Below are 56,757 nucleotides of genomic sequence, written 5' to 3'. Positions count from 1 at the left end.
GACATTATATCCTCCTGGTGACGTATCCTTCCTATGCCGACTATGTCGACACCCTCGTCATAAAGGACTCCGGCGCCGTCGTCCTGCCCATCATCGGCATGACCCTGAAAAGCAAATTGCTGGAAACGGTCGTCGTCAGCGGGAATAAAGGCGCCGTGCGGATCAAGGGCGACACGACCGAATTCAACGCCGACAGCTTCAAAACCCAGGCAGGCGCAAACGTGGAAGATCTGCTGAAGAAACTCCCCGGCATCCAGGTCGATAAGAACGGCAAGATCACCGCCCAGGGCGAAGCGGTCAAGAAGGTCCTCGTCGACGGCGAAGAGTTCTTCGGTGATGACCCGACCCTGGTCACCCAAAACCTTCGTGCGGACATGGTCGACAAGGTGCAGGTCTACGACAAGAAAAGCGACCAGGCGACTTTTACGGGCATCGACGACGGCCAGCGGGAAAAGACGATCAACCTGAAATTGAAGAACGACAAGAAGCTGGGCTATTTCGGCCGGGTTACGGGTGGCATCGGCACGGACGGCTATTATGACGAACAGCTCATGGCCAACTATTTCAAGAAGAAGGAAAAGATCTCCGCCTATGGCATCATCTCCAATACGGGTAAGACCGGCCTCAACTGGGGCGAACGGGACAGCTACGGACAAAGCTTTGCAGACAATATCGACGTCGATCAGAACACCGGGTCCTTCAATTTTACATCGACCGGCAACAACGACGAGCTGGACAGCTGGTCGGGCCAATATGAAGGACAGGGCAAACCCAGCGTCAAGACCGGCGGACTCCACTTCAATAATAAATGGTCCGACGATAATATCTCGCTCAATGGAAACTATAAGTATTTGCAGCTGAACGTCGCCGGCAACAACGTCACCAACAGCGAGAATATCCTCCCAACCTCCATCTCTTTCAACAACCAGACACAGAACTTCCGGAACCAGATCACCCGGCATACCGCGGATGGCAACTACGAAGTGAAATTCGATTCCACCTCCTCGCTGAAGATCCAGGCCACGGGCGGCACCGACCACAAGACCACCTTCAATGAATTTCACAATGATTATCTCGGCAACGATACGAGCCTGATCAATCATAATGACCGGATCACCAGCACCGTGGGCGACAAGAACATCCTCAACAGCTACCTGATCTGGCGGAAGAAACTGGCAAAAGGCCGAACCATCTCGGTGGCCGTTCGAGAGAATTACACCGATGATAAATCCACCGGTTCGCTCTATTCCAATACGCAGTTCTATGACAAGGGGGGGCCTACCTACGACTCGCTGGTCGATCAGCTAAAAGACTTTCATACCGTCACTACACTCATCGATTCCCGGGCGACCTTCACCCAACCCCTTTCGAAGACCTCCTTCCTGGTCGCCAACTATGGAGTGGTGATCAACAACAGCCATTCGAACCGGGATTCGTACAACAAGGGCTTCGGCGGCAAGTATATCGTGCTCGACTCGCTCTTCAGCAATGACTATAAGTACAATGTATTCACCCACCGCGGCGGCCTGGGCTATACGATGATCAAGAAGAAATTCCGGTTCGCCCTGGGATCCGATGTCGGCTTTACCCAGTTCGATCAGCGCGACCTGGTGGCCGATACCAGCGGTCACCGGCATTTTGTCAACTGGTATCCCAATGCCAACTTCACCTGGAGCTTCACCAACATGCGCCGGCTGGGCTTCAATTACAACGGCAGAACCGACCAGCCCCAGGTAACGCAGATCCAGCCGATCTATACCAATGAAGATCCGCTGAACATCACCATCGGGAATCCTGCCCTCAAGCCGAAATTCACCAATCAGTTCCGCCTTTTCTTCAACGATTACAAGGTGCTGACCGATCGCGGCATCTGGGTAGGGATCAACTATTCCTTTACCGAGAATGATATTGCCAGCAAGGTCACCATCGATCCGGACAGCGGCAAACGGGTGAACCAGTATATCAACGTACAAGGCGACTACCGGCTCAACGGCTGGGCCAACTACTCTTTCAAATGGAAGAAACCCGATCTGCGCTTCAATATCAATGGCAACGTAAACAACTCCGGCAATGTCAGCTACATCAACGGGGTCGCCAATAAGACGCGCAGCCAGACCTATACGGCCGGGTATGGGGTCTATAAATCGAAGGAGAAGAAGTACGATTTCGGCGTCCAGTTCAACGCCAGCTATACCGAAAGCCGGAGCACCGTCAACACCGGGATCTCCACTAAGTATTGGACCTATCAGATCAATCCGGAAACCAATTGGTTCCTGCCGCTGAAATTCCAGATCCATGCGGAAGCGGATATCAATCTCCGGGAGAAAACGCCGATCTTCCCCAACAACAACAACGTGGCGCTGGTGAATGGCTGGATCGGCAAGAAATTCCTGAAGAACGACGCCCTGCTGATAAAGGTGGCCGTCAACGATCTGTTCAACCAGAATATCGGGTTTAACCGCAACGTCAACAGTAACTTTATTTCCCAGAGCACCTATACGACGATCCGGCGATATGGGATGTTTTCGGTGGTCTGGAATTTCACAAAGGCCGGCACGCCCATGCCGCCGCAACGTTAATTATGGTACGCAAACTGTTATCCAGCCTGCTTCTCCTTGGCTTTGCCGCCGGCACGGTCCGGGCGCAAAGCAACCCCATTTTCATCTCACACGGCCGCATCGAATTCCAGCGCAGCGTGAATGTTTACGCCCAGATGCAGCAAACGATGGAAGAGGGGGATGAACAATGGGTCGATCTGATGAAAAAAATGGCGAACCATTTCCGGACCTCCTATTTCGATCTCTATTTCACGAGTAACAAATCCCTGTATAAACCCGGCCGGGAAAGCGACGACAAGCAGAACTTCTTTTTCTGGACGCCTCCTGCCCAGGACAATACCGTCTTCTCCGACCTGGAAGCAAGGAAGTGCATCAGCCGGAAGAACGTCTTCGAACAGGGATTCCTGGTGGAGGATAGTCTCCGGCCCATCAAATGGAAGATCACCGACGAGACCCGGAACATTGCCGGTTTCACCTGCCGCCGCGCCAATGCGATCATCATGGATTCGATCTATGTGGTGGCTTTTTATACCGACGAGATCCTCGCGGAGGGTGGGCCCGAATCCTTTACCGGCCTGCCGGGAATGATCCTCGGCGTATCGCTCCCCCATAACCATGTCAGCTGGTTTGCCACAAAGGTGGAGGCGGTCAATGTCACCGATGCCCAGGTAGCGCCGCCGGCAAAGGGCAAGAAGGTGAACAACGCGGGACTCCTGCAAAGCGTACAGCCGAGCCTAAAAGATTGGCGGAAAACAGGGCGGCAATACATCGAGGCGATATTATTGTAATTCCAGCACCCACATCGTCCGGCCGGGCAGGGTCGCGGGCTGCGCAAGTGGGTACTTTTCCCCGGTCACCACATCCACTCCCTGGCTGAATCCCTTCGTCCGCTCCCGGAAGCGTCTAAAGTCCACGGTCACCGTTGCATTGCCCGTATTCATCGCGCAAAGGATCGTTTGCTTTGCATCATAGCGGAAATAGACGTACAAGGAACCCTGAGGAACATATTGCATCATCGTCCCTGTGCGTAGGGCGGAAGAACGAAGCCGGAAGGAGCCCAATCGCTTCACCAGCTCCTGGGTGACCCGCTGGTCGGCCGTCAGCCCCTCGCCGGTAAAAGCGCTGCGCGAATCCCCCTTCCATCCGCCGGGGAAGTCCGATCGCACGAGTCCATCCGGGTTGCTGATCCCCGCCATCAACACCTCCGTCCCATAGTACAACTGCGGAATGCCGCGTTCGGTCAGCAGCCACTCCAGCCCGATCTTTTGCGCCGCAGCATCTTCACCCGTCTGCGAAAAGAACCGACTCATATCGTGATTGTCGAGGAAGATGACGTTGTTCGCGGGATGCTGATACAGGAAATCTTCGCCCAGCGTCTGGTAGAGCTGGTTGACGCCGGCGCCCCATGAAGAAGTATCCTTCACTGCCGGCGCGATGCCGCTGAAGAGACACTGAAAATCCAGCACTCCCGTAAGGTTGCTTTTAAAGGATGTATTCAGGTTGTTCCGCGTAAACCAGGCTTGCCTCGCCACGCCCGCGGTCCAGCATTCGCCGAACATCGTCAGCTTCGGGTATTCATCGGTCAGGGCCTGGTTGCAGCGGTTCATAAATGGAAGGCTGTTGTACATATAGGTGTCGATCCGCCAGCCATCGACCCCAAAGGATTCCACGCTCCAGATCGCATGCTGGATCAAAAATTCAGCCAGGTCGGGGTTGTCCTGGTTCAGGTCGGGCATCTGCCGCGTGAACCAGCCATCGCTCGAGAGCTTTCTATCGCCTGCGCTGGCATGTGGGTCCATCAGCGGCTCCCCGCGATAGTTGGTTTGGGTATAGGTGGGCCATTGATGCAACCAGTTCTTTTCCGGCGGATCGGCGATGATCCAGTGATAGCTTCCCACATGGTTATAGACGGCGTCCTGGATCAGTTTCATCCCGCGCCGGTGCAGTTCATCGGATAGCTTCGCATACATTTTTGCACCGCCCAATCGGGGATCGATGATATAATGGTCGGTGAACGCGTAGCCATGCTCCGTGCGGTCCGGCATATCGTTCAATATCACCGGCGTCATCCACAACGCCGTCACCCCCAATTGCTGCAGGTAATCGAGATGATCGATGATCCCCTGGAAGTCGCCGCCATGGCGCAGGTACATCGAGTCCCGGTTGAGCGATTGATCCCGCAGGCCGGGAATCCGATCGTTGCCCCGGTCCCCGTTGCTCCACCGGTCGGGCATCAGGAAGTAAATGAAGTCCGATGAGGTGATCCCTTGCGCATAAGCCGTGCCGTTGCCCGGGCGGCGTTGCTCCAACGGCAGCGTGACCGATCCCCTTCCGGTAAGCCCGATGGTCACCATCCCCGGTTTTGCCGCGGCTTCGATCCGCAAATGCAGGAACACATAATCGGGACTGCTTGCCCGATGCCAGTCGGTCAGGGTCACACCCGGATAGTTCACCGTCACCCCGGTAGCCTTTCCCACCCCATCGCCGCGGACGATCACCTGGATCGTGGAATGTTTCATTCCCACCCACCAGTTGGAGGGATACAGACTCTGTCCGAGCGCCACCCGGCACACCAGGAAACACCCCATGGCAACGATCATTCTCATAATCGAAAGTTTAATCCACCGCCCGCTCCGCAGCATAGAAGCCCGCCTTCTCCTGTTGAATGCGGATCGCACCACCATCGTAAACAAAGAGCACTGAAATAGCCGCCGCGATCAGGCAGAACCCGGCCATGATGATAGAATAAATGGGCTGACCACCATACAGGTGTTTCATGATCCAGCCGCCGAAAACCCCGTTCACGATCTGCGGCAGGGTGATGAAGAAATTGAAGATACCCATGTAGATACCCATTTTCCCTGCGGGGATGCAGCCGCTGAGGATCACGTAGGGCATCGCCAGGATGCTGGCCCAGGCCAGGCCGACGCCGATCATGGCATAGTAGAGCCCCCACTCGTTGCGCACGAAGAAGATCGAGATCAGGCCGATCCCCCCGGCCACAAGCGAGATCGCGTGGGTCAACTTCCTGCCGAGGGCCTTTGACATCGGCGTCAGGCAAAGCGCGAACAGCGCGCCTACGGCATTGTAAATGGCAAAAGCATTGCCCACAATATCTCCCGCCTGGTTATAAGCCTTTGTTTTCGCATATTCACCATGCAGTCCGAAAATATGCGTGGCGACGGCATCGGTAGTGAACACCCACATGCTGAAGAAGGCAAACCAGCTGAAGAACTGCACCAGCCCCAGTTGCTTCATAGTCTTGGGCATTCGCATAAAATCCCGGCCGATCTCCCCCAGCCCGGCCTTCTGCTTGTCGCCTGCTTGACCATGATATAGTTCGTATTCTTTCGGGGGATATTCCTTTGAAAAAAAAGCGGTCACCAGGATCGCCAGTATAAAAATGGTGGCGCCGATGTAAAAGGCGTATTTGATATTGTCGGCGATGCCATCCGGGCCTGGGGTTTGGCTGAAGCCCAACCGGGCGAGGATACTCGTCATAAAGCCTCCACCCACGGCGCCGATGCCGATGAGACAAGCCTGGATGGCAAAGCCCTTGGCCCGTTGCCTGTCCGGCAGGTTGTCGGCCACGAGCGCCCGGAAAGGTTCCATCGCCACATTGAAAGAGGCGTCCATGACCATTACAAATATGGCCCCCACCCAAAGCGCAGGGATCGGCCCGGCCATTTTGCCACTATTGGGCAGCAGGATCAAGGCTAAAGAAGAAAGGATTGCGCCGGTGAGAAAGTAAGGTTTGCGACGACCCAGCCGGTTCCAGGTGCGGTCGCTATAGTGACCGATCAGCGGCTGTACGATCAGCCCCACCAGCGGCGCCACCAGCCAGAATGCCGGCAGCTGGTCTACATCGGCGCCAAAAGACCGCAGGATGCGACTGGTGTTCGTATTCTGCAAAGCAAAACCGCACTGGATCCCGAGGAAACCAAAGCTCATAGAAACGATCTGACCAGTGGTCAGCAAGGGCTTAAGAACCGCTGACTTCGGCGCGGCTTTCGTCATGGGTGCATTGGCCATTTTGCAATCGATTTATTTTTTCCGGAACTTCCGTACAGCCGGATTGTTCCGAAGCAAACGCGCCTGATGATGGACAGTGAGAATTCCTATCCGTTTAGATGAAACGACTTCATAGATGATCCGGTAATGTCCGCATAGGATTTGGCGAATCGCAGGCATGCTCAATTCTGGAACGATTCTTCCCCTGTAAGGGTGTGTCTCAAGCTGAGATGCGGCTCTGAAAAAAAGCCGCACCTGTTCTTCCGCGTAGCGAACGGAGTCTTTTGCAATAAATTCTGCTATTTCATTAATATCCTTTATGGCCCGTGGCGCCCATTCTACTTCAGCCATTTCTTTAACTTTTTCCTGGCCTCTTCGGTAGACTGGCCCTTGCCTTCCCGGATTTGTACCCTGCCCTCTTCGATTTTGGTCAATAAAAGGATATGATCAAACAGGTAGGTGGTATCGAACGTATCCGGCATTTTCCTAAGCGCTGACATTACCTGTTTCCTGGTGAGCATAACAATAGTTCGTTTAATAGCAAATTAAGCTTTTTTCATTATATCACAAACCCATTGGGCAACACGGCCCCCTTCTTGATCACCACCACGCCTTCTTTTACCGTGTACAGCGAATGATCCGAATTCTCCAGGTGATGTCCGCCGTTGATCCGGACGTCGTCACCGATGCGGCAATTTTTGTCGACGATGGCATTGCGGATATAGCACCGGTGCCCGATACCCACGGTCGGCAGGCCATGCTGGCGCGCCAGCTCGATCTCCTCGATCGTCTCATAATAGTCGACCCCCATGAGGTAGCTGCTGACGATCGTCGTGCCCGTCCCTATCCGCGTCCGGATACCGATCACGCTGTTCTCGATCCGTGAGGCGTTGATGATACAACCTTCGGCGATGATCGTCTTTTCCAGCGTCGTGCCGCTGATCTTGGCGGGGGGCAGCATCCGCGCGCGGGTATAGATGGCCTTTTCATTGTCGAAAAGATTGAAATCGGGGATATCCTTCGTCAGTCCCAGGTTGGCCTCGAAGAACGAAGGGATATTCCCGATATCGGTCCAGTACCCCTCATACTGGTAGCTCACCACCTTGTATTTTTCCAGGGACTGGGGAATTATTTCCTTGCCGAAGTCGGTTGCTTCCGCATATTCGTTCTGCAACAGGTCGGAGAGCAGCTGCCGGTTGAAGATATAGATACCCATCGAGGCCAGGTAGTTCCGGCCCTGCGCCTGCATGGCGGGACCCGTATCGCTGACCCAGGGCGGCAGCATGTCCTTTTTCGGCTTTTCGGTGAAGGACGTGATAAACCCGTTCTCGTCCATCTTCATGATCCCGAAATCAGACGCTTCCCGGTCGTTCACGGGGATGGTCGCGATCGAGATATCCGCCCCCTTCTCCTTATGGTGGGCCAGCATCTCCATAAAGTCCATCTGGTACAATTGGTCCCCGGAAAGGATCAGCACATATTCGCTGTCGAAAGGACCGATATGCCGAAGACATTGCCGGACGGCATCGGCCGTGCCCTGGTACCAGGTGGGGTTGTCCGGGGTCTGTTCGGCCGCCAGGATGTCCACAAAGGCAGAGCTGAAAGCGCTGAAATGGTAGGTGTTCTTGATATGCCGGTTCAGGGACGCCGAGTTGAACTGGGTCAGGACGAACATTCGGGAAATACCGCAGTTCAGGCAGTTCGAAATGGGAATATCGACCAGTCGGTACTTCCCTGCGATAGGAACGGCCGGCTTGCTGCGGCTGGCGGTCAGGGGATACAACCGCGTTCCGGCCCCTCCTCCCAAGATCACGGATAAAATTTCTTTGGACATATACAAGCGTTTAAATTAATGAACAATCTGGTTTATAAAGCTAATCTAATTTTGCACCTGATCTTATGAGCCTTTTAGCCCCCGTACGTTGCCCGGTCGTAAAGGTCCAGGTAAGCACGTACGCTGGTTTCCCAGCTGAAGTCCAATCGCATCATCCGCTGCCGGATGTCTTTCAGCATCTCCGGCTGATGATAAAGTTCCACCGACCTCCACACGCTGTGGGTCATATCCTGCACCGATGCGTGGTCGAAGCGGATGCCGTAGCCGTCCTTATCGCCGTAATCGATTACGGTGTCATGCAGCCCCCCGGTATTCCGGACCACCGGCACGGTGCCATACCGGAGCGCATACATCTGGTTCAGTCCGCAGGGCTCCACCCTCGAAGGCATCAGGATATAGTCCGCGCCCGCGTACAACAGGTGGCTAAGCGCTTCGTCATAGCCGATATAGGTGTTATAGTCGCCCCTCGACAGGTCCCGGATCGCTTGCAACTTCCCTTCGATCTCCGGCAGCCCGCTGCCCAGCACAAAGAAGTTCATCTTGCGGCCGAGATAATAAAAGGAGTCTTCGATCACCTGCGGCAGCAGATCCGCTCCCTTGTCCCCGACAAGCCGGCCAATAAACACGATCAGCGGCTTGCGGATGTCCAGGTTATATTGCCCGCACAGAAGCGCCTTGCTATTCGCCTTCCCCTCCTCAACAGTCGTGACGTCATAATGGTTCTCTACATAACGGTCCGTTGAAGGGTCCCAAACGACGGTGTCGATCCCGTTCAGGATACCGCTGCATTTTCCTTTCTCATACTCCAGCAGCGCTTCCAGCCCCGCCGCGCTGCTTCGCATCTCGTCCAGGTAGGTCGGGCTCACCGTCGTCACCTTCCAGGCGCAACGGATGCCGCAGGCCAGGGGATTGAGGGCGCCCGCCCATTCGAGCAGTCCGCGTTTCCAGGGGTCCCACGCCGGAATATACACCGTCTTGTCCATCCCCGTCTGCCCCTGGTATTGCGCATTGTGGATCGTCAGGATCGAAACGATGTTCTGCAGATGCTGGTAGGCGAAACAATGTTTGAGCATGAAAGGAACCAGGGCCGTATGGTGATCGTGCACATGAACCACATCCGGGTGATGCTTCCACGCCGACAACCAGTCGACGACCGCGATCTGGAAAGCCGTGAACCGCTCCACATCGTCTGAATAGCCGTATATCTTTTCCCTGTCCAGCAGTCCGTAGATGTCCACCAGGTACAGGTCGAATCCGATCTTATTGGTCTTCTCCTTGATGATCGTATAATTGAACCAGTAGTCGTGCAGGTGGGTATATCCTTTGTGTACTACTTCCCATTCATTGGCCGCCAGGAATTTCGTTCGATACATAGGCATGACCACCTTTGCGATATGACCCAGGTCCCGCTGGTATTTCGGCAAAGCCCCAACTACGTCGCCCAATCCGCCGGCCTTGGCCACGGGATAACACTCTGCAGAAACATGAAGTATTTCCATTCCTGTTCAATTTAGCAAGGTTTTCGATTAAACCGCGTGCCGGTGATGAAAAAATTTTTCGCTTCGGAAAAAGGTGGTATTTTGGCCAATTAATTCCAAATGCTTATTAAATGGCCAACCAAAAGCAACCGACCAACACAGGAGCCCTCGCGACGTTAGTCCTCGTCTTTTTTTTCTGGGGATTCATCGCAGCTTCGCAAAGCATCTTCATTCCATTCTGCAAGCATAATTTCAGCCTGACGCAGTTTGAGTCGCAGCTCCTCGGTTCTGCGTTCTACGGCGCATATTTTATCGGGTCGTTGGCGCTATATATAATATCGAGTCTTGTCAAGTACGATATTTTGAACCGCATCGGGTATAAAAAAGGGATCATCTACGGTATCTGGATCTCGGTGGCAGGTGCGCTATTGATCATCCCTTCTGCCAATGCCCATTCCTTTGCCGGCTTGTTGGCGGCTTATTTTGTCGTGGCGCTTGGCTTCTCCCTTCAGCAGACGGCCGCACAGCCTTTCGCCATCATCCTCGGCGATCCGTCGACGGGCAGCCACCGGCTTAACCTGGCCGGGGGGGTCAATTCACTCGGCACGACTCTCGGACCGATCATCTTCAGCGTCTTTCTCTTTGGACAAGTCGGCGGCGATGCCAGTCTGGCAACTGTCACCAATATCAATAATCTATTCCTGATCGTGGCATGCGTATTTGCCGCGGTGGCCTTGTTCTTCACGTTTTCCAGGCTTCCCGCCGGTAAGGACGACGACCGTTTCGAAGGATCCTTTAAGGCGTCGAGATCGCTGATCCTGATGACCGTTCTGATCGGGGTCATCATCCTGATCGGTCAGCTCACCTCGATCGAGAAATTGCCCCTGCTGATCGTGACCCTGTTGGTGGTCGTCGGCATCCTTGTCTATTCCAATTCCGCCGCCGTAAAGAACCATGATAAGTGGGGTGCGATGCGCTATCCGCAGCTCATCTACGGGATGTTGGGTATTTTCCTCTATGTAGGCGTCGAAGTGACGATCGACAATAATTTCGGCGCCCTTTTACGGGAGCCGGGATACCTCACCATATCCGGCCTGGACGAAAGTAAGATCTCCAAGTACGTAAGCCTTTACTGGGCTAGCCTCATGATCGGCCGGTGGACGGGCGCGATCGGCGTATTCAATCTCTCAGAAATGGGAAAACGCATTGCAACCATTGTGGTTCCCTTTGTAGCATTCGGCGTTGCTTTATTTGTCAACCATCTTTATAGTGGCGATGTCAGCGATCTTTATGGCTATGCCGGCTTTGTCGCCGTGGCGGTCGCCGCCTTCTTCTTCGGCCAGCAAAAACCGGTCAAGACCCTTTTGACGCTTGCCCTGCTGGCCGGTCTGTTTATTCTTACAGGGGTGCTTTCGAGCGGTATCTTCTCGGTGTATTGTATCATGGCCGCAGGACTCTGTAATTCGATCATGTGGCCCTGCATCTTCTCACTGGGTGTAGCGGGACTTGGTAAATTCACCAGCCAGGGTTCGGCCTTCCTGATCATGATGATCCTGGGGGGCGCGGTCGTGCCTCCTGTCCAGGGCGCCGTAGGGGATGCACTGGGCTCCACCACCGGAATGCACTACAGCTATATCGTAGCTGTCGTCTGCTATGTCATTCTGGCCTGGCTGGCGCTCCGATTGAAGAGTACCCTCAAGGCCCAGGGACTGAACTTCGACGAACAGATCGGAGGCGGCCACTAGGCGCGACCGGAGAAAGGCCGGCCGGAGGGGGCATCCCTGCTTCACAAAGATGGACCAAAGGTCCAAATGCGTTGCTTTATGCCATATATTTGCAACCCGACACAAAAACAAACGATTCATGGCAAAAGCCGCCTCCTCCACACCTTATGATCCGCTCGCGATTGGCATCGACATCGGTGGCACCGGTACAAAATTCGGCATCGTTGACCGCAACGGAAACGTCCTTTTCTCCAGCGAGATATCTACCCGCGGACATTCCGAGGTGGAGGGTTTTATCGATGAACTATACAATCATGTCGCTCCCCTCATCGACAAGGCCGGCGGAACGGGCCGCATCCGGGGCATCGGGGTCGGCGCGCCCAACGGCAACTATTACAGCGGCACGGTGGAATATGCCCCAAATCTGCCCTGGCGCGGGATCATCCCCCTGGCCAAGCTGATCCAGAACAAGTTTCAGCTTCCGGCGACTTTGACCAACGACGCGAACGCAGCAGCAATAGGTGAAATGATGTACGGCGCTGCCAAGGGGATGAAGGACTTCATCATGATCACGCTTGGTACAGGGGTTGGCAGCGGTATCGTCGCCAATGGCAAGCTGATCTACGGCCATGACGGTTTCGCGGGCGAGCTCGGACATACTACCGTCATCCCCGGCGGCCGCTACCACGAAGGCACCGGCAAGAAGGGGTCGCTGGAATCCTACGCTTCGGCTACGGGAGTAAAGCTCACCGCCATCGAGATGCTCGAGAAAAGCGACGAGTTCAGCCTGCTGCGCAACACGCCGAAAGAACGCCTCGACTCCCGCGTCGTTTACGACGCCGCGATCCAGGGCGATAAACTGGCAAAGGATATCTTCGACTTCACCGGCTCCATCCTCGGTATGGCCCTCGCCAATTTCGTAATGTTCTCCAGCCCCGAAGCGATCATTCTTTTCGGCGGACTGACAAAGGCCGGCGACTTGATCCTGAAGCCGACCCGTGAGCATATGGAAGAAAATCTGATCCAGGTATTCCAAAACAAGGTGAAGATACTGGTCAGCCATCTGAAGGAATCCGACGCCGCGATCCTCGGCGCCAGCGCGCTTGTGTGGGATATGAAGGCGTAAGCCGTCCGGCTTTGAACGCCTAGTTTTTAGCAAGTTTGATCAGGAACACGGCCGGCACCGGTCGCTGCCCTTCCCTATCCGAAGGACGGATGGTCTCCCGGCCATTCACCAGCAGACAGCTGCTGCCGCCTCCATCGAGATTCAGCGCTTCGTAACAACCCAGCTGCAACAGCAGCTGCGCTTCCTGCTGCAAACTTGCTCCCGCGGCAATCCCCGGGGTTCGCCCCTGCACCACCAGGATGATCAGCCGGCCATCGCGGGTATAGCCCATCGCCGTCCGGGGATTTCGCTCCCCGTTGGAACGGGAGTCGGGGAACAGCTGCTCCTCCCGCGTCGTGATGCGGATCGCCCCATCATGGATGAGCACGGGTCCGCCGCCCACCGCCGTCCGCATCTTCCACCACTTCCATTCGATGTCGTTCAGGCTATAGATCGAGGGCACCGTATCCTTTCCCTTCGCAATGACAGGCCCGTCCTCGAACGCATACGGCCACCGGCGACTGCTGTCCGTAAAGGTCCAGGCGACATCCGCCCGCCGTTTCCGGTCGATGCCGATGGCGCCACGCGTAGGGTAATAATAGAAGAGGGAGTCGTTGCCCGTTCCCCGCAGCGAGGTGACATTATAGGCCACCAGCTTCCCGTCCTTGACGACGAGATTGAAGTTCTCATTGGTGCTAAAGGAAAAGAAAGTGCAATTCACGACTACCAGCGGCGACTGCTCGATCTGGTAATATTGCTCCGGCGTAAAGCGCTTACCCTGTCCCGTTGTCGCCGAGAACTGGATATCCTTATCCTTCAGCCTGGCGGAAACATAATAAGCGACGGAGGGGAAGCCTTCGAGGCTGTCCGTGCTGCGATATACATGAACGGAGCCTGGAAGGACGCCGTAGAGGGAGTCTATCCGTTGCCAATGCAGCAGTTGCGCATGACAAAACCCGGAAGGCAACAGATACAGCAAGCAAAGCGCAACCGTTTTGGCCATATTAAATAGCTTCTTTCGCCTTCAGCCATTGCCCACGGCCGTAGCCGGGAATGACATGACGCTCGGAGTGATAGCTGCTGCGAACCAATGGACCGCTTTCCACATAGTCGAAACCCAGGTTATAACCTATCTCCTTCAACTCGGCGAACTCATCGGGATGAACGAACCGGAGCACCGGCAGATGCTTCTTCGTCGGCTGCAGGTATTGCCCCAGCGTGACGACATCGACACCACTGTTGCGCAAATCACCCAGGGTCTGGACCACTTCCTCCTTCGACTCCCCAAGACCGAGCATGATCCCGCTCTTGGTCCGCATCCCCCCTTCCTTGAGCACCTTGAGGGTTTCCATGCTGCGCCAGTATTTGGCCTGGATACGCACCTGCCGCGTCAGCCGCTCTACCGTTTCGATATTGTGGGAGACCACCTCGGGCGCCGCTTCGATCACCCGGGCGATATTCTCTTTCTCCGCCTTGAAATCGGGGATCAGCGTCTCCAGCGTGGTATGGGGATTCAGGGCTTTCACCGCCCGGATGGTATTCTGCCAGATGATGCTGCCGCCGTCCTTCAGCTCGTCGCGATCGACGGAGGTGATCACCGCGTGCTTGACCTTCATCAGGTAAATGGCTTCCGCCACCCGCTGGGGCTCATCCCAATCCACCGGATCGGGCCGGCCCGTCGCAACGGCGCAAAAACCGCAGCTGCGCGTGCAGACGTTCCCGAGTATCATGAAGGTGGCCGTGCCTTCCCCCCAGCACTCACCCATATTGGGGCAGTTGCCGCTCTCGCAAATGGTATGAAGTTTATGAGTGTCTACCAGCCCGCGGACGTGCTTGTAGTTTTCCCCGATAGGGAGTTTTACGCGTAACCAATTGGGCTTCTGTATATTAGTTCCACTTTTGTTTAATTCCATTAAACAAAAATACATCATTTTCGATTCCCGAAAAGGATCGCCACATAGGCGTTGAAGAAGAACCGGCGCTGGTTCACGAGGTAGACCAGCGGTATCTTGCTGAAGTAGAACTCTTCGGTCAGGCCGACCTCGATGGCAGCTACGCTCTGGTTCAACCGGCCATAGTCGAATCGCATTGCCTGGCGGGCATTCACCGCCGGCTTGATTGTCAGGTTGCCCCAGCCCACTGTGAATCCGGAGGCGCCGGTGATCACGTCCCCCGACGCCGTGTCGGCCACCATTTGATCGTATGTTTTGCGGAAAGAAGCCCCGGTGACCTGGTTCTGAACATCCAGGTAATAGGGCTTCAGCATACCCAGGGTGCCGCCGAAGGAATAGAGGTAGGTGACCGCCACGCCGTTCCGGTTGCCCTTCCCGCCAAGCAGCCGCTCCTCGCCGATCGCCATCTTGAACTCGTAGAGATTATTCAATTTATAAGGCACCACCGAAGAGAAATTGATCCCATCGGAGGTGGCGGAGATATGATGTTCTTTCGGATCCTTCTTTTCATTGAGCTCGAACTGAAAAAGCAGGGTTCTCCGGGGCGATTTGAACTTCCCTTTCTCAAAGTTGATCCCGTATCCATCGGAAGCCAACCGGATACCGAATATATTATGCTTATTGAAGATAAGATCCCCTTCTTCTTCCATTCGTAGCAGATTGTTCATCCGGTCGCGCTTGGAGTTCTGCCGGTTACGCCTCGATACCATGTTGGTACTATCCGAATTTTGGGCAAAAAGCTGCAGCACCAGGGTCGAGGCGAGAACGGTCAGGAGAATTTTACGTATATCCTTCGGATGCGCCGAAATTTTCGGCTTTGGTTTCTTCACTGCTAACGATTTAATTTAACTGGCGTAAATTTATGTAAAATTTATTGTCCAATGACCTCAACAGTTATTTACGAAGGAGATTTGAGAACGGTTGCCCAACACCTGCAATCCGGGACAGAAATAGAGACCGACGCACCCACTGATAACCAGGGGAAAGGACAGCGTTTCTCCCCCACCGACCTCGTGGCCACCGCCCTTGGCGCCTGCATGGCCACCACCATGGGCATCAAGACCCGGGATATGGGGGTCAACCTCGTCGGGATGAAGCTATCCGTTAAGAAGATCATGGCGGCCGACCCGCGGCGCATCGCCGGCGTCGATGTCGTTTTCGACTTTCCGGCCGGCCAGGTTTTCGATGAGAAGACAAAGACCATTCTGCAGCGGGTCGCCGAGACCTGCCCGGTGATGTACAGTATTCATCCGGATATGAAGGTAAATGTCGAGTTTCACTGGAACAGCGCGGTTCCCGCTTAGGCCGCATTTGACTGAGCGAACCACGGGTTCGCTGGCCGAAGGCCCGAAATAAGCCGTTGGCGGCCGGCGCGTACTTTCCTCATACGCGGCTAGGCCGCCCAAAGCGAACCACGGGTTCGCAGGCCGAAGGCCCGACATTAGCCGTTGGCAGCCGGCGCGTACTTTTCCCAAACGCGTCTAGGCTGCCAGCAGCGCCCGGCCGATCGCACATTCGAGGCATCGCCGGGCGTTGCAATATTCATTCTTGAGCTCCAGCAGTGCTTGCGACCCGGCCGCATCGCCCGCCACCACGCCCAACCTCTGCCAGGACCGGACCGTCGCATTCCGCTCGGCCCTGAGCCCCTCCATCCAACGCAACGCCTTTTCCGTTTGCCCGTAGGCAAACAGCACCGGGATGAATGCATTGATCAGCATTCCGCGCCGCATTTCGGCCCCGAGGCCTTTCACTCCGCTCAATGCCTGCAGTACCTCCTCCATGGACACCGCGTCCCGCACTATCGAAAACCAGCCTTTCCCGTCCGCCAGCAGCGCTGCCAGTTGGGTCAGCCGCAGCCCGGGGGAATGTCCCGGTCTCATCCGGAGAAAGGACACCGGTTGCGACACGGGCCGAAGTCCATATTTTGTTTGCCAGAAACCATATTCCCGATATGCCCCTTCCCCTTCCTTCAACAGTCCTGCCTGGCCCAGTAAAAGAGCCTCCAGCGTGGGGGCATGCAGCCTATGCCGCCGCAGCAGCCGCAAGGGCAGGCTTCGGGCTACTGCCTCGAAGACCGCTGCATTGACAGGCTGCCCCAGGCTCCGCGCCATCAGCCACCAGGTTGTCTCCTCCCAGTCCTGCCGGAGATGCTCCAGCCACCCAAAGATCACCAGCGCCCGGCGTTGCAGGCGCCGGGTCGCCAGGGTCTGCATCCATTGTCGCCAGACGCCGGTCCCGACCGCGGACAGTTGCCGCTCACAGGGAACAAACCCCTGCAGCCTCATCAGGTGTTGGTACCGGCTCAGTAAAGGCTTGGCAACACGGTCCTGCAACACCAGTACGGGTATGCCGCCCGGCGGCTCCGCAAGGTCGTGCTCCCACACCACATGCAGGATAACGGACCGGTAATGCTCATCGCCATCGTGGGCATGCCGCAGCCAATCCGAGCTGCGGATATGCAGCTCCACGGCGCCGGTGAGAGCTTCGCCGCCGATCGACAGCTTCGCATCCCGGAAATCGGGCCCCTGGTTGGTATTCGGCTCGCCCGGAAAGGCGATGCCGAGGGGCCGCCCGTCTTCGGTTACCAGTCCCTGTTGATGAAAATGGCGATATCGCCAGATGAAATGTAATAATTCTTCGCGCATGGTTAACCTCCTTGTTAGGTTAACTCCACCTTCGCAGTGCCTGCACCACCCTGCTCACCGGCAGGCCCATGACGTTATAAAAGTCTCCTTCTATCCCTTTGATGCCGACAACCCCGATCCATTCCTGGATCGCATAGGCGCCGGCCTTATCATAGGGTTTGTATTTGTCGACATACGCCTCGAGCTCGGCGGTCGTCAGAGGGTGGAACCACACCGCCGTTATGTCGGCAAAGGCGCACTCCTCGCCGTCCTTCAACAGCACCACGCCCGTGATCACCTCATGCCGCTGTCCCGCCAGCCGGGACAGGATATGGATGGCATCGGCCCGGTCTCTGGGCTTTCCGATGATCTCATTACCCAGGACGACAATTGTGTCCGCGGCGACGACCACGCGACCCGGCTCCGCGCCGGCCTTTACCGCCAGGGCCTTGTTCCGGGCGATGTGCACGGGAACGTCGATGACCGCCATCCCCGCCGGCCAGTTCTCCGGGGTATCTTTAACGCGGATCTCAAAATCCACCTCCGCCCATTCCAGCAATTGTTTGCGCCGGGGTGAACCCGACGCCAGTATGATAGGTTCCATAGATCAATTTGACAGCACCAACAGCATCGAACAGATACCCGTCAGCATCACTCCCTTGATGACATTGCTCATCAGGTGATACTGCTCCCGCGTTTGTGCCCGGTACAGCTTGCGCAGCAGCCAGAGACAGGGCAGGTCGATCAGCAGGATGCTGTACAGGATCAGCTGCCACCATGCCTTTTGCAGCACATAGAATTGAAAGATGATCAGCGCCCCGATGAGCACCACCAGCCATGTCCCGGCAAAGACCTTTGCAACATTCACGCCCCAGACGATGGGCATCGTCCGGCAGCCATATTTTTCGTCCCCGTCCCGGTCCTCGATATCTTTGACGACCTCCCTCACCAGGGAGATGATAAAGGCGAAGGAGCCATAGACGATCGCAAACTTGAAGATGCGGGCGCTGATCTCGCGGGCGATGGGATCGGTCGTGATCCTCGCCTCGCAAACGAACAGCACCAGGATCACCCAGGCCGTCAGCAGGGAGATGATGACATTTCCGATCAGCAGCTTTCGCTTGAAGGTCGTGCTGTAGAAATAGAGCAACACCACGCAGCCGAGGTTGGCCACGGCGATGATCGGGTTGCGGATCCGCCAGCTTACATAGAGGCTCAGCACCACGCCGATACCTGAAAGCAGCCAGTGCCAGAGGATCGTCCACCGGCGCTTGATCACCTTCTCCACTACCATCCGCTTGGGTTTGTTCACCCGGTCGATGTTCAGATCGAAATAATCGTTGATCGCATAGCCTGCCGCCGCGATCAGGACGGAGGAGGCGGACAGAAGATAGAACAGCAACGGGGTTAGCTTCGGTATCATGGCCGGGACTTCGACATATCTCCAGCCGTAACAAGGCAACAGGATGAAATAATAGAACAGCAGCTGGGTTAAAAAGATGAACACCAGGTTTGGCCAGCGGATAAGGCGAAAAAAAGCTCCAATCAATTGCGGCATACCGAAGTTATTTTGAGGCTACGGATTGATCCAGGTCCCATTGTCCATTTAATTTCAACACCTTTTCGACGACGTCCCGCACACATCCCTGCCCCCCGCCGAAAGAAGAGATATAGGCGGCAATATGCCTGATCTCCGGCGCGGCGTCCGACGGCGCACAGGCCAGCCCGACATGCTGCATCGCCGCGTAGTCGGGGATATCGTCCCCCATATAGAGCATATCTTTTTCATCGAGCCCATGGTCTTTGGCATATCGAACCAGTAGGGCGACTTTGTCATGAACGTCCAGGAAGATGTCTTTGATGCCCAGGTATTGCAGCCGTCGACGCACACCCTCGGAGTTCCCTCCGGAAATGACCACTACGTGGTACCCTTTCCTGACCGCCAGTTGCAGCGAATAACCGTCCCGGGTGTTCATCCGCCGCACCTGCTCGCCCGTCTCGAATATCTGCACGCTGCCGTCGGTCATCACCCCATCTACGTCGAATACAAAAGTCCTGATCGATTTGAATTTTTCCAATACGCTCATGGGGACAAAAATACTATTTATAATACTCACTTATCTGTCCGGAGATGATCCGGTACAATTCATTCATATTATGATATTTCGCAAGAACTTCCAGGTGCCGCTCCATCGTCGCCCGATCGCCGCGGATGGCCGGCCCGGTCTGCACGGTCCGCGGGTCATAGCGTTCCACCCGTTCGGCCGTCTCGCGGATCAGCGGCAGCAGCAGGGTACCATCGATCCCCTCCCGCCGGCAGAAATCGGCCGAAAGCGTATAGAGGTAATTGGTGAAATTGTTGGCAAAGATCGCGGCCACATGGAGTTTCAGCCGTAAGGCATCATCGGCGCGTTGCACCTGCCGGGCGAGGGTCCGGGCGAATCCGTCGAGCAACATCAGGTCTTCGGGTCGTGCCGCATCGATGAGCAACGGGAATTCCGGGAAGGGCCGGACCTCCTTTCGCAGGCTCTGCAGGGGATAGAGCACCCCATACCGCTCGCTGACCGAAGCCAGCGCCGACAACGGCGCCGCCCCCGCAGTATGCACCACTAACCGGCCCGGCAATCGCAGCCCGGCGTTCAGCTCCGGCAGCGCCCGGTCGCTGAGCGACACGATATAAAGATCCGCGGAGGGCCCGATCGCTTCCCACTGCGTCGTATAGTCGCAGCCCCATTGCGCCGCAAGCTCCGCCGCCGCGGCGCCATTTCTCGCCGCCACCTGCAACACGGAATGCCCCGCCTGGACGATCGTACTGCCCATTACCGTGGCCACATTTCCCGATCCGATGATTGTTACCTTCATTCTGTAATTTTATGCCGCTATGAAGATATCGCAAAAACTGGCACTCCGATATACACGCGCCCGGATAAACATCCTTTCCCTGGCCTCGCCGCGAAAGGCGGCGGTGAAGGCGTTCAAACTATTCTGCACTCCGCAGCAGCGGGTCACTAAAAAAGGTTCCGCCTTCTTCGAGAGCGGCGAACCCCTCTCCTTCCGTTATGCCGGTCACACCGTCCGCGGGCGCCGCTGGCTGCCCGCCGATGCGCCGCCGCGCAAAAAAGTGCTCATTGCCCATGGGTTCGAATCCGCGTCCTGTCATTTTGGAAGCTATATTGCCGCACTGGTACGGAAAGGATACGAGGTCCTGGCCTTCGACGCCCCCGCTCACGGCGCGTCCGGCGGCCGCCGCATCCAAATCCCCGATTATGTCGGCGTACTTCGGCACATCGAACAGAGCTATGGCCCTGTTCACTCCTATATGGGCCATTCGCTGGGCGGACTGGCTTTGGCCCTTTTCCTCGAGAACAACCCTCATAACCGGGTCAACCGTCTCGTGCTGATCGCGCCTGCCGTCGAGACGACGACGGCCGTCAGCGTCTTCGCCCACCGGCTGCAGCTGTCCCCGGAGGTCGTTAAAGAAATGGATGACTATGTGCAGGAGACCAGCGGCCATCACTTCGACTGGTATTCCCTGCGCCGGGCGCTTCATCATAACAATGCGTCGGTGCTGTATATACAGGACGAAGACGATCGCATCACCCCGCTGAAAGAAGCGCTGCTGATCCAACAGGACTCCCACCAAAACGTCAAATTCATTTGGACGAAAGGGCTGGGTCACCGGAAGGTCTATAAGGATGAAGAGATCAGGGCAAAGATCATCGCCTTTCTCTAGCTGTTCTTCCCCTCCACCATCGGTACAAAGGAGAAGTTGTCGAACACTTCCTGCGTCGCCGTCCCGTCGGCTTGCTTCGTCAGCCTTAGCATCCGCTGGACCTGGCCCTCGCCGACGGGGATCACCATCAGGCCGCCCGGTTTCAGCTGGTCAACAAGCTTTGGCGGGATGAAGGGAGCGGCGGCGGTGACGATCACTTTGTCAAAGGGACCATAGGTGGGCAATCCTTCGTAGCCGTCGCCATAAAAGAACTTCAGGGAGGGATATTTCTTGAGATAAGGAAATTGCTTGTTCAAATCGAAGAGCTTCTTCTGCCGCTCGATGGTATACACCTGCGCCTTCATCTCGGCAAGGACCGATGCCTGGTAGGCGCTGCCCGTACCGATCTCGAGGACTTTTTCATACGGTTTTATTTCCAGCAACTGGGTTTGATAAGCCACCGTGTAGGGTTGAGAAATGGTCTGTCCCTCCCCGATGGGGAAGGCCCGGTCCTCATATGCGATCTTATCGAATGCGGAATCCATAAAGAAATGCCTCGGGATATGCAGGATGGCGTCCAATACCCGCTCATCCGTGATCCCTTTCTGGCGGATCACCTCCACCAGCTGTCTGCGCAGCCCTTTATGGCGGTAACTGTCTTCGAATGTTCTCATAAACAGGTGCAATTTAATGCCTATATTCGAACCTCGTGCAACCGAACTTCGTTCGGTTCGTCCGCGAAAGCGGACAATCATTGTGAACATGCAGGCAAAAAATTATATTTTGCCAATTTTTTGCCGAAATCAAAATTCAATCGTACAATGAAATTTAAAACAGGTAGTCAACTGGCCTTCATGATGTTCGTCGAATACTTCATCTGGGGCGCCTGGTACGTAACGATGGGCTCTTATATGCCTGCGGCTTTGCATTCATCCGGTATCCAGATCGGCGCGGCCTACAGCGCCCTGGCCATCGCCACCATGATCTCTCCCTTCTTCGTCGGGCTTGTCGCCGACCGGTATTTCGCCGCCCAGCGCATTATGGGCGTCCTCCATGTGCTGGGGGGCATACTCCTCTTTTTGGTCCCGATGATCAGCAATAATGCTCTCTTTTATTGGACGATCCTGCTGTATTCCCTTCTTTATATGCCGACGATCGCCCTCTCCAACAGCGTCGCCTTCTACCAGATGACCGATGCGGGAAAACAGTTTCCATGGATACGGGTCTTCGGCACCCTCGGCTGGATCGTTGCGGGGACCATTATCGGCAGCTTCAAACTCGAACAATCGCCTTCCACTTTCCAGATCGCCGCGGGAGCCTCCGTCCTGCTCGGCCTGTTCAGCTTCGTACTCCCGAACACGCCGCCAAAGGGCAAGGAATCCCAGGCGCCCGGTACCGAGGCCTTTGTTCTCTTCAAGGATAAGCCGTACCTGATCTTCTTTATCGCCGCCATTCTCGTCTGTATCCCCCTGTCTTTCTACTACGGTTTCGCCAACAATTTCCTCGTCGAGCTCGGCATGCAGAACTCCGCCACCAAGATGACCCTGGGACAATACTCGGAAGGCCTGTTCATACTGGCCATCCCCTTTCTGTTCAACCGCATCGGGGTCAAAAAAATGCTGCTGATGGGTATGACGGCCTGGATCCTCCGGTATATCTGCTTTGCGTACGGCGGCCTCGGCGCCAACGAGTGGATGCTTTACGCCGGTATCATCCTCCACGGCGTCTGCTACGACTTCTTCTTCGTCACGGGGTACATGTATACGGAGAAGAAAGCAGGCGAAAGGATCAAGAATGCCGCCCAGCAGCTCTTTACCTTTGCCACTTATGGCTTAGGGATGTTCATCGGCACCTGGTTCTCGGGGTACATCGACGACAAGTACGCCATCAGCACCAATCAACACGACTGGAGGCATATCTGGCTCGTCCCGGCCTATATCGCCGCCGCCGTGCTGATCTATTTCATCCTCTTCTTCCGCGAGAAAAAACAATTGACAGTTAACCAATAAATAATTCTTACTATGGTAAAGATTGCCATGCTCGGCTCCGGCTTCATCGCCCGGTTCTACGCCGACTCCATCCTCGGCCAGCGCAGCCGGGATTCCATCGTCAGTGTCTATTCCCGCCGCAAGGAAAGCGCGGAGAAATTCGCCAAAGATTATAAATGCAAGCACTGGACCACCGAAATGGAGGAAGCCATCGCCCATCCCGAGGTGAACCTGGTCTGTATCTCTTTGCCCAATAACCTCCACGAGATCGCCGTCCTCCTCTGCTGCAAGCACAAAAAGGCCGTGATGACCACCAAACCCCTGGGCCGGAATGCCACCGAAGCGCGCAGGATGCTGGAAGCCGTGGAAGACGCGGGCATTTTAAATGCGTACTTGGAAGATCTGGTGTATACGCCAAAGTTCCTGAAAGCGCACCAAAGCGTCGCTAGCGGGGCCCTCGGGCGCATCTTATGGGCCAAATCCCGGGAGACCCACCCTGGCCCGCATAGTGAATGGTTTTGGGATCTTGAGCAAGCCGGTGGCGGCTGTATCCTCGACCTCGGCTGTCATTGCGTTGAAATCGCCCGCAGCTTCATCGGCAAGGACATCAAGCCCGTCGAGGTCATGTGCTGGGCCGACACGCAGGTTAAACCTATCGAGGCCGAAGATCATGCGATCGGGATGGTGAAATATGAGAACGGCGCGATTGGCCAGTTCGAAGTCAGCTGGACCTTCCGTGGAGGTATGGATCTTCGCGACGAAGTGATGGGCACCGAAGGAACCATCTTTATCAACAACTTCCTTCGTACCGGTCTGGAGATGTTCACCACCGGCAAAGGCGCCGACTATGTCGCCGAAAAGGCCGAAAGCAACAGCGGCTGGCTGTTTCCCGTCGGCGACGAAGTGAACGACCTCGGCTATAACCATATGTTCACCGATGTCTTCAATGCCCTCGAGCAGGGCAAGGCGCCAAAGGAGACCTTTTACGACGGTTATGTGGTCAATGCCATTCTCGACGCGGCCTACCGATCGGCGAAGACAAAGCTCTGGGAACCTGTCAGGCTCGATATCTGGCGCGGTAAGATCGGCGTCACCAAGGACAGTCATCTCACCGAATACGACGCCAACCACTACCTGATCAAGGAGGAAATGACGCACTATGGCGCGAAAAAAGTCATCCTGAAGGATAAAACCACCGGAAAGATCACGGAAAAAGTGCTTGACTGATGCTCCGGTGGCTTTTGGTGGTGGCGGCCGTGACCGGCATCCTCATCTATGCGATCAACCGGGATATCCATTATGAAAAGGCGTATAATGGAGATTTACGCAACCGGGTCACGGGATCAAGAATGATAAAAGACGGCCGTTCCCCTTACTTCTACAAATGGAAGACCGGGGACGGCCTTCGCTATTATGATCCCGGCAATTTCGATAGCGTCCGGCCCTCCAATATGACCTCTACGCCCGTCCTCTACCGGCTGCTATCGCCCCTCGTCGAACAACCCGAGGCAAGGATCTCGGAATACTGGCTCGTCATCGAATATCTTATGTTGGGGGCGATCACCCTCTTTGCCTTTCTCACCGCTCCGACGACGGCCCGGCGACAGGCCGTGGTGCTGGTCTTCGGTGCGGTGCTCCTGACCAATGGCTGGAAAGAACATACCGCCAATGGGCAGACCTATCTTTGCATCCCCTTTTTTGCCATGCTTTTCCTGGTCTTCTGGAAAAAAAAGGATCACCCGGCGAATGCGATCCTCGCCGGGTGTGCTGCAGCCTGCCTGATCCTCATCCGGGTGAACACCCTGCTTTTCTTTCCGCCCTTTTGGCTATTGGTACAAACGCATCCCCGCCGATGGTGGCTCTTCTTTTGTATCCCTATGGCGCTGTTTGGAGGCTGGGCGCTGACCAGCACACACGAAAGAGGATTGTGGCGGGATTATTTCAGCAACGTCAATGAGGCGATCCGGATCAATCAAAACCTGCATCCTGCCATCCAGCATAACGACCCCGACCCGCGTTATCCCCGATGGGAAGGGATCGATACGCTCGAAGCAGATCACTACATGAAGACGTTGCCGGCAAAGATCTATTCGGAGAACGGGAATTTCTTCGTTCTTTTTCAGGGCGTCTTCCACCGGCAATTGTCCGTCGCCACGATGGGATGGTTATCCTTCGGCGGGATCGGTTTGCTTGCCCTGCTCTTTTATTTTCGATGTCGCCCCTTCGAGGCGCAGGATACGCCATGGGTGGCTATCTTCGGTTTCTGCCTCTTCATGATCGCGGATCTTTTTAGTCCTGTCTACCGGCACCAATACTACACCGTGCAGTGGATACTGCCGCTGATGCTCGCCGCTACGCAGCTATCGCCCCGGAAAAAAGCAGGATACGGGCTGTTATTGCTATGCCTCCTGCTCTGGTGCTTTCATCTGCCCTTCCTGAAAATGCAAAATACGCTTGCCGAATACGGCATCCTGGCCGTACTGCTGGCCATGGCGCTGGATTTGCGCACGTTCAGGACGCAAAATCCGCCGCCAGTAAGCCTTCCGAAATAGCCGCAAAAGTTAGGCACATGGTGTTAGTAACAAGTCCTGCGTTTTTTGCTGGGCTATGTTATTTTTGAGTTAGCTCTTCACAGGAAGGGAGCACTACCCGACCGGATGAGTCCCCTGCCGCCAAGGTTTTACCCAAACCATTGTGGTCATAACACTATTCATCTGCAATCTGTTAAACAAATGGAGAACGGAAACGAGATCTTATTGAAGGAAAATAAGGACCGGTTTGTCATCCTGCCGATCAACTACCCCAAAGTGTGGGAGATGTACAAGAAGCACGAGGCTTCTTTTTGGACTGCCGAAGAGATCGACCTGGGGGGTGATCTTCAGGACTGGGCGAAATTAAACGATGGCGAGCGCCATTTTATTTCGCACGTTCTTGCCTTTTTTGCCGCCAGCGATGGTATCGTCAATGAAAACCTCGCCGTCAACTTCATGAGCGAGGTCCAATTGCCCGAAGCCCGTTGCTTTTATGGTTTCCAGATCATGATGGAGAACATCCATTCGGAAACGTACGCCCTGCTCATCGACACTTATATCAAGGATCCGCAAGAAAAATACCGCCTCTTCCATGCCATCGATACCGTTCCCGCCGTGCAGAAGAAAGCACAGTGGGCCCTTCGCTGGATCCAGAACGGCAACTTTGCCGAACGCCTGGTCGCTTTTGCAGCCGTGGAAGGCATCTTCTTCAGCGGCAGCTTCTGCTCCATTTTCTGGATGAAGAAAAGAGGGCTCATGCCCGGCCTGACCTTCAGCAACGAGCTGATCAGCCGCGACGAGGGTCTGCATTGCGAATTCGCCTGCCTGCTTTACAGCATGCTGGAGAACAAGCTTTCGCAGGAGCAGGTGCACGCCATCATCGGCGACGCCGTAACCATCGAAAAGGAATTCATCACGGAGGCCCTGCCCGTCGACCTCATCGGGATGAATGCGCGCCTCATGCAGCAATACATCGAGTTCGTCGCCGACCGCTGGTTGGACCAGCTTGGGTATAGCAAGCTCTTCAATACGACCAACCCCTTTGATTTCATGGAGATGATCTCGCTGCAAGGTAAGACCAACTTCTTCGAGAAACGGGTTGGTGATTACCAGAAGTCCGGCGTCATGTCCGGCAAGGAGGCGCAGACCTTCAGCCTCGAAGAAGATTTTTAACAAGCTACCATTAAATTCTACATATATGTTCGTTGAAAAAAGAAACGGAAAATCCGAGTCCGTGAAGTTCGATAAAATTACCGCCCGGATAGAAAAGCTCTGCTACGGCCTGGACCGCCGGTTTGTCAACTCCATCGACGTCGCCAAGAAAGTCATCGAAGGGCTCTATGACGGCGTTACGACCACCGAGCTGGACAACCTCGCCGCCGAGACGGCCGCCTCTCTTACGGTAAAGCACCCGGACTATGCCCTGCTGGCAAGCCGCATTGCCGTGAGCAATCTGCATAAAAATACCATCAAGAGCTTCTCCGATACGATGAAGCTGCTTTACGAATGCCGCGACAGCAAGACGGGTAAACTCGTTCCCCTGCTGTCCGACGAAGTATGGCAGATCATCAGCGACAACGCCGAGCTCCTCGACTCGACTATCATCTATGACCGTGACTACGGCTTCGACTACTTCGGTTTTAAGACCCTGGAGAAATCCTACCTCCTGAAGGTCGACGGCAAGGTCGTCGAGCGCCCGCAGCATATGTATATGCGGGTCGCTATCGGTATCCACCAGAACGATATCGAGTCCGCGATCAAGACCTATCACCTGATGAGCGAGCGCTGGTTCACGCACGCCACCCCCACCCTCTTCAACGCGGGAACCCCGAAGCCCCAGATGAGCTCCTGCTTCCTGCTGACGATGAAGGACGATAGCATCGACGGTATCTACGATACCCTCAAGCAGACGGCAAAAATATCGCAATCCGCCGGCGGCATCGGTCTGTCCATCCATAATATCCGCGCCACCGGCTCCTATATCGGCGGCACCAACGGCACCAGCAACGGGATCATCCCCATGCTGCGGGTCTTCAACGACACGGCCCGCTATGTGGACCAGGGCGGTGGCAAGCGCAAAGGCGCTTTTGCCATCTATCTCGAACCCTGGCATGCCGACGTCTTTGAATTCCTCGATCTCCGCAAGAATCACGGCAAAGATGAGATGCGCGCCCGCGACCTCTTCTATGCCCTCTGGATCCCCGACCTCTTTATGCAGCGCGTCGAAGCCGGCGGTGACTGGAGCCTGTTCTGTCCCCACGAGGCGCCGGGTCTCCACGAGACCTGGGGTGAAGAATTCGAAACACTCTACAACCAATATGAAGCCGAAGGCCGCGCCCGCCGGACGGTGAAGGCGCAGGACCTCTGGTTTGCCATCCTGGACGCACAGATCGAGACCGGCACGCCTTACCTGCTGTACAAGGACTCCGCCAACCGGAAGAGCAACCAGCAGAACCTCGGCACCATCAAGAGCTCCAACCTTTGCACGGAGATCATCGAATATACCTCCGCCGATGAGGTCGCCGTGTGCAACCTCGCATCGCTGGCCCTGCCCCGGTTCGTCATCAACGGGCAGTTCGATCACCAGAAGTTGTATGACGTGACCTATGAGGTAACCAAGAACCTCAACAAGATCATCGATTACAATTACTATCCCGTCGAAGAGGCCCGCAATTCCAATCTCCGGCATCGTCCTATCGGTCTTGGCGTCCAGGGCCTGGCCGACGCCTTCATCCTGCTGCGCCTGCCCTTCGAGAGCGACAAGGCCAAGCAGTTGAACAAAGAGATCTTCGAGACGATTTACTTCGCCGCGATGACTGCCTCGAAGGACCTGGCCAAGGTCGAGGGGCCATACTCCAGCTTTGCCGGCTCCCCGGCTTCGAAAGGCCAGTTCCAGTTCGATCTCTGGGGCGCTGAACCGACCCTTCGCTGGGACTGGTACACCCTCAAGGCCGAGGTCATGAAATACGGAGTCCGCAACTCCCTGCTGGTGGCGCCCATGCCTACGGCTTCTACTTCCCAAATCCTCGGGAATAATGAGTGCTTCGAGCCGTACACCTCCAACATCTACGTTCGCCGGGTGCTCAGCGGGGAATTCGTGGTGGTCAACAAGCACCTCCTCAAGGACCTGGTCGACCTCAATCTCTGGAACGAGGAAATGAAGAACAAGATCATCTTCCATAACGGCTCCATCCAGGCCATCGACGAGATCCCGCAGGCGATCAAGGATATCTACAAGACCGTTTGGGAGATCAAGCAACGCAATATCATCGATATGGCCGCCGACCGCGGCGCCTATATCTGCCAGTCGCAGTCACTGAACCTCTTCGTAGATACACCCTCCGCAAGCAAACTGACTTCTATGCACTTCTACGGGTGGAAAAAAGGACTGAAAACCGGCATGTATTACCTGCGCACACAAGCGGCGTCCCAGGCCGTTCAGTTCACTGTAGAACGCCAGGGCGGTAAGATGATCGAACCGCTGGCCAACCCGGCCGCTATCCAGGTCGCCTCTGCCGATGAAGGGGAAGATATGATAGGGCCCACCTGCACTATGCAGGAAGGGTGTGTCACCTGCAGTGCCTAAGAGCTTACGCTAAATAAAACACTTAGGCCCCCGGTAGAATTTGGGGGCCTAAGTATTTTTACTATTGTCATTGCGGTTCTTTGTGTCTATTTTAGCTTACGTAGAAAATCTGTAACCCTATAAAAAAAACCGTTATGTTCACACGCACCAACCTACTCAGCGCAAGTCTTTTCGTTCTCGTTGCAATTCTCCAGATGGCTTTGTAATCTTATCGGATCTTATTTTAGCTGCATATCCCTGATGATGCCGTCGATGCGGGCGGACAGTTCGCCGTTCACCCTGTCGAACTCTCCCGGGGACGCCAGTGGCGCATGCACGCTGAAATAGAATTTGATCTTCGGTTCCGTCCCTGAAGGCCGGGCAGAGATCTTGCTGCCATCTGCGAGGATGAACTGCAGCACGTTCGACTTCGGCAGCGGGATCGTCCAGCTGTCCCCTGTCTGCAGGTTACGGCCTTTCTGCAGCTCATAGTCCAGCAGTTGCGTCACGGGCGACCCGTTGATCGCAGCCGGAGGATTGTTGCGGTAGACGCTCATCATGCCGGCGATCTCTTTCTGGCCATTCATCCCTTTTTTGGTGATGGAGATGAGGTGTTCTTTGTAGAACCCGTATTCTACATAGAGATCGATCAATTTATCGAACAGGCTGCGGCCCTTGTCTTTTTCATAGGCGGCCATCTCACAGAGCAGGGCAACCGCGCTCACGGCGTCCTTGTCCCGGATCTGGCTGCCGATCATCAGGCCGTAGCTTTCCTCGCCGCCGATGACATAATTCTTTTTGCCTTCTTTTTCCCTGACCAGCTCGGCGATCCACTTGAAGCCGGTGAGGGTGTTGTAACACTCGACGCCGTTTCTCGCGGCGATCTCGTCGATCAGGTTCGTCGTCACGATCGTTTTAATGACCATATCGGCGGCAGTGGCGATCCCCTTGGCCTTCCGGGCTTCGATCATATAGTTGAACGCCAGGACGGCGGTCTGGTTCCCGTTCAGCAGGACCCATTGACCCTTCCGGTCCTTCACCCCGATGCCCACCCGGTCGGCATCCGGGTCGGTGCCAAGGAGAATATCCGCGTCGATCTGCTGTGCCTTCCGGAGCCCGATAGCCATCGCATCGCTCTCTTCGGGGTTGGGGTAGATCACCGTCGGGAAATTGCCATCGGGCGTTGCCTGCTCATCCACGACGTGAACATTGGTGAATCCGAACCGTTGGAGCACTTCGGGCACCAGTTTGATCCCCGTTCCGTGGATCGGGGTATAAACGATTCGCAAATTATGTTGACGTTCAATGACTTCTGGGTAAACGGAGAGATTCCGGACCATGGCTATATAGGCCTCATCCAATTCTTTCCCGATCATGGTGATGTTGGATTCCCCGCCTCCCCATTTCACTTCGTCCGGCGAGGCGATGTTCTCCACTTCCCGGATGACATTCTTGTCGTGCGGCGGCACCAGCTGCCCGCCGTCCTCCCAATATGCTTTATAGCCGTTGTATTCTTTGGGATTGTGAGAGGCCGTACAAACCAGTCCCCCCTGGCAATGCAGGTGGCGGATGGCAAAGCTGAGTTCGGGCGTCGGCCGGAGCGACTGGAAGAGAAAAACCTTTATTCCATTGGCTGCGAATACATTAGCCGCGGTTTCCGCAAAAAAACGGGAGTTGTTGCGGCTGTCATGAGCGATCGCTACCCTCACTTCCTTGCCGGGAAAGGAGGCCTTGAGGTAGTTGGAATATCCCTGGGTAGCCATTCCCACCGTGTACTTGTTCATCCGGTTGGTCCCGACGCCCATGATGCCCCGCAGGCCGCCGGTTCCGAATTCCAGGTTCCGGTAGAAGCTTTCGGTCAGTTCGGTGGGGTTTTCGTTCTGCAGGCGGATGATCTCGTCCTTGGTGGCCTGATCATAGTTCCCGTTCAGCCAGGCATTCACTTTTTCCTGTATTGCAACGTCCATACTTCATTAATTTATATAGGGTTTCGAAGATCGTTCATCTTATGAATACTAACAAATCTTCAACGACACGATGTTATTATTAACGAAAATAGTACATTTGTATTCGGCCCAACGCTGGCCGCTCCCCTTCCTCAAATCCATTGAAAGCCCGCCAGAATCTGCGTCATAACGGAATGGATATGTATTTGCTCCTTCGTAATAACAAGCAAAGCGGCCCCTACTCAGTGGACGATCTGAAGAGCATGGGATTGAAAGCCTACGATCTCGTTTGGTTAGAAGGGAAGAGTGCTGCCTGGAGATATCCCTGCGAAATGGAAGAGCTTAGCGCATTTGCGCCCCCGGTAGAAGAACAGCCCTTCGACCGGTTTTACAAAAAGCCTGTCACTACGGCAAAGCCGGCTGAGGAGCCCGTCGTCACTGCAAAATCGATCGATGCCGAGCCCGTCTCCATCGTCATACCTCCTGCCGGGCCTGGGCCTTTTCGTGCGGAGGCGCCCGCTCCCGCACTTCCTTTATATACCGGAGAGCCCTCCGCCGTTCCCGGCAAACGCATCATCTATGTCACGATGCCTGCCGGCCGTAACCCGGCCCTGCCGGCACGCGAAGCCCGCGAGACCCAATCATCTGTAGCACGGGAGATTCCGGCCAAAGAGCACGTCCGGGAGTCCGTTCGACCCGCCACGCCCGATCCCTCGCATGCAGCTTATGCTTCCGGGCCCGGATATGCCGCCGCAAATGCCAGCCGCAGAGTTGAGGATTATTCTTCTCAGTTGCCTTCCCTCGAAGAACAACTTGAGGCAGTTTCTCCACGGCGGAAAAGGAAAGAGTATAACGCGCGCATCGTTCGCCCACTGGTGATCGGCGCGACGGTTCTGGCGGTGCTCGCCGCCGGTATCTTTATCGGCCTTTCACTGAACAGGAACGCTACCGGTGTTCGACAAACGATCGCGTCGAAGAACCCGGCTGAAAATACGAGCCCATCCATTGCGCACCCCGTCTCGCAACAGTTGCCGGTTTCCGCCGCGAGCCCCGCTCTAACGGCTGCCACAAACGAAAAGCCGGCTGATTCGCTGGGGATTGCCCCTGGAAGTGGTGCGGATGGCTCCAGGACCTCCGTTCCTCCCATCGCGAAACCTGCTCGTGGGGCATTGAAGGAAAGACCAGTTACGCCCAGGAAGAGTGCAGCGGCTCTCCCTGCTGTAAAGGATTCTGCCGCAGGATCGAACGCGCACCGCGAGGCCGTTCATCGCGCGGATATTGTCGAATCAATGCCTGAGACAAAGCCCGTCGACAAAGAGGCCGTAAGGGCTGCCGTCAGCAGCCAGGTTTCCGTCGGAGCAAACGGCTATAATGTCGGAACTTTCGGCGGCATCAGCGATCTGCAGCTGACCGTCACTAACCGTTCCATATACCCCCTTGACCTTGTCGTAGTGGAAGTCCAGTACATCCAGGCGAATAAAAAGGTCTATAAGACGGAGAACCTTTATTTCCGGAACATTGGCGCGGGTTCCGCGCTGATGCAGGAGGCGCCAAAGAGTTCACGTGGCATAAAAGTTCAATATAAGATCACTACGATCAGCCCCCGCGCGTAATCTCATTAACCAAAAGTTAAACAAGTATTTCCCGTTTCTTCCTCATTTGGCACAGTAGTTGAAAATACTGTGAGCGTTCGAATACCCCTCAGCCACCTGTTCAAATTCCTGATTAGAAGCGTGTCATAATTTTTAAAAAAATTAGGAACCGGTATGAGAAATGCGATGGTGCAATTATGTTTAGTTATCATAGGTGTCTCTAGTATCCATGCGGTTAAACTGTTGCAAACTTCTTCCTTCCACGTTCGCACCTTTCCCGCCGAAGGCGCCGACAGAGTTTGGGCCGTGCAGGGCAAAGACTCTGTGGAAATGATGAATATCAACGGGGAATACATTTTGAGATCGATCAACCCGGGGCGCTGGGAGATATCCATAGAGGCCAACGAACCGTACTCGAATACCCGCTTGAATGTCAGCGACGTAAAGCCCGGGTCGGACGTCGACCTCGGCGAGATCCGCCTTCAGAAGTAAACGCTGTCAGAAGGAAAAAGACATTACCTTGTGGCGCAATATGAAAAGAATCCTCCTTTTCGGCGCCGGCAAATCTGCCACCAGTCTCATTCGTTATCTACTGAATATCACTGCTTCCCGCGGATGGCAACTGGTTGTTGCCGAAAGCAACCTGGCCCTTGCCGAATCCAAGATCGCCGGTCACCCCCAGGCAAGCGCCGTAGCGGCCGATGTCACCCATGAAGAAAGCCGGGACACGCTCGTGTCCGCAGCCGATCTTGTCATTTCCCTCCTGCCGCCGGCACTCCATTTTAGAGTGGCTCTTTCCTGTTTGAAAAGGGGTAAGCACCTGCTGACTGCCTCCTACCTCGACGACCCGATCCGGGCACTCGAACCCCAGATTTGCGAAAAAGGACTTTTTTTCCTTTGCGAGATGGGATTGGATCCTGGTATCGACCATATGAGTGCCCTCCAACTCATCCGGGATATCGAAGCAAAGGGCGGCCGCATCCATTCGTTCCATTCCCATACCGGCGGCCTTGTCGCGCCTGAAAGCGACGACAACCCCTGGCACTATAAGATATCCTGGAATCCCCGTAATGTCGTGCTCGCCGGTTCGGCAGGCGCCCGGTATCGCAAGGACGGATCGGTCGTCACGACCGACTATGCCTCCCTGTTCGAACGGCCGGGGTCGGTGCAGGTACCCGGTGTAGGGGAGTTGGCCTGGTATCCCAACCGTGACAGCCTCCCGTATATCCCGCTGTATGGCCTCGAGCCGACGCGGACCTTTATCCGCACCACTTTGCGTTATCCCGCCTATTGCCGGGGCTGGGCGGCCCTCGTCAGCGCAGGTCTTACCGACGACAAGACCCCAATCGATGCGCAGGGACTTTCTTTCGCCGATTGGTCCGCGCCCCTCCGGCCGTTCGTCCATCCATCGATCGCGAAGCAACTGGAATTCCTTGGCTGTTTCGATCCCGGGCCCGTTCCCGCATCCGCCCGCACCAATGCCGATATTTTGCAGTTTCTACTGGAAACGCGGCTGGCCATGAACCCGGCCGACAAGGATATGATCGTGATGATCCATGAACTCGGCTTCGAACGGAACGGGGGCGCTTTTGCCGCCAAAAGCACCCTTGTCGTAAAGGGTGAGGACAGCCTCCATACCGCGATGGCCCGCACCGTCGGCCTGCCGCTCGGCATCGCCGCTGTTCTCGTGCTCGAAGGCCGTATAACGCTTCGTGGATTGCATATTCCTATCCTGCCGGCCATCTATGAGCCTGTCATGGCGGAATTGCAGCGACAAGGCATCCGGTTTGAACACTCGGTCACGCCGGCCTGATGACACCGGCGCCAACGACGCTCTCCGCCGTTAGCTGACCTCGATCGCGAGAGTTGACAGAATATGATAGTTGATATCGCGGAAGAAGATCTTGTATTTGCCCTTGCGCAGATATAACAGGTAGCGTATCCTTCCCATCCCATCCCTTCCACCGGGTGTGTAGGTCTGGTCGGCCGGCACCAGCTGCCAGGGCGTATTGTTGTTATTGTCTATCTCCTGCTGGTAATAGGCCTGCACCATGAAGACCGACCCGGACGGCGATTTGACATAGGTAGGCTGCCGCGTTCCGCCGAGGCTCAGCCAGGTAGGCCGGCCATCGAGCCATTGGGTTGGCGGATGAATGACCGTGAGGTCATAGAGGTCCTTATCGGTAACGTTCACGGGGGAATTGTTAAGCAGCGCGATGGACGGCTGGGTGATCTTGAACTTTGTCGTGTAGGCCTGGTAGATGACGCGGCCATAGCCGAAATTGCTTTCCTCGGTCATATCCGTCTGATCGATGGTCAGGGGCTCGATGCCCGACAAGCGCCAGAAGGCAAGGGCCATCGGGATATAGCCGTCCGGTTGTTGTTTCTTGCTGATATGTGCATAGGAGGCATGGACGAGGATCTTCGCTGTCGAGTCCTGCCGCAGCACGTCGTACAGGTGCGCCGCCTGTACGGAGTCCCGCTGGTTGGCGGTATGGACGGCTGCCGCGGTATCCTCGTAAGGCACCAGTGTATACCCTATCTCGATAGCCTTACGCATCAGCTCCCCCGCCACGGGCTCGCAGACATAATAGCCCGAATGCATCCCGACGCTGGACAGGCGCCGGTTGGCAAAATTCTCGAGCATCTCCATCGCCAGGTAGTGGTAGCCCATCCGGTAAAAGTCTTCCAGCAGGCTATAGGTAAAGGCCCGGTGCAAGGGTTTGGAAAAAGACTCGTTGATCATGACGACCTTTCGATTGCGTGCGGCGAGCCGGATGTACTTTCGGGCGTCGGCGTGCTCGATATCGGGCAGGTTGGCCGCTGTTCTGTAGATCTTCTTGCGGGTGGCATCGTCGATGCTGTCGTAGCTTCTTACCAGGTACTGCAGGGCCGTCCGGTAATCGCCCGCAAAGGCGAAATACTGGCTCATCTCGTCAAAGAATCCTTTGTCGGAATAGATCTTCCGGAATTTCTCCTCGTCCTTTAGTCCGTGATACAGCGGGAACAGGTAGTGCATATTCCCCTTGGGCGTCAGGGTAAGGATCCCGAGGCGGGGACTGTAGCCCGTTGGGACATTCCGCTTGCAGTAGTCTTTCAGCTGCAAGACCGCTGCCGAAGTATCGTCCTGGGCGGTTGCCCTAGCGGCGCCGATCAGCAGGGCCGTGATGCATACAAATCGCTTGAATCCCGTCATTTCCGCGCAAAGTACCACATTTTCGCCCCCTACCCTATGGCCAGGGTCCGCTTTAGCTTATTTTTAAATTGAACAAGCTGCACCCAGTAGATGATCCAGCAGACCATGTTCCCCAGCGCCACCAGGCCCAACAACAGGCTATCGTTCGGTCGGCCCGCGACGTCCTGAAACAGGTTGATTGGCACAAGAAGCGTGAACAGCGTGGCATATGCGATACCGATTCCCTGGGTAGGCCGGCGGCTTGTTCCATCGGCGATAGCCGCGTCCGCACCAAAGATCGAGTCCGCATGCCGGGAAGCCAACTGTCGCCGGATCGATCCGGCAATTCGGGTGATCACTATAAATTGCCAGATATAGTTGAACAGCGGGATGAGCTGGAGCCAGACGAGGCCGGGATGCATCAACCGATTTTCCGGCAGTACGGCTTTAAGGGTGTTTTGTTGAGTGATCAGGAAGAAAATAGCCGGGATCAAAACGGCAAGCAAAAGCAGCAATTGCGTGGCGGCGAGAGTTGAAGGAGCTGTTTCCAAGATTCGTTGGTTTAGGTCGCCAAATATAAGGTTTTGCCTTAGTCCAGCAACTCCGTGAGTCTTTTTTGCAGCTCCTTCACGCCAATGGATGCCGGCTGTTCGATCGCCACGATCTCGGGTAACCCCGACGTATAAGGTATCTTCTTATCCACGATGAATTTCGGTATTCCCGGCCGCGCCAGTTCGACCAGTCCTGCCGCCGGGTAGACGACGAGGGATGTGCCGACGACGACAAAAATATCCGCTGCCTGTACGAGGGGCACAGCCTCCGCGATCATCGGCACCGGTTCTTCGAACCAGACGATCGCCGGCCTCAGCTGCGACCCATCTTCGGCTGTATGGCCCAGCAGGATATCCTCGCGGATGTCATACACCAGCCGCTCATTCCGCTCGCTGCGCATCTTGAAGATCTCGCCGTGCAGGTGCAACACTTTCGTGCTGCCGCCGCGCTCGTGCAGGTCGTCGATATTCTGGGTGATGATCTGCACGTCGAAATCCTTCTCCAGGTCCGCCAGCCCGAGATGGGCCGCATTCGGTTCCGCCGTCAGCACATCCCTGCGCCGCATATTGTAAAAATCCAGCACCAGCTTCGGGTCGCGGCGCCACGCCCGCGGCGTCGCCACCTCCGTGACCTCATACCCTTCCCACAACCCATCTGAATCGCGAAAGGTCTTCAACCCGCTCTCGGCGCTGATGCCGGCCCCTGTGAGGACCACGATCTTTTTCTTTCCCATGTCGGCAATTTAGTCAAATCCTGCTACTTCACCGTGGCCATCACGCGATTCATTCCGTGACCTCGTCCTGCGACCGTACGGCTGCCGGTCGTATGCGGGCTGGCCGCACAAACTTCCGCATGCAGTACACAAAGGCACCGGCTCCTAACAGCAGCGGCCAAAGGCGGAATAATGCGATCAGGAAGGCGCTGAATCCTTGCCATCCATCGCCAAGCGCATCGGTCAGCCGGTGAAAGAATCCCGGGCTGTTGTCTGTCGGAGCACCCGGCGCCAGTACCTGGTAGAATTTGAGATTGACCGTGCTGTAGGCCGCCGAATGTCCCAGCCAGGCGATACGACCGGAGGCCTGGTCCATGTCCTGCTGAATATCATTGATCTCATTCTGTACGGCGAGGATATCTTTCATGCTATGCGCCTGCCGTAACAGCTCCAGATACCGCTCGCGCACTTCTTTCTTTGTTTCAAGACGGGACTTTGTATCGACTACTTCCATCGTCACATCCTGTGAGGAGATTCTTTTGTCCATCAACCTGTCGCTGTCACCCGGAATTTGCAGTAGCAGATCGTCGAAGCTGGCAACCGGAACCTTGATCGTAAGCGTGTTGGTGATCTCTGCCGGTGACTGCGTCTGCTCTTCCTGGGCGATATATCCTCCCGTTTCTTTCACGACCTCGTGCAACCGCCGGGTGAAGGCTCCGTAATTCTTTACTTCGAGGCTGAGATCGGCGGTCTTGATAATTTTTTTATCCCAATCGGGATTTGGTACGGTTGGAGGGGCGGGCTTGCGAGGCTGGGGCTGTCCGCCAGGGGAGTGCGTCGGTGATTCAAATTCGTTGTCGGCGACAAGCCCGTCACCGAGCCTTGCCGCGGAATCGACAACTATGGCTGCATTTCCTGCAGGCGCCTTGGCCAATTCCACGTTTCCGGCGTCTGCATTTGGCTTGCTTTTGGCGGCGTTGTCGCAACCAAGGCATAGGGATATCAGCAGCACCGCGGGTGCTGCGTATACAATACGAGTCATGTTGATTGATTTGGTGTTTGTGGTAAAGATGCCGGAGTTGGTGTTTTTACATAACGCTCCGAAAAAAGAAAAGTCCCGGGAACATTCCTTTATTCCCGGAACCTGCAAAAAGATTCCCAAAAAAATGTTAATTGCCGGCCAGCTCCATCACCACCTTCCATTCCTCATCCGTCACCGGTTGTACCGACAGCCGCCCGATCCGCACCAGCGCCATCTCCTTCAGCCGCTTGTCCTTCTTGATCGCGTCCAGGCTAACGGGGTGCTTCAACCGCTTAAATGCTTTGATATCCACCGCGTCCCAACGCTCGTCATCCGTCGTGGGATCGTGATAGGCTTCCTTAGCCACCTTTGCGATGCCGACGATATCCATTCCCTCGTTGCTATGGTAATACAACACTTCGTCCCCCTTCTTCATCGCGCGCAGATGCAGCCGGGCCGCATAATTCCGGACGCCTGTCCAGGCCGTCTCCTTGTCTTTTTCCAATTGCTCCCAGGGATATACCGAGGGTTCCGATTTGACCAACCAGTATGCCATGTTCAAAAATAATCAATCTCAAACAATTGATTATCAGCAACAGATGATTTTTTCAAAAAAAGGGGCTTTTTTCAAATCCAAAGAACATCGGGCTTCGTATATAAATTCGAGGCCTGGTTTTAACCCTATTTAACGCTTGCGACAGGTTGTTTTAAGGGTCAAGACCATCCGGTTACTGATGTAATTTGGGTGGTCTTATTTTTTTGCCTATACACTAATTTCTATTATCCGGCGGAAGTTAATCTTGTCCGAAAGGCCTAAAAATTGGCCAAAACGTCTGCGATATGCATCGTGCGGATGGAATGTCCCTTCTGACGGATATACCCGTCGAGATGCATCAGGCAGGACATATCGGTGGAGATGATATAGTCGGCGCCCGTTTGCAGGGCGTTATTGACCTTCTGATCGGCCATCGCGATCGAAATGGATTCGAATTTTACCGCAAAGCTCCCGCCAAAGCCGCAGCAGACGTCCACGTCGCTCATCTCCAGCAGCTCCAGCCCCTTTACGCGGGATAGCAGCTTCCGCGGTTCTTCTTTGATACGGCATTCACGCAACCCCGCGCAGCTGTCATGATAGGTGGCCTTCCCGTGAAGGGTGGCGCCAAGGTCCGTCACTCCCAGCACGTTGACCAAAAAGGAAGAGAACTCGAAGATGCGCTTTTGCATGTCCCGCACTTCGTTGTGCAGGGAAGAATTGTTGAAGAGCGTTCCATAGTAGTTCCGCACAAAACCAACGCAACTTGCGCTGGGCGCTACCACGTAATCATGCCCGCTGAAATCCTTGAGGAATTTCGTACAGACCTCGCGCGCCTCCTCCCGGAACCCTGCATTGAAGGCCGGCTGGCCACAACAGGTCTGCTCTTCGTTATAGGTGACTTTCACCCCAGCCTTTTCGAGCACCTTCACCATATTGAAGGCCGTCTCCGGATACAGCTGGTCGACGAAGCATGGTATGAACAATTGTACCGTCACTGAAAGGTCTTTTTTACGGCGATCATCTTCAGCGCCGTGATGGCGGCTTCTTCGCCTTTGTGGCCATGCTTGCCGCCGATCCGCTCGTCAGCCTGCTGCTGGTTGTCGACGGTCAGTACGCCAAAGATGGTCGGGACCGGCAAGGTCATATTCAGCTGCAGAATGCCGTCGGTCACGGCCCGGCAAACGTATTCAAAATGAGGCGTATCCCCGCGCAGGACACAGCCCAATGCGATAAAGGCATGGGGACGATCGTCGCGGTATTTGTGGATATCCCAATAAGCGCGGATGCCGAATGGGATCTCGAAGGCTCCCGGCACCGTAATGACCCGGTAATTGACCCCGGCCTTGTCCAGCACGGTCTTGCAACCCGCTTCCAGCGCGCCGACGACCGCGTCATTCCATTCGGTCCGGACAACAACGACACAGGCATCCTCGATCCCGGGGATGCCTGCGCCAATGGATAATAAGCTACTATTACTGACTTCAGCCATAGAAATACTATTGGATCACACCCAGTCTCGCCAGGTACTTGTCGATATCGGCGCCCCTTTGCGAAGTGGGATATTTTTCCTTGATCAGCTTGTACATCGCGATCGCATCCTGTGTCTTGCCCATGTTTTCGTACAAGTAGCCGCTGCGGAAAAGATATTCGGGCGAGAACAACTCGTCCTTCTCATCATAGGTGCCGGCCTTCTTGTATTGTTCGGCCGCTTCTTCCTTCTTACCCTGTTCGGAATACGCGTCGCCCAGCAGGCCATATGCACGCTCCTGCAGCTGCTTCACCGGCGTGCTGAAGTCCTTCAGGTATTTTACGGCATTGTTGAAATCGCCCAGCTTCAGAAAGCAGCTTCCGGCATAGAAACCGGCCAGCTGGCCTGCCTTGGTGCCGCCATAGCGGGAGATGACCTTCAGGAAGCCGGCGTTGATATTGTCCCCGTTCAGGGCCAGGCGGACCGAATCCAGCCGGTAATATTCCTCGGCGCGGAACATGGCTTCGGCAGCCTGCCGCTCCTTGGGTTCGCTGATGAGGTTGCGGTAAGCATAAAAGCCGCCTACTATGAGGATGATCACCAGCAGTGCATACGATGCTGTTTTTCCATACTTGTCCCAGGCATTCTGGAACTCGGCAACCGGGTTTTTCTCTTCCTCTAAATGAGCAGGTTTCTTGATCTCTGACATGATATGATGTAGTATACTTTAAAAATGGATTTTAGTCAACGATAAAAGGATAATGCTGATCGATATAGATGTCCTTGAGGACTTCGGAATCATCCGGCCAGGGGGACTCTTCGGCGAACTTCACCGACCCGGTCACCGTATCGTTCACCCGCTTGTTGATCGCGTCGATCTCTTCCTGGGTGGCGAATTTCCTGGTCAGGATGGTCTGAAGCACGGTTTGGATCGGGTCGCGCTGTTTGTATTCGTCCACTTCTTCCTTCGTCCGGTACTTCTGGGGGTCGGAGATGGAATGCCCCTTATAACGATACGTCTTGATCTCGAGCAGCGTGGGGCCGTCGCCCTGGCGGGCGCGTTTTACGGCGCGGGCGACTGCCTCATGAACGGCTTCGGGACTCATTCCGTCGATGCTGTCGGCCGGCATTTCGTAGGCGTCGGCCAGCTTATAGATATCGACAACGTTGGAGGTGCGCTCAACGCTGGTCCCCATCGCATAGTTGTTGTTCTCGCAGATAAAGATCACGGGCAGCTTCCACAGCATGGCCAGGTTGAAGGTCTCGTGGAGCATCCCCTGTCGCGCGGCGCCGTCCCCGAAGAAGGTGAGGCATACATTGTCCGTACCCTTGTATCGCTCCGCGAAGGCCAGCCCCGCGCCAGTGCCGATCTGTGCACCGACGATCCCGTGACCGCCGAAGAATTTTACGTCAACACCAAAGAAGTGCATGCTACCCCCCTTGCCTTTGGCGGCGCCCGTTGCCTTGCCATACAGTTCGGCCATACAGGCATTCGCGCTGACGCCCTTCGACAAGGCCAGGCCATGGTCGCGGTAAGCAGTAATAAAAGGATCGTCCGGCTTCGTAGCCGTCATACAGCCCGCGGCGATCGCCTCCTGCCCAACATAGGCATGGAAGAAACCACGGATCTTACCCTCCATCTTGTATTTTTCTTCCGCCATCAGCTCGAACTGGCGGATCAACTGCATCAATTCGTACCAGTACAGGTAGGTCTCTTTTGAGAATTTGGTAGCCACTTGGTTGATATATTTTGGATTTGCGCCTCAAGGAGTTAGGGTCCTTGGAGGCGCAAATATACGCCTTCCCCATCAAAGCCGGCGGAGTCCGGCTTAAAAAATCATTAGCCCCAATACTTTACGGGAAAATATCGTCAAAAATGAACTTTTCAGGCTTGGGCAACGGCTTCCGCGGGATCATCTGCGGGCGCTGGGCCGTGAAATACACAAAGGCGGCCATGATGGTCGCCGCCTGCCGCAGATCGTCCATCCGCAGGTGGTCATAGTTGTCTTCGTTGGTATGGTGCGTCCGGGTCTCGTAATCCAGCTCGTCCTGGATGAATTGAAAACCGGGAATGCCCACCGCGTCAAAGCTCAGGTGATCGGTAGAACCCGTGTTGTGCAGGGTTACCGTGCTGGCCCCGAGGTCCTGGAAGGGCACGAACCACTGCTTGAAGACGGCGGCTGCCGCTCCGTTCTCCTGAGCGAATATGCCCCGGATCTTGCCGGAGCCGTTGTCCAGGTTGTAGTAAGCCGAGATCTTTGCCGCTTCCGGCTTCAGCTTCATATCGACAGGATCGCCAAAATGGTTCTTCACATAATGGAAGGAGCCGAATAATCCCTGCTCTTCCCCATCCCAGAGCGCGATCCGGATCGTCCGTTTCGGCTTTATCCCAAGGTCTTTGAGGATGCGAATGGCTTCCAGCGCGACGATACAGCCCGCGCCGTTGTCTGTCGCTCCCGTTGCCGACGACCAGGAATCGAGGTGCCCGCCCAGCATGACCACTTCCGACTTCAGCGTCGGATCGGTACCCGGGATCTCCCCGACGACATTGTGCCCTTTCAGGTCGTTATCGTAAAGCTTTGTGTCGCTTTGGAGCTCGACGGTGACGGGGGTGCCCCCGCGCGCCAGCCGGGCCAGCCGCAAAAGGTCTTCCTTCGCCACCTGCAGATCGGCGATGGCCGGCTGATCCTTCTTTCGCCAGCCGGTCATGCTTTGCACCACCACCGTCCCATCCCGGTGAGCGGATGGATGCAGGATGGCCAGCGCGCCGCTTCCGGCGAGCATCTTGTCCATTTGCATATTCTTCTTCATGATGGGCAAATAGAAATTCAGCATGGCCCTGGTGAACATGTACGTGTCGCCGATGTTCGCCAGGGCGCTGTCGGTATAGCGGGTGGCGTCGGGCTTGAAATCGGGGGAAAGGGTGCTGTCCTGCGGCTGGACGACGAGGATCTTGCCTTTCATCTGGGCCAGGTGACCCGCGATCCACGCGGAGTCCATTTTCTCCACGACAAAAACGGGCGCCGACACCGGTCCATTGGTGCTGCCGCTCCAGGGCGTGGCATAGGCGATCAGCGGGCTATAGTACGGCGTTCGCATGGCGAGGGTCGTTTTCTCCGCCGACCAGCCATAACCGAATTCTCCCCAGGGCTCGGACTGCGCCCCGCTAAGCCCCCAGGACTTCAGCGTCTGGACGATCCAGTCGGCGGCGCGGTGGAAGCCGGGGCTGTTGGTCAGGCGGGGACCCGCTTCGTCGGTCAGATGATGGGCGATGACGGGGATCTGGCTATTGCCCAAGCCTTCCTGCCTGATTCGCTTAACCATTGCCGTGTCAATCGACTCCTGTTGTGCGAGGGAAAAGGCCGGCGCCACAAGCCCGGCGATCAAAAGCAATCCTAAAAGTTTATTCATAGCCAATGTAAGTTTTGAATGGTCAAGGTCCAATTTATCGCTGAAAGGTAATATTTTACAGCCGAATTTTGCGGCATTGCTCAGGATAAGACAAATATCGCTCGTCGGCTTCAAGAACTATGAGGCGGCCACCTTCCGTTTCGATAAACGAATCGTCGGCATCTGTGGCAACAACGGAGTCGGCAAGACCAACCTGCTGGATGCCCTCTACTATCTCTGCTTTACGCGCAGCTACTTCACGCGCAGCGATCAGTCGAATGTGCATCGCGGCGCCCCGGGTTTCCGCATCGAGGGCCATTTCGACAATGCCGGACAGCCGACGACGGTTGTAGCCATCTTGCGCGAGAACGGGAAAAAGGAGTTCCTCGCCGACGGACAGCCGTATGAGAAATTCTCAAAGCACATCGGCCGGTTCCCCTGTGTGATCATCGCTCCCGACGATATCCAGATCATCACCGGCGGCAGCGAAGAGCGCCGCCGCTTCCTCGATGCCCTGCTCTCGCAGCTGGACCCCGCCTATCTGCAACAGCTGATCGATTATAATAAGGTCCTGCAACAACGCAATGGGTTCCTGAAATCCCTCGCCGACCGTCGGCTGACCGACCCTCACCTGCTGGAAGTCTATGACGAGCAGCTGGTTGCCACGGGCACGGCTATCTTCCAGACTCGACGCCGTTTCCTGCAGCATCTGCTTCCCCTTGCCGGCCGGTTCTATACAACCATCGCCGGGGCCGAAGAACCGCTCTCCCTGGTCTACGACAGCCAGCTTCTTCAAACGCCGTTCCGCCAGTTGCTCCGGCAGGGGCTCGAAAAGGACCTCTACCTGCAGCGTACAGGCAGCGGCATTCACCGGGACGATATCGAGATCCGGTATGCGGAGGAGCCGTTCAAGAACAGGGCTTCCCAGGGACAGCGGAAAAGCCTGCTTTTTGCGCTGAAGCTGGCCGAATACGAAGCCCTGAAGCAATCCCGCGGATGGGCTCCCCTCCTGTTACTGGACGACGTCTTCGAAAAGCTCGACCGGCATCGGATGCGCAATCTGCTGGACAAGGTCTGTGTGCAGGATGAAGGTCAGCTGTTTATCACCGATACCCACCCCGAACGGATCCGCCGGGAAATGGAAGATATCGGGATGGACTTCCAGCTCATCAGCCTACCCATTACTGGGGAAACCCCTTAATTTTTTTTAAGAAAGTATCGGGGTGACGGGTAATATTTTGTATATTAGTACACCCATTTTTGCACACAAGAGAAAATTGAATTGCTATGCCATCCGACCTGGAATCTACTATTCGTTTCCTGGAAGAAACGAACGACCCCGCCACCGCCTTCTTCACCTACACAGTTGACCCATCAGGCGAATCCGGACTCATAAAAGCGAATAAACAAGGCCTTCGATTGTATGCGGCCGAGATCCTGAGGAAAGCCCAACAGCTCGAAGATACAGAGGAAGAAAAGCCAGAAGAGCCGATCGATTTTGCCCCCCTGCAATGGATGTTCAGCGAGACGGGATATGACCTCATCTCAGGGGTCCTGCCGCAATACCAGACGCGACAGGAGATCCTCGCCACTCAATTCTTTTCCCGCCGTCCCGCCCGTCCCCGCCGTCACAAGCAGCCTGTGTTCCTTTTTATCCTCATGTGCATAACGGGGGCACTCATAATGCTCGTTACTCTCAAAGCTTTCCCTAACTTGCGCCTATGGGTGAATATTCGTTAGGGGATGCGCTACGGAAATTTCTGAACCAATCTCAGCTGAAGGGATCGATCCAGGCCATGCAGATCGAAGAGGTCTGGGAGCAGATCATGGGAAAGACGGTAGCCCGCTATACCGACAAGATCCAGATCCACGGCCACACCCTCTATGTCAATACGGCCGTCGCCCCGCTCCGGCAGGAGCTGCTGTATCAAAAGGACAAGATCGTCCAGCGAGTCAACGAAGCTTTGGGGGAGAACGTGATAAAGGAGGTGGTGATCAAGTAACCGCCGGTGGCGCCGGCCCGGCATTTCTTAACTCATTCGCACCCGCGGATCGACCACGCCATACAAAAGGTCCGACAACACGCTGACCCCTATAAAAAAACAGGACGTGATCAGCACCGATCCCATCACCACGGGAAAGTCCAGCTTCTCCAGAGCGTCCACCGTCACCTTCCCGATCCCCTTCCAGCCGAAGATCGTCTCTACAAAGAAAGCTCCCGCCAGCAGTTCGGCAAACCAACCCGTTATCGCCGTGATCACCGGGTTCAGCGCATTGCGCAGCGCATGTTTCCAGACCACCACCCGCGGCTTGAGTCCTTTTGCGTAGGCCGTGCGGATATAGTCCTGGTCCAGGACGTCCAGCAGCGACCCCCGCGTCAGTTGCGCAATGATGGCCATCGGCCGGATCCCCAGCGTCAACGCGGGCAGCACCAGGTTGCGGAGCTGCAGCTGCCGCCCTGCAAAAGGGTCGGTGTCGAAGAGACTGCCGGTCATGTGCAGCCCCGTATAATGACTGAGGACGAAGCCAAAAAGATAGGCGATGACGATCCCCATGAAGAAGGAAGGCGCCGAGATGCCAAGGACGCTGACAAAGATCGAAGACGTGTCCCAGACGGTGCCTTTCTTTATCGCCGCCAGGACGCCGAGGCTGATGCCGCCGATGGTCGCCAGCGCCATCGCTGCCAACGCCAGCAGCAGGGTACCCGGGAGCGCCTCCATCAGGACGGCGCCTACCTCGCGTTTGGTCTGGTAACTGCGGCGCAGGTAAGGCCATTTAAGGCCCAGTTTTGTCTCTCCACCGATAAATATCCCCCGGAGCCCTTTTTGCTTTATCTCTTCCCGCGAATGGATGCCCACCGGCGAGATATCGTCGAGATAAAAGATGAACTGCTTCCATCGCGGCTGATCGAGGTACAGCTCTTTGCGGATATTCTCCTGCGTAGCCGCGTCTGCCCGCTGTCCCATCACCAGCCGGGACGGATCGCCAAATCCCTGGAAGAGGAAAAAGACGGTGACCACCACGCCCAGCAGCACGAGCAGTCCGTAAAAGGATTTGCGGAGGATATAGCGTATCATGGATTGGCGGAATTGGGCAGTTCGGCGACGGCGGGTAAGGTCGCGCCATAGTCGGCATAGCTCCACTTATTCAGGATCGTCGCATTCTTCAGCAGGTAGATCGTAGGTTTGTCCTGCGACCGCGCAGCAGTCTTGATAGCCGTGGCATCGCATTTCAGCAGCGTGACCGCGCTGTCGATCCCGATCCCTCTCGTCCAGCCGCTCAGCTCGTCATAGTCACCCGTCACCAGGTACACCGGGACGCCCTTCGATCTCGCCATTGCCAGCAGTACCCCAAGCCCTTCCCTCGAACGCGGAACATAGTCCATATCTTTCATGAATACGAGCAGCTTGTATCCCTTCGCTTCCAGCACCGCCTGGGTCGTGTCCGTTCCCGCGCCGGTCAGCAGGACAAAGTCCTTTATCGCCGCCTCGGCATTTCCTTTTCGGACCAGCTTATCATACCGTTTCACAAAATGGTAGGAGTCGTTGAAGTCGGCGGGAAAATTACTGGCGTCGAACTCAATTTGCTTTCCCCCCTTTTCATAGATCATCGTGATCACCGTACTGTCCGGTATTGCGCCGGGCGGGGGCTTCATCTTGTCAAGGATATTATTGTGCGCACGGTATGGCAGACAGTCCACCACCGGCAGGTGCACCAGCACATGCCATTGAAAGGCGACCGAGAGGATCGTCGCCAGTATCAGCACCGCCGCACTCCCTACGGGAGCCAGGACAGGTTTGATCCGGTCCCGTACCGCAAACAGGAAGAGGATGAGGAGGAGCAGCACGAGATCCTTGGTGAAAGACTGACCGGCAGTCAGCGGGATACAGTCCCCGAAACAGCCGCATTCGCGCACTTTCCCCGACAGATAGGCGTAACCGGTTAAGAAGGTAAAGAAGATGATCAGCAGCAACAGCAGCCAGCTGAACAGCCGCATCCTCCAGCCCAGCAGGATCGCCACGCCGGCCACGATCTCGAAGACGATCATCACGATCGAGAAGCCCAGCGTAAAGTGATCCAGCCGATGGATATTCCAGACCTCGAAGAATTCCTGCATCTTGTAGCTCAGTCCCAGCGGGTCATTGGCCTTCACCAGCCCGGAAAAAATGAACAGCACGCCGACCAGGGTGCGGGCTATTGCGATAAGTAGTTTCATATTGCTAATATTGCGCGAATAGGTCTATTCCCAAAATTAGCCCTATTCGCGCAAAGGGCTGATGATTGACCTTCGGTCGAACCGCTTGCAGCGGTTCAGGCGCTGTGTTGCCCCTCTCCGATCAGGATAAGCGCAAACAGGGAATAGTTGACGATATCGATAAAATTGGAATCTATGCCTTCGCTGATCAGGGTCTTGCCCTCATTGGCGATGATTTGTCTGATCCGTAGTATCTTCATCAGGATCAGATCCGTGAAACTTTCCTGGCTCATCTCGCGCCAGGCCTCGCCATAGTCGTGATTCTTGGCCAGCATGATCTCCCGCGCGACCGCCAGCTGCCCATCATACCGTTTACCGGCTTCCTCCACCGAAAGCTCTTCCGCCGCATCCCCACTGATCGATAATTGAATAAGCCCGATGATGCCGTAATTCACCATCGCGCGAAACTCCCCGGCTTTGTCCTCCCCTACTTTCGCCAGGTCCGTCTCCTGAAGGGTCCGGATCCGTTTTGCTTTTATGTATAGCTGATCGGCGATGGATATGGTTCGTAATACCCGCCAGGAGGTGCCATAGTCTTTTGTTTTACTGATAAATATGTTCCGGCATGTTTTCGCCTCGGCATCATATTGTTCATACGTATCGCTCATCGGGGCTGATTTCTCCATAATTTCATGCAATTATAAGTAATAAATGCTCACTTTAAATGTAAAAGGTCAGTTAATGACCACCGGCCGCCCCCTTGTCATGGGCATTATCAACCGGACGCCGGATTCTTTCTATTCCGGCAGCCGGGTCACCGACGACGAGCAGTTGTTGCAACAGGCGGAAAAGATGATCGGCGAAGGCGCCGATATCCTCGATATCGGCGGCCAAAGCACCCGGCCGCACGCCGAGTGGCTGGGAGAAGAAGAAGAACTGCGCCGCGTCGTGGGCGCCATCGCCGGCCTGCACCGCCGCTGGCCGGAGACGCTCCTTTCCGTCGACACCTGGTATGCCCGTGTGGCCCGGGAAGCGGTAGCCGCGGGCGCATCCATCGTCAACGATATCAGCGGGGGAACCCTCGACAGCGAAATGCTCCCTACCGTGGGCCGCTTGCGCGTGCCCTATATCTGCATGCACATGAAAGGAACACCCGCGACGATGAACAAAGAAGCCATTTATGAGGATGTGGTCATGGAGGTGCTGGACTTTTTTATCGAACGGATCGAAGCCTGCCGCCTGGCGGGTATCCATGATGTCATCCTCGACCCGGGTTTCGGCTTTGCCAAGACGGCAGCGCACAACTTCCGGATCCTGCATCATCTTTCCCTGTTCCGGCTCACGGGAAAGCCTATCCTGCTGGGGGTCTCCCGCAAATCCAGCATTTATCGGACCCTCGGCGTGACACCCGAAGAAGCGTTGAACGGCACCACCGTGCTGCACACCATCGGCCTGCTCAACGGGGCCAATATTCTCCGGGTTCACGATGTGAAAGAGGCGAAAGAAGCGATCCTCCTCTGCTCAAAATAACAACGGGAAAGGGGCCATTTGGCCCCTTTCTTATTTCAAATTATTTGTGCGGTTGCGGCTGAGCGGGCTGCCCTTGACCGGGCCGTCCCTGCGGCATGCCGGGCATCCCGGGATTGGCAGCGGGCGGCGGTGCATCCGTTACATCTTCGATCTTTATATCGAATACCAGGTTCTCGAAGGGCTTGTGGCCGGGTCCGGGCTGTGCATCATAGGCGAGGTAGGCGGGGATGTAGAGCGTACCCTTTCCACCTTTCTTGAACAGTTTCAGACCGTCGTCCCAGCCGGGTATTACATTGCCCTGGCCGACGACCAGCTTGTAAGCATCGGCCGGACCCGTCATATTGCTTTCGAAGACCTTGCCCGAGGGCATCAGCTTGCCGGTGTACCGGACGGCCACCTGTTTGCCGGAATCCACCTGCTGTCCTTCGCCGGGGTTCTCGATGACATAGTAGACGCCCTTGGCCGTTTTCTGGGCCTGGATATGGTTGGCGGCAAGATAGTTCTCGACTTCCTTGGTCTCACGATCCTTTTGCTTGGCCAGTTCGCCTTCGCGATCCTTGTTCAGCAGGTCTTCGCTGGCAAAGATGTCCATCACCTTAAAGGAGAAGGTGATCTTATCTTTTCTCTTGAGGAAGGGTGGCAGCTGCCCGTTCATCTTCCGCATCAGTGTATCGACCGAGATCACGGCAACGGCGCTGTCGCCCTTGCGAAGCTGGGTAAAGATCTCCCAGGGGTTGTACGTGTTGTGCGGGGTATCGACGGGCAGATAGACCGGCATCGTTCCATAAGAGGTGTACAGGACCGAGTCACGGAGCTTCTGCAATACCTGGAGTTTCAGAAATTGGCCCTTTTTGGCCAGATCGCCTCTCCCGTCGGAATAGATCTTATACTGCAGGCCGGCTTTGGTCCGCTTGAATTCGGTATTCGTGCAGGCTACGGCCCCCAGCAGGACCAGGCTCACCAGCCCCAGGAATTTCGGAAACGTGATTTTCATTCGTATTGTTATTATTGTAATTGTGAAGAATTATCATTTAAGGCCGCTAAAAACCGTTGTACCGTGACTTCCAGCGTATCGGTGCTCCGGCCCCCGGCGGCGTTGACATGCCCGCCACCATCGAAATAGGTGCGCGCGAAGGTATTGACGTCAAAATCGCCTTTGCTCCGGAAAGAGCATTTTACCTCTTCGTCCCGGTCGATGATCAGCGCTGCCAGCTTAATGCCCTGGATCGACAGGGGGTAGTTCACGAGTCCTTCCGTATCACCGGTCTTGATCTCGTACTTGACGAGATCTTTCCAGGGTACAGCGATCAGCGCCGCGTTGTGCTCATAGAATATCTCCATCCGGTTGCTCAGGACAAAACCGATGAACCGGAGGCGGTTCTCGAGGAAATTATCAAAAAGATTTTCGTGTATCTGGGTATGATTCAACCCCGTATCCTTTAAAGCCGCGACCATCCGGTGTACGTCCGCCGATGCCCCGGGGAACCGGAAGGATCCGGTGTCGGTCATGACCCCCGCATAAAGACAGGCGGCGATATCGACATCGATGAGGCCGGCATGGCCGGATTCCACGATCACGTCGTATACCATCTCACTGGTCGAGCTCTTTGCCGTATTGCTGACCCCGTAGGCAAATACCGGCGTCTCGGGCTGCTGATGGTGGTCGATCAGGATCTTCTGCGCCGGTGATTTTCGCAGCCGCGCCGCCATATGACGGGTGCGGATCAGCGTGTTGAAATCGACGCAGAAGATCCACTCGGCCTGGTCCAATACGGCAATGGCCTTTTCCGTCGCGAACTCGTAGTCGATGACCGACGCGCAGTCCGGCATCCATTTGAGCCATTCGGCCCAGTTGGTGGGCGAAATGACGGTCGTATGGTGTCCCAGCTTACGAAGGAACAGCGACAGCCCGAGGGAACTACCCATCGCATCCGCGTCGGGTTTCTGATGCATGATGATCACCACCCGGCGGGGCTTCTCTAATAACGGATATATTTCTTCGATTCCTCTCATGAAAATAGGCCGGACAATCCGCAAACGGCGGATTAAAGGCCTGCAAAGGTGCGGAATTCTGGGGCAAATCCCAAAATATCCTACATTTGCCACCCAAAAGAAAGGAATATATGAGCAATCGAACTTTCACCATGATCAAGCCGGACGCCTTCGGAAAGGGGCATTCCGGCGCCATCATCGATAAGATCCTTAAAAGTGGTTTTCGTATCGTAGCCCTGAAACTGACCCGTCTTTCCAAAGAGAAAGCCGGTGAATTCTATGCCGTCCACAAGGCGCGCCCCTTTTACGGCGAGCTGGTCGACTTCATGAGCAGCGGACCCATCATCGCGGCCATCCTCGAGAAGGACAATGCCGTTGCCGATTTTCGTAAGCTCATCGGCGCCACCGATCCGGCCAAAGCGGACGAAGGCACCATCCGTAAGCTGTTTGCGGCCTCTGTCGGGGAGAATGCCGTTCACGGCAGCGACAGCGATGAGAATGCGGCCATCGAAGGGAACTTCTTCTTCAACGCATTCGAGCGGGTATAATAGTATATTACAGTTCCGAGCGGACGGTTTCCTGCTGTCCGTTCGGGGCTACATTTTTCACCGGTTCGACGGTATAGCCCTCCTTTCGGAGCAGATCGATGACCCCATCTTTCCCCGGCAGATGCGCCGCTCCCACGGCGATCAGCAATGATTTTTTCCCCAGCAGGCTATCGAGATTCTTCGCCCACTTGCGATTCCGGGCGTAGAGCAGCAGATCCATATAGCCCGACATCCCCCCATCTTCTTTCCGGCTCAGCTCGTCGATGCCATCGAGGTCCTGCCGGTTATAGAGATCTACCAGCTGACGCGTCATCTGTTTGTTCTGATCGCTGCTGTCGATATAGTCCACCAGTTCCTTCGCCTGCGTTTCGTAGGGGATGCTGTCGAACAATCCGGCCTGAAACTCGGCCGTCTCCAGCCCGTTCACCGGTTTGCCGTGTTTGGCCTCCTTCATGATCATCAGTTCCATGCCATCCGTGGTCTCGCAATCCAGCGCCTGCTCCTCGACAAGACCGCTGATGAGCATCGGCTTGAAACGCTCGAGCAGGCTGAAAGGCAGCATCGAGGCGTGTTTGGCGAAATAGTCCTTCACCCGCGCATATTCGTCCGGCTTCAGCAGATCGGATAGTTTCTTGCTATCGTTCATCCGCATGTACTTCATGGAATTGAGCATCCCGGCCATATCGCTCAGGTTGATCTCGAAATAGATCTCGTCGCAGTGGGCGATGGCCGCCTTCAGGCTGTCGCTCAGCGCGGCGTCTTTGGCGCAAAGGACATGCATCGTCCCGAAAAGATAGGACGGGTGCGTGATCTTCTTGCCCGAAATCCGCCACAGCAGCGTATGGGCCGTCTGGGAAAAAGCGATCGACGCCGTCAGCATCCCCGCAGCAAGGAGTCCCGCCCGGCCCCACCCTGCGGCCCGGGCATACCATCGTGTATTCTTTCTCATGCAACTACGGCCTCCTCGCCGTATACCTGGTCCTTGAATTTGAGCGAAGGGGAAGGGATAAAGTCTCCGAGCCCCAGTTCGCTCCATTTGGCGTCCACGGCCCGGATCGTCGCGTCGTCGGCGACGATGATATTGGGCCAGTCGCGCTGAAAGTTATCCAATTCCTTTGTCTTGCGCGTGCCGTCGAGGCCCAGGCAGGCAAATTTTTTTTTGGAGTCGATCGCCGAGGGCCGCTCGGTGAGAATATGATCCCGCCGGGGATCGAGGTTATTGCAAAACCGCCACAGCGCCACCGGCAGATCGGCCGCGTTGACGGTGTGTTCGACATAGAGGATCATCTTAATCCCTTCCAGGCTATCCAACCCGCAAAGCGCGGTGTGCAGCTCGCGGATATGTCCCGGCCGTTGCTTGCGGACAGCCAGCACCAGGCAGGGAATTCCCTGTTGCAGCAGCGCGGTATTGACGCCGGCGATCTCCGGCCAGCGGCCGGTGAGCTCCTCGCCCGTCAATCCTTTCCAGGCTTCCGTGACCCCCACATATCCTTCATCCGTCTCTTCTTCCGATTTGGTGGTGCCGTCGATGCACATCTTCCCGCCAAACCCCAGCTTGCTGCAGCTGTGATCCAGCACATCCATCGGCCCCTGCGAAAAGCTGACGTCCGTGGCGGGGTTCAGGTTGCGGAAGACATCCACCGCCAGTTTTTTGTAGTCGGTAATGACGGTATGTTCGTCGGCGATGACCAGGATCTTGTTGAACATCATCTGGCCTGCGCCCCACATCGCATTCATCACCTTCTGGCCCTGACCGGCGTACTCTTTTTTTATCTGCGCGATCACCAGGTTATGGAACACTCCCTCGACGGGCATGTCCATGTCCACGATCTCGGGAACCAGCGTCATCTTGATCGGGGCGAGGAAGATCCGCTCCGTCGCCTTGCCCAGCCAGGCATCTTCCTGCGGGGGAATGCCAACGATCGTGGCGGGATAGACGGGATTCTTTTTATGGGTGATGGCGGTGATATGGAACCGGGGATACCAGTCGGGCAGCGAATAATACCCGGTATGATCGCCAAATGGGCCTTCCCAGATCGACTCTTCGGTGGGGTCGACATAGCCTTCGATGACGAAGTCGGCATCGGCGGGCACTTCGATCTCGGGTTGAGTGAGACATTTGACCAGCTCGACCTTTTTCTTGCGGAGGAAGCCCGCAAGCATGTATTCGTCGACATTCTCCGGCAAAGGCGCGGTCGCGCTATAGGCATATGCGGGATCGCCGCCAAGTGCGACGGCGACGGGCATCTTCCGGCCGGTCTTCTGATATTCGGCAAAATGCCGGGCGCTGACCTTGTGTTTATGCCAATGCATGCCCGTCAGCGTAGGGCCGAAGATCTGCATCCGGTACATTCCGACATTGCGTGACCCGGTATTAGGGTCCTTGGTATGGATGATGGGAAGCGTAACGAAAGGTCCTCCATCCTTTGGCCAACAGGTGATCACCGGCAGCTTGCCGACATCCGGCTTTTCCATCACCACCTCCTGGCATTCGCCCCGGCCGTTTTTGACTACCGGCATCCAGCTCGCGAACTGTCCGAGTTTGGGAAGAAGCTTTAGCTTGTCGAGCAGCCCTTCTTTGGGGGCGGAAAGCAGCTTGAAGAGGTTTTCGATCTCGCGGGTGACGTCGTCCAGGTGCCGGACGCCCAGGGCCATGCACATCCGTCGCTCGCTTCCGTAGGCGTTCATCAGCACGGGGAAATCCGTGCCGGTATTCTCGAATAAGAGGGCTTTTCCTCCGTTGCCGCTTTTGCTGATCCGGTCTGTGATCTCGGCGATCTCGAGCTTCGGGTCGACAAAGCTCCGGATACGCACCAATTCCCCCGCTTTTTCCAATGCCTGAATGAACTCCTGCTGGTTTCTGTATGCCATACAGCAAAAGTAAAACACAAACCGGCCTCTGCCAAAACAGGGCCGGCTTTAGTGCGGAGCGGCCGCCTGACCGGGGCCTTTTCCCGCTAATACACTTTCTTGGGGCAGTCCAGCACGCCGCGGCGGCGCCGGAAATCGGCGATCCGCAGGGAATTCAGGGCGATCGTCACCCGCAGGCCGGACATATAATACCAGTCTTTGTGTTTGGGATTGCCGCGGACCGTACCGTCAGGGGGATAACCGGCGCCGCCCTTGATCTGGTTGCCGCGGTACGCCATCTGGACCGCTTCGGGCCCCCGGGCCGCCAGTAAGGTGTCCTCATTGACATAGCGGCCGCTGACGTCGTCGAGGTAGTCGGTAAAGAGCTTGCGAAGTCCGATCTCATAGGCGAGGGTTACCCTGTCGGATATCCGAAATTTGATGCCGCCGCCAAATGGAATGGCGAACTGTGTGAGGGCGTAAGGCTTTTGGTTGGGATATTGCGCCAGCCCCTCCCCTTCCGTGCTGAGCGGACGGAGGTAGACCTTGCGGCCCGTCGAGTCGTACGAGTAAGGATTGAAGTGATAGACCGCGATGCCGGCAAAGACATAGGGCGTCACCTTGTGCTGGCGAGGATCGAGAAGATTGTATTCGGCCAGCAGGTTCCATTCCCCGATGACCGTTTCGAAATTAAGATTCCGTGCCCGGAGATCGGCCTTTGTCGCATAACCGTCGGCTGCGGATATCCTGCCGTAAGTAAGATTCGAAAGAACGGAAAAATGACCGGTGAGGTCATATTGGAGCCCGGCGCCGAAAGAGCCGCCCGCCTGTTGGGTTGTTAATGGGCGTTCCTGCAGGTCGCCGAAGTAGTTGGAGAAACCTCCATACAGGTTTACATTCCATTGGGCCTGGGTCATCAGTGGTAATAGCATCCCCACGAGAAGGATCTTCTTCATTCGAGTTTAGAATTTGTTGCAAAAAGGTGATTCGATGGCTTAACGCAGGGTAGGTTGGATTAGAGCGGTGCTACGATTGAGGAAGAAAGGGGGAGAGAAGGTTTAACGATTGGACGCCGGCGATTTAACGATTGGATTGGGTAGAAGGCCCAGGTAGAGTTTTTTACGTTAGAATCAGATTTGAAGTTGCCACTGATAACGCAATTTTTAAGCCAATTATTTCCCAACGCCTCGCCAAAAAAAAGTTAAAGCAAAAATTCCTGATTTAGAGGCTTTTTTCCTTACCTTTGCACCCCACCGGAAACGGGTTTTCGACGCGGGCTTCCCCGCTTTTGGAGATTCTCGGGACGTAGCGCAGCCCGGTAGCGCACTTGCATGGGGTGCAAGGGGTCGCTGGTTCGAATCCAGTCGTCCCGACTTATAGTCAGATCAAAATGGATCAAAGCCTGTAAATACTCAGTATTGACAGGCTTTTTTCTTTGACGAAATATCAAAAAGCATCAGAAAAAAGCATATTTCCGGTGTGTTATCCGGTGAGTTGATCCGGCACACCTTTTGAACTCACTGGATTGCTCTCAAATCCTTGAATCATAATTCATAGCGTCATTCTTTTTGATACGTTTTGAGTGGATTCGAAATGGATTCGAACGTGCGGCCTGACAGAAGTGAAGAGTGGAATTAATCTATTTCAGAACAGTCAAAAGGAATTGTCATGAAGACCAAGCATTCCTTCAGCATCGATTTTATCATCCGGCGCTGCAAGGACAACAAGAAGGAGGCATTACTTTATGCCCGTATTACTGTAGATGAAGAACGAAAGGAAATCTCGCTTAAGGAGCGAATCAATGCTACGGACTGGGATCCTCGCCAGAGGATCGTAAAGGGGCGAAGCGAATCCGCAAAATCCCTCAACAAGCACATCGAGGACGTCCGGTTTAAGATCAAAGAGAAATACCGCCTCCTTTGTGATAGGGAAACCCTGGTTACCGCCGAAACCATTAAACAGGCTTACCTCGGTACTCATGCCTCATTAAAGGGGCATAAACTTGTCGAGCTCCTGGATTATTATCATAAAATATGGCAACCAAAATTGAAGCCTGGCGGCTTTAAGAATGTGGTAACCACCATTGCCTATGTAAAACGCTTCCTGGCGAAGGAATACACAGGTGGGGATATCTATTTATCCCAACTGAGCATGGAGCTGGCCACCAAT

General features: G+C 55.5%; 54 protein-coding genes and 1 tRNA gene (2 of these 55 only partly in view). 21 read left to right on the top strand and 34 right to left on the bottom strand.

All coding sequences use genetic code 11. From position 1 onward, the window contains the following. Window positions 1–2,579 carry the 3' portion of a TonB-dependent receptor gene (locus VHE34_RS13425; protein WP_325588690.1) on the top strand. Its footprint begins 214 nt before the window's first position, so 2,579 of the gene's 2,793 nt are visible here — the last part of the coding sequence; its start codon lies off the left edge, out of view; the stop codon is at window positions 2,577–2,579. 2 nt (window positions 2,580–2,581) lie between these two features. Then, window positions 2,582–3,346 carry a GLPGLI family protein gene (locus VHE34_RS13420; protein WP_325588688.1) on the top strand — a complete coding sequence of 255 codons (765 nt, stop codon included), beginning with the start codon at window positions 2,582–2,584 and terminating at the stop codon, window positions 3,344–3,346. Here the strand turns inward: VHE34_RS13420 and VHE34_RS13415 are convergent. The 6 genes from VHE34_RS13415 to VHE34_RS13390 form a co-directional block, all read right to left on the bottom strand. Next, entirely contained in the window at window positions 3,338–5,164 is a 1,827-nt protein-coding gene (locus VHE34_RS13415) for an alpha-amylase family glycosyl hydrolase (protein ID WP_325588686.1), read from the bottom strand. The genes VHE34_RS13420 and VHE34_RS13415 overlap by 9 nt on opposite strands. A gap of 10 nt (window positions 5,165–5,174) precedes the next feature. Further along, the gene (locus VHE34_RS13410) at window positions 5,175–6,590 is read right to left on the bottom strand and encodes an MFS transporter (RefSeq protein WP_325588684.1); all 1,416 of its coding nucleotides are present in this window, start codon (window positions 6,588–6,590) and stop codon (window positions 5,175–5,177) included. A 12-nt stretch (window positions 6,591–6,602) separates the two neighbouring features. Beyond that, complete coding sequence (locus VHE34_RS13405; protein ID WP_325588682.1) at window positions 6,603–6,920, bottom strand: type II toxin-antitoxin system RelE/ParE family toxin; 318 nt, start codon at window positions 6,918–6,920, stop codon at window positions 6,603–6,605. Then, window positions 6,908–7,090 (bottom strand): hypothetical protein, encoded by a 183-nt coding sequence (locus VHE34_RS13400; RefSeq protein WP_325588680.1) that lies wholly within the window; start codon window positions 7,088–7,090, stop codon window positions 6,908–6,910. Before VHE34_RS13400 ends, VHE34_RS13405 begins: the two co-directional genes overlap by 13 nt. Before the next feature lie 38 nt (window positions 7,091–7,128). Next, window positions 7,129–8,403, bottom strand: a complete 1,275-nt coding sequence (locus VHE34_RS13395; protein ID WP_325588678.1) for a glucose-1-phosphate adenylyltransferase — start codon at window positions 8,401–8,403, stop codon at window positions 7,129–7,131. Window positions 8,404–8,477: 74 nt separating this feature from the next. Beyond that, complete coding sequence (locus tag VHE34_RS13390; RefSeq protein WP_325588676.1) at window positions 8,478–9,902, bottom strand: glycogen/starch synthase; 1,425 nt, start codon at window positions 9,900–9,902, stop codon at window positions 8,478–8,480. A 110-nt stretch (window positions 9,903–10,012) separates the two neighbouring features. On the opposite strand from VHE34_RS13390, the gene VHE34_RS13385 reads away from it, so the two are divergent. Together VHE34_RS13385 and VHE34_RS13380 are read left to right on the top strand one after the other, a co-directional pair. Continuing rightward, the gene (locus VHE34_RS13385) at window positions 10,013–11,626 is read left to right on the top strand and encodes an MFS transporter (RefSeq protein ID WP_325588674.1); all 1,614 of its coding nucleotides are present in this window, start codon (window positions 10,013–10,015) and stop codon (window positions 11,624–11,626) included. 118 nt (window positions 11,627–11,744) lie between these two features. Next, window positions 11,745–12,731: an ROK family protein gene (locus VHE34_RS13380; protein WP_325588672.1), complete on the top strand. Its 987-nt coding sequence runs from the start codon at window positions 11,745–11,747 to the stop codon at window positions 12,729–12,731. A 19-nt stretch (window positions 12,732–12,750) separates the two neighbouring features. Here VHE34_RS13380 and VHE34_RS13375 read toward each other — a convergent pair whose 3' ends face one another. From VHE34_RS13375 to VHE34_RS13365, 3 genes are read right to left on the bottom strand one after another with little or no spacing between them, the layout of a single operon-like run. Then, window positions 12,751–13,713, bottom strand: coding sequence for a phosphodiester glycosidase family protein (locus tag VHE34_RS13375; protein WP_325588670.1), 963 nt, complete (start codon window positions 13,711–13,713; stop codon window positions 12,751–12,753). Window position 13,714: 1 nt separating this feature from the next. Then, the gene (lipA, locus tag VHE34_RS13370; RefSeq protein ID WP_325588668.1) at window positions 13,715–14,623 is read right to left on the bottom strand and encodes a lipoyl synthase; all 909 of its coding nucleotides are present in this window, start codon (window positions 14,621–14,623) and stop codon (window positions 13,715–13,717) included. A 14-nt stretch (window positions 14,624–14,637) separates the two neighbouring features. Then, window positions 14,638–15,492 (bottom strand): hypothetical protein, encoded by an 855-nt coding sequence (locus VHE34_RS13365; RefSeq protein WP_325588666.1) that lies wholly within the window; start codon window positions 15,490–15,492, stop codon window positions 14,638–14,640. A gap of 51 nt (window positions 15,493–15,543) precedes the next feature. On the opposite strand from VHE34_RS13365, the gene VHE34_RS13360 reads away from it, so the two are divergent. Then, window positions 15,544–15,966, top strand: a complete 423-nt coding sequence (locus VHE34_RS13360) for an OsmC family protein (protein WP_325588664.1) — start codon at window positions 15,544–15,546, stop codon at window positions 15,964–15,966. Window positions 15,967–16,143: 177 nt separating this feature from the next. On the opposite strand, the gene VHE34_RS13355 is transcribed toward VHE34_RS13360, so the two are convergent. From VHE34_RS13355 to VHE34_RS13335, 5 genes are read right to left on the bottom strand one after another with little or no spacing between them, the layout of a single operon-like run. Next, window positions 16,144–17,307: a DUF2851 family protein gene (locus VHE34_RS13355; RefSeq protein ID WP_325588662.1), complete on the bottom strand. Its 1,164-nt coding sequence runs from the start codon at window positions 17,305–17,307 to the stop codon at window positions 16,144–16,146. A 19-nt stretch (window positions 17,308–17,326) separates the two neighbouring features. After that, on the bottom strand, window positions 17,327–17,890 hold the full coding sequence (locus VHE34_RS13350; RefSeq protein WP_325588660.1) for a Maf family protein: 564 nt from the start codon (window positions 17,888–17,890) through the stop codon (window positions 17,327–17,329). A gap of 3 nt (window positions 17,891–17,893) precedes the next feature. Further along, the gene (locus VHE34_RS13345; protein WP_325588658.1) at window positions 17,894–18,844 is read right to left on the bottom strand and encodes a geranylgeranylglycerol-phosphate geranylgeranyltransferase; all 951 of its coding nucleotides are present in this window, start codon (window positions 18,842–18,844) and stop codon (window positions 17,894–17,896) included. 7 nt (window positions 18,845–18,851) lie between these two features. Beyond that, on the bottom strand, window positions 18,852–19,373 hold the full coding sequence (locus VHE34_RS13340) for a KdsC family phosphatase (RefSeq protein ID WP_325588656.1): 522 nt from the start codon (window positions 19,371–19,373) through the stop codon (window positions 18,852–18,854). A 13-nt stretch (window positions 19,374–19,386) separates the two neighbouring features. Continuing rightward, window positions 19,387–20,148, bottom strand: a complete 762-nt coding sequence (locus VHE34_RS13335; protein ID WP_325588654.1) for a Rossmann-like and DUF2520 domain-containing protein — start codon at window positions 20,146–20,148, stop codon at window positions 19,387–19,389. Between the two features lie 19 nt (window positions 20,149–20,167). On the opposite strand from VHE34_RS13335, the gene VHE34_RS13330 reads away from it, so the two are divergent. Next, window positions 20,168–21,019 carry an alpha/beta hydrolase gene (locus VHE34_RS13330; protein WP_325588652.1) on the top strand — a complete coding sequence of 284 codons (852 nt, stop codon included), beginning with the start codon at window positions 20,168–20,170 and terminating at the stop codon, window positions 21,017–21,019. On the opposite strand, the gene VHE34_RS13325 is transcribed toward VHE34_RS13330, so the two are convergent. Beyond that, on the bottom strand, window positions 21,016–21,672 hold the full coding sequence (locus VHE34_RS13325) for a protein-L-isoaspartate(D-aspartate) O-methyltransferase (RefSeq protein ID WP_325588650.1): 657 nt from the start codon (window positions 21,670–21,672) through the stop codon (window positions 21,016–21,018). The two genes, VHE34_RS13330 and VHE34_RS13325, sit on opposite strands and share 4 nt — an antisense overlap. Window positions 21,673–21,819: 147 nt before the next feature. Between VHE34_RS13325 and VHE34_RS13320 the strand changes: the two genes are divergently transcribed. The 5 genes from VHE34_RS13320 to VHE34_RS13300 all read left to right on the top strand — a co-directional run bounded on the left by VHE34_RS13320 (window position 21,820) and on the right by VHE34_RS13300 (window position 29,103). After that, a complete protein-coding gene (locus tag VHE34_RS13320) occupies window positions 21,820–23,007 on the top strand; it encodes a nucleoside permease (RefSeq protein ID WP_325588648.1) in 1,188 nt (395 codons plus the stop codon). A 12-nt stretch (window positions 23,008–23,019) separates the two neighbouring features. Further along, window positions 23,020–24,213 carry a Gfo/Idh/MocA family oxidoreductase gene (locus VHE34_RS13315; RefSeq protein WP_325588646.1) on the top strand — a complete coding sequence of 398 codons (1,194 nt, stop codon included), beginning with the start codon at window positions 23,020–23,022 and terminating at the stop codon, window positions 24,211–24,213. Further along, window positions 24,213–25,538, top strand: a complete 1,326-nt coding sequence (locus VHE34_RS13310) for a glycosyltransferase 87 family protein (RefSeq protein ID WP_325588644.1) — start codon at window positions 24,213–24,215, stop codon at window positions 25,536–25,538. Before VHE34_RS13315 ends, VHE34_RS13310 begins: the two co-directional genes overlap by 1 nt. Before the next feature lie 180 nt (window positions 25,539–25,718). Next, window positions 25,719–26,690, top strand: coding sequence for a ribonucleoside-diphosphate reductase small subunit (locus VHE34_RS13305; protein WP_325588642.1), 972 nt, complete (start codon window positions 25,719–25,721; stop codon window positions 26,688–26,690). 25 nt (window positions 26,691–26,715) lie between these two features. Next, complete coding sequence (locus VHE34_RS13300; protein WP_325588640.1) at window positions 26,716–29,103, top strand: ribonucleoside-diphosphate reductase subunit alpha; 2,388 nt, start codon at window positions 26,716–26,718, stop codon at window positions 29,101–29,103. 218 nt (window positions 29,104–29,321) lie between these two features. Here VHE34_RS13300 and VHE34_RS13295 read toward each other — a convergent pair whose 3' ends face one another. Continuing rightward, window positions 29,322–31,049: a phospho-sugar mutase gene (locus tag VHE34_RS13295; RefSeq protein WP_325588638.1), complete on the bottom strand. Its 1,728-nt coding sequence runs from the start codon at window positions 31,047–31,049 to the stop codon at window positions 29,322–29,324. Window positions 31,050–31,228: 179 nt separating this feature from the next. Here VHE34_RS13295 and VHE34_RS13290 point away from each other — a divergent pair, with 179 nt between their 5' ends. From VHE34_RS13290 to VHE34_RS13280, 3 genes are all read left to right on the top strand, one after another. Continuing rightward, entirely contained in the window at window positions 31,229–32,641 is a 1,413-nt protein-coding gene (locus tag VHE34_RS13290) for a hypothetical protein (protein WP_325588636.1), read from the top strand. 153 nt (window positions 32,642–32,794) lie between these two features. Continuing rightward, window positions 32,795–33,112, top strand: a complete 318-nt coding sequence (locus VHE34_RS13285; RefSeq protein WP_325588634.1) for a hypothetical protein — start codon at window positions 32,795–32,797, stop codon at window positions 33,110–33,112. A 40-nt stretch (window positions 33,113–33,152) separates the two neighbouring features. Further along, window positions 33,153–34,433, top strand: a complete 1,281-nt coding sequence (locus VHE34_RS13280) for a saccharopine dehydrogenase C-terminal domain-containing protein (RefSeq protein ID WP_325588632.1) — start codon at window positions 33,153–33,155, stop codon at window positions 34,431–34,433. Between the two features lie 30 nt (window positions 34,434–34,463). Here VHE34_RS13280 and VHE34_RS13275 read toward each other — a convergent pair whose 3' ends face one another. The 10 genes from VHE34_RS13275 to VHE34_RS13230 form a co-directional block, all read right to left on the bottom strand. Beyond that, window positions 34,464–35,816, bottom strand: a complete 1,353-nt coding sequence (locus VHE34_RS13275) for a hypothetical protein (protein WP_325588630.1) — start codon at window positions 35,814–35,816, stop codon at window positions 34,464–34,466. 29 nt (window positions 35,817–35,845) lie between these two features. Next, window positions 35,846–36,346: a hypothetical protein gene (locus tag VHE34_RS13270; RefSeq protein WP_325588627.1), complete on the bottom strand. Its 501-nt coding sequence runs from the start codon at window positions 36,344–36,346 to the stop codon at window positions 35,846–35,848. 38 nt (window positions 36,347–36,384) lie between these two features. After that, the gene (locus tag VHE34_RS13265; RefSeq protein WP_325588625.1) at window positions 36,385–37,080 is read right to left on the bottom strand and encodes an NAD-dependent deacylase; all 696 of its coding nucleotides are present in this window, start codon (window positions 37,078–37,080) and stop codon (window positions 36,385–36,387) included. A 49-nt stretch (window positions 37,081–37,129) separates the two neighbouring features. After that, a complete protein-coding gene (locus VHE34_RS13260; RefSeq protein ID WP_325588623.1) occupies window positions 37,130–38,101 on the bottom strand; it encodes a DUF4349 domain-containing protein in 972 nt (323 codons plus the stop codon). Between the two features lie 127 nt (window positions 38,102–38,228). Next, on the bottom strand, window positions 38,229–38,636 hold the full coding sequence (locus tag VHE34_RS13255) for an EVE domain-containing protein (RefSeq protein WP_325588621.1): 408 nt from the start codon (window positions 38,634–38,636) through the stop codon (window positions 38,229–38,231). 257 nt (window positions 38,637–38,893) lie between these two features. Beyond that, window positions 38,894–39,610, bottom strand: coding sequence for a (Fe-S)-binding protein (locus tag VHE34_RS13250; protein WP_325588619.1), 717 nt, complete (start codon window positions 39,608–39,610; stop codon window positions 38,894–38,896). Further along, complete coding sequence (ribH, locus tag VHE34_RS13245; protein ID WP_325588617.1) at window positions 39,607–40,104, bottom strand: 6,7-dimethyl-8-ribityllumazine synthase; 498 nt, start codon at window positions 40,102–40,104, stop codon at window positions 39,607–39,609. The genes VHE34_RS13250 and ribH overlap by 4 nt, the downstream gene beginning before the upstream one ends. Window positions 40,105–40,111: 7 nt before the next feature. After that, entirely contained in the window at window positions 40,112–40,792 is a 681-nt protein-coding gene (locus tag VHE34_RS13240; protein ID WP_325588615.1) for a tetratricopeptide repeat protein, read from the bottom strand. A 31-nt stretch (window positions 40,793–40,823) separates the two neighbouring features. Next, window positions 40,824–41,819: a pyruvate dehydrogenase (acetyl-transferring) E1 component subunit alpha gene (gene pdhA, locus VHE34_RS13235; RefSeq protein ID WP_325588613.1), complete on the bottom strand. Its 996-nt coding sequence runs from the start codon at window positions 41,817–41,819 to the stop codon at window positions 40,824–40,826. Between the two features lie 118 nt (window positions 41,820–41,937). Continuing rightward, window positions 41,938–43,494 carry a M20/M25/M40 family metallo-hydrolase gene (locus VHE34_RS13230; protein WP_325588611.1) on the bottom strand — a complete coding sequence of 519 codons (1,557 nt, stop codon included), beginning with the start codon at window positions 43,492–43,494 and terminating at the stop codon, window positions 41,938–41,940. Window positions 43,495–43,570: 76 nt separating this feature from the next. Between VHE34_RS13230 and recF the strand changes: the two genes are divergently transcribed. The 3 genes from recF (at window position 43,571) to VHE34_RS13215 (ending at window position 45,476) form a co-directional block, all read left to right on the top strand. Further along, on the top strand, window positions 43,571–44,674 hold the full coding sequence (gene recF, locus VHE34_RS13225; RefSeq protein WP_325588609.1) for a DNA replication/repair protein RecF: 1,104 nt from the start codon (window positions 43,571–43,573) through the stop codon (window positions 44,672–44,674). An 86-nt stretch (window positions 44,675–44,760) separates the two neighbouring features. Continuing rightward, window positions 44,761–45,213 carry a hypothetical protein gene (locus VHE34_RS13220; RefSeq protein WP_325588607.1) on the top strand — a complete coding sequence of 151 codons (453 nt, stop codon included), beginning with the start codon at window positions 44,761–44,763 and terminating at the stop codon, window positions 45,211–45,213. Then, window positions 45,195–45,476, top strand: coding sequence for a DUF721 domain-containing protein (locus VHE34_RS13215; RefSeq protein WP_325588605.1), 282 nt, complete (start codon window positions 45,195–45,197; stop codon window positions 45,474–45,476). The genes VHE34_RS13220 and VHE34_RS13215 overlap by 19 nt, the downstream gene beginning before the upstream one ends. Window positions 45,477–45,503: 27 nt before the next feature. Here VHE34_RS13215 and VHE34_RS13210 read toward each other — a convergent pair whose 3' ends face one another. The 3 genes from VHE34_RS13210 to VHE34_RS13200 all read right to left on the bottom strand — a co-directional run bounded on the left by VHE34_RS13210 (window position 45,504) and on the right by VHE34_RS13200 (window position 48,354). Then, on the bottom strand, window positions 45,504–46,550 hold the full coding sequence (locus VHE34_RS13210; protein ID WP_325588603.1) for an ABC transporter permease: 1,047 nt from the start codon (window positions 46,548–46,550) through the stop codon (window positions 45,504–45,506). Then, complete coding sequence (locus tag VHE34_RS13205; protein WP_325588601.1) at window positions 46,547–47,689, bottom strand: BT_3928 family protein; 1,143 nt, start codon at window positions 47,687–47,689, stop codon at window positions 46,547–46,549. The genes VHE34_RS13210 and VHE34_RS13205 overlap by 4 nt, the downstream gene beginning before the upstream one ends. Before the next feature lie 95 nt (window positions 47,690–47,784). Next, complete coding sequence (locus VHE34_RS13200; protein ID WP_325588599.1) at window positions 47,785–48,354, bottom strand: DUF1599 domain-containing protein; 570 nt, start codon at window positions 48,352–48,354, stop codon at window positions 47,785–47,787. Window positions 48,355–48,379: 25 nt separating this feature from the next. On the opposite strand from VHE34_RS13200, the gene folP reads away from it, so the two are divergent. Then, the gene (folP, locus tag VHE34_RS13195; RefSeq protein WP_325588597.1) at window positions 48,380–49,198 is read left to right on the top strand and encodes a dihydropteroate synthase; all 819 of its coding nucleotides are present in this window, start codon (window positions 48,380–48,382) and stop codon (window positions 49,196–49,198) included. 40 nt (window positions 49,199–49,238) lie between these two features. On the opposite strand, the gene VHE34_RS13190 is transcribed toward folP, so the two are convergent. Further along, complete coding sequence (locus VHE34_RS13190) at window positions 49,239–50,192, bottom strand: FKBP-type peptidyl-prolyl cis-trans isomerase (protein WP_325588595.1); 954 nt, start codon at window positions 50,190–50,192, stop codon at window positions 49,239–49,241. An 11-nt stretch (window positions 50,193–50,203) separates the two neighbouring features. After that, window positions 50,204–51,211, bottom strand: coding sequence for a bifunctional oligoribonuclease/PAP phosphatase NrnA (locus VHE34_RS13185; protein WP_325588593.1), 1,008 nt, complete (start codon window positions 51,209–51,211; stop codon window positions 50,204–50,206). A 110-nt stretch (window positions 51,212–51,321) separates the two neighbouring features. Here VHE34_RS13185 and VHE34_RS13180 point away from each other — a divergent pair, with 110 nt between their 5' ends. After that, window positions 51,322–51,738 (top strand): nucleoside-diphosphate kinase, encoded by a 417-nt coding sequence (locus tag VHE34_RS13180; RefSeq protein WP_325588591.1) that lies wholly within the window; start codon window positions 51,322–51,324, stop codon window positions 51,736–51,738. Between the two features lie 7 nt (window positions 51,739–51,745). Here VHE34_RS13180 and VHE34_RS13175 read toward each other — a convergent pair whose 3' ends face one another. The 3 genes from VHE34_RS13175 to VHE34_RS13165 form a co-directional block, all read right to left on the bottom strand. Then, window positions 51,746–52,687, bottom strand: a complete 942-nt coding sequence (locus VHE34_RS13175) for a TraB/GumN family protein (protein ID WP_325588589.1) — start codon at window positions 52,685–52,687, stop codon at window positions 51,746–51,748. Further along, window positions 52,684–54,609 carry a menaquinone biosynthesis decarboxylase gene (locus VHE34_RS13170; RefSeq protein WP_325588587.1) on the bottom strand — a complete coding sequence of 642 codons (1,926 nt, stop codon included), beginning with the start codon at window positions 54,607–54,609 and terminating at the stop codon, window positions 52,684–52,686. The genes VHE34_RS13175 and VHE34_RS13170 overlap by 4 nt, the downstream gene beginning before the upstream one ends. A gap of 86 nt (window positions 54,610–54,695) precedes the next feature. After that, on the bottom strand, window positions 54,696–55,544 hold the full coding sequence (locus VHE34_RS13165) for a DUF6089 family protein (RefSeq protein ID WP_325588585.1): 849 nt from the start codon (window positions 55,542–55,544) through the stop codon (window positions 54,696–54,698). A 343-nt stretch (window positions 55,545–55,887) separates the two neighbouring features. Between VHE34_RS13165 and VHE34_RS13160 the strand changes: the two genes are divergently transcribed. Continuing rightward, a tRNA-Pro gene (locus tag VHE34_RS13160) sits at window positions 55,888–55,961 on the top strand. 295 nt (window positions 55,962–56,256) lie between these two features. Beyond that, window positions 56,257–56,757: the 5' end (the start) of a site-specific integrase gene (locus VHE34_RS13155; RefSeq protein ID WP_325588583.1), read on the top strand. 810 nt of this gene lie beyond the right edge of the window; only the first 501 of its 1,311 coding nucleotides appear in the window; the start codon lies at window positions 56,257–56,259; the stop codon falls past the right edge of the window.

This window comes from Puia sp. (assembly GCF_035546395.1).
GTDB lineage: Bacteria > Bacteroidota > Bacteroidia > Chitinophagales > Chitinophagaceae > Puia.
This window is presented reverse-complemented; position numbering and strand designations above follow the sequence as displayed.

Bases quoted from the DNA above. Each gene is read 5' to 3' on its own strand.
- VHE34_RS13420 (WP_325588688.1), top strand. From the start codon at position 2,582: ATGGTACGCAAACTGTTATCCAGCCTGCTTCTCCTTGGCTTTGCCGCC.
- VHE34_RS13415 (WP_325588686.1), bottom strand. From the start codon at position 5,164: ATGAGAATGATCGTTGCCATGGGGTGTTTCCTGGTGTGCCGGGTGGCG.
- VHE34_RS13410 (WP_325588684.1), bottom strand. From the start codon at position 6,590: ATGGCCAATGCACCCATGACGAAAGCCGCGCCGAAGTCAGCGGTTCTT.
- VHE34_RS13405 (WP_325588682.1), bottom strand. From the start codon at position 6,920: ATGGCTGAAGTAGAATGGGCGCCACGGGCCATAAAGGATATTAATGAA.
- VHE34_RS13400 (WP_325588680.1), bottom strand. From the start codon at position 7,090: ATGCTCACCAGGAAACAGGTAATGTCAGCGCTTAGGAAAATGCCGGAT.
- VHE34_RS13395 (WP_325588678.1), bottom strand. From the start codon at position 8,403: ATGTCCAAAGAAATTTTATCCGTGATCTTGGGAGGAGGGGCCGGAACG.
- VHE34_RS13390 (WP_325588676.1), bottom strand. From the start codon at position 9,902: ATGGAAATACTTCATGTTTCTGCAGAGTGTTATCCCGTGGCCAAGGCC.
- VHE34_RS13385 (WP_325588674.1), top strand. From the start codon at position 10,013: ATGGCCAACCAAAAGCAACCGACCAACACAGGAGCCCTCGCGACGTTA.
- VHE34_RS13380 (WP_325588672.1), top strand. From the start codon at position 11,745: ATGGCAAAAGCCGCCTCCTCCACACCTTATGATCCGCTCGCGATTGGC.
- VHE34_RS13375 (WP_325588670.1), bottom strand. From the start codon at position 13,713: ATGGCCAAAACGGTTGCGCTTTGCTTGCTGTATCTGTTGCCTTCCGGG.
- lipA (WP_325588668.1), bottom strand. From the start codon at position 14,623: ATGGAATTAAACAAAAGTGGAACTAATATACAGAAGCCCAATTGGTTA.
- VHE34_RS13360 (WP_325588664.1), top strand. From the start codon at position 15,544: ATGACCTCAACAGTTATTTACGAAGGAGATTTGAGAACGGTTGCCCAA.
- VHE34_RS13355 (WP_325588662.1), bottom strand. From the start codon at position 17,307: ATGCGCGAAGAATTATTACATTTCATCTGGCGATATCGCCATTTTCAT.
- VHE34_RS13350 (WP_325588660.1), bottom strand. From the start codon at position 17,890: ATGGAACCTATCATACTGGCGTCGGGTTCACCCCGGCGCAAACAATTG.
- VHE34_RS13345 (WP_325588658.1), bottom strand. From the start codon at position 18,844: ATGCCGCAATTGATTGGAGCTTTTTTTCGCCTTATCCGCTGGCCAAAC.
- VHE34_RS13340 (WP_325588656.1), bottom strand. From the start codon at position 19,373: ATGAGCGTATTGGAAAAATTCAAATCGATCAGGACTTTTGTATTCGAC.
- VHE34_RS13335 (WP_325588654.1), bottom strand. From the start codon at position 20,148: ATGAAGGTAACAATCATCGGATCGGGAAATGTGGCCACGGTAATGGGC.
- VHE34_RS13330 (WP_325588652.1), top strand. From the start codon at position 20,168: ATGAAGATATCGCAAAAACTGGCACTCCGATATACACGCGCCCGGATA.
- VHE34_RS13325 (WP_325588650.1), bottom strand. From the start codon at position 21,672: ATGAGAACATTCGAAGACAGTTACCGCCATAAAGGGCTGCGCAGACAG.
- VHE34_RS13320 (WP_325588648.1), top strand. From the start codon at position 21,820: ATGAAATTTAAAACAGGTAGTCAACTGGCCTTCATGATGTTCGTCGAA.
- VHE34_RS13315 (WP_325588646.1), top strand. From the start codon at position 23,020: ATGGTAAAGATTGCCATGCTCGGCTCCGGCTTCATCGCCCGGTTCTAC.
- VHE34_RS13310 (WP_325588644.1), top strand. From the start codon at position 24,213: ATGCTCCGGTGGCTTTTGGTGGTGGCGGCCGTGACCGGCATCCTCATC.
- VHE34_RS13305 (WP_325588642.1), top strand. From the start codon at position 25,719: ATGGAGAACGGAAACGAGATCTTATTGAAGGAAAATAAGGACCGGTTT.
- VHE34_RS13300 (WP_325588640.1), top strand. From the start codon at position 26,716: ATGTTCGTTGAAAAAAGAAACGGAAAATCCGAGTCCGTGAAGTTCGAT.
- VHE34_RS13295 (WP_325588638.1), bottom strand. From the start codon at position 31,049: ATGGACGTTGCAATACAGGAAAAAGTGAATGCCTGGCTGAACGGGAAC.
- VHE34_RS13290 (WP_325588636.1), top strand. From the start codon at position 31,229: ATGTATTTGCTCCTTCGTAATAACAAGCAAAGCGGCCCCTACTCAGTG.
- VHE34_RS13285 (WP_325588634.1), top strand. From the start codon at position 32,795: ATGAGAAATGCGATGGTGCAATTATGTTTAGTTATCATAGGTGTCTCT.
- VHE34_RS13280 (WP_325588632.1), top strand. From the start codon at position 33,153: ATGAAAAGAATCCTCCTTTTCGGCGCCGGCAAATCTGCCACCAGTCTC.
- VHE34_RS13275 (WP_325588630.1), bottom strand. From the start codon at position 35,816: ATGACGGGATTCAAGCGATTTGTATGCATCACGGCCCTGCTGATCGGC.
- VHE34_RS13265 (WP_325588625.1), bottom strand. From the start codon at position 37,080: ATGGGAAAGAAAAAGATCGTGGTCCTCACAGGGGCCGGCATCAGCGCC.
- VHE34_RS13260 (WP_325588623.1), bottom strand. From the start codon at position 38,101: ATGACTCGTATTGTATACGCAGCACCCGCGGTGCTGCTGATATCCCTA.
- VHE34_RS13255 (WP_325588621.1), bottom strand. From the start codon at position 38,636: ATGGCATACTGGTTGGTCAAATCGGAACCCTCGGTATATCCCTGGGAG.
- ribH (WP_325588617.1), bottom strand. From the start codon at position 40,104: ATGGCTGAAGTCAGTAATAGTAGCTTATTATCCATTGGCGCAGGCATC.
- VHE34_RS13240 (WP_325588615.1), bottom strand. From the start codon at position 40,792: ATGTCAGAGATCAAGAAACCTGCTCATTTAGAGGAAGAGAAAAACCCG.
- VHE34_RS13230 (WP_325588611.1), bottom strand. From the start codon at position 43,494: ATGAATAAACTTTTAGGATTGCTTTTGATCGCCGGGCTTGTGGCGCCG.
- VHE34_RS13220 (WP_325588607.1), top strand. From the start codon at position 44,761: ATGCCATCCGACCTGGAATCTACTATTCGTTTCCTGGAAGAAACGAAC.
- VHE34_RS13215 (WP_325588605.1), top strand. From the start codon at position 45,195: ATGGGTGAATATTCGTTAGGGGATGCGCTACGGAAATTTCTGAACCAA.
- VHE34_RS13210 (WP_325588603.1), bottom strand. From the start codon at position 46,550: ATGATACGCTATATCCTCCGCAAATCCTTTTACGGACTGCTCGTGCTG.
- VHE34_RS13205 (WP_325588601.1), bottom strand. From the start codon at position 47,689: ATGAAACTACTTATCGCAATAGCCCGCACCCTGGTCGGCGTGCTGTTC.
- VHE34_RS13200 (WP_325588599.1), bottom strand. From the start codon at position 48,354: ATGGAGAAATCAGCCCCGATGAGCGATACGTATGAACAATATGATGCC.
- folP (WP_325588597.1), top strand. From the start codon at position 48,380: ATGCTCACTTTAAATGTAAAAGGTCAGTTAATGACCACCGGCCGCCCC.
- VHE34_RS13190 (WP_325588595.1), bottom strand. From the start codon at position 50,192: ATGAAAATCACGTTTCCGAAATTCCTGGGGCTGGTGAGCCTGGTCCTG.
- VHE34_RS13185 (WP_325588593.1), bottom strand. From the start codon at position 51,211: ATGAGAGGAATCGAAGAAATATATCCGTTATTAGAGAAGCCCCGCCGG.
- VHE34_RS13180 (WP_325588591.1), top strand. From the start codon at position 51,322: ATGAGCAATCGAACTTTCACCATGATCAAGCCGGACGCCTTCGGAAAG.
- VHE34_RS13175 (WP_325588589.1), bottom strand. From the start codon at position 52,687: ATGAGAAAGAATACACGATGGTATGCCCGGGCCGCAGGGTGGGGCCGG.
- VHE34_RS13170 (WP_325588587.1), bottom strand. From the start codon at position 54,609: ATGGCATACAGAAACCAGCAGGAGTTCATTCAGGCATTGGAAAAAGCG.
- VHE34_RS13165 (WP_325588585.1), bottom strand. From the start codon at position 55,544: ATGAAGAAGATCCTTCTCGTGGGGATGCTATTACCACTGATGACCCAG.